The organism is Legionella lansingensis (genome assembly GCF_900187355.1).
Classification (GTDB): Bacteria; Pseudomonadota; Gammaproteobacteria; order Legionellales; family Legionellaceae; genus Tatlockia; species Tatlockia lansingensis.
This window is the reverse complement of sequence record NZ_LT906451.1, coordinates 2,866,030-2,923,700: the sequence shown is the minus strand read 5'-3', so window position 1 is coordinate 2,923,700 and position 57,671 is coordinate 2,866,030. Positions and strand designations below refer to the sequence as shown.

The following is a 57,671-nucleotide window of genomic DNA, read 5'->3' as shown; positions in this document are numbered from 1 at the left end:
GATAATCATTAATAAGGTCAATGTTGGTTCGATCGCTGCGCGGTATTTCACTTTGCTCAAATAAAAAATTTTTGTTGCTCTTTATTAGTGCTAAAATGGCTTTTCCAGATGAAACATCAGAGGGAAATCTATAGGCAATTGCAGAGGCTGCTCTTAAAATTGCTGCACGCTTACTAGCATGATGAAATACATGGTTTATTTTTTTATCATTATTTGAGCCACTCTGCTGACTATCCAATTTATTACCTGTAACCTCATCTAGAGAACGAGTGCTATCTAACACATTTAAATCTTCTTCTGAAATAGCAATATTTCCTATGTGAATATAAAACGGACTTTTTGGAGGAAACATAAATCCTGTGATTGCCAAATCGTTAGAAAATGGCTTGGGGTAAAGGTGTTCCAAAGGCACTCCTTCAAAATGACGCAATTCGGTCATCCAAGAAGTTATCCTTATTTGTGTTAATTCTTCTTTATTAATACCGCATAGCGTTGCTTGTTGTCCCCGTAATAAGTTATCGCAAAGAGCAATGATCTTATCCTCACTTATATGCCAATATGCTGACAAATAACAAAAGCCTATGACTAAAGCCTGTTCTACATTTATTGTTTCATGCGCATGTGCTGGAATTGAATCAATATAAACAACTGGATGAATAATACACTTGCGTACGTAGCCACCGATGTCTGCAAAATCAATAGGGCGTCCCTTTTTTTCAAAATATTTTATTACTTCGTTAACACTAAAATATTTTTGATCCATAGTAATATTATGATCCAAAAATTGCTTCATTCATTCTGGCCACCACCTTGCTTGTATGTGCCTCGGATAAATGCGCATATCGCTTAACCATTTGCAGAGTTTTATGACCAAGGATCTCGGCTATTTCGGCAAGACTGGCTCCATTCATGGCTAAGTACGATGCACAGCTATGACGAAGATCATGCCATCGGAAGTCAGTGATTCCAGCACGCTTTAAAGCATTTTCAAAGGGGGTGCGTAAGTCTATTGGTGATTTGAAATTTTTTCCTGGGAAAACTAAATCGCAATGTACATGACGGATTTTTGAGTGTTGTTTCATTAACTCCAAGGCATGTCCAGTTAAAGGCAAGACACGACGTTCGCCGTTTTTTGTTTCGTGCAAAGTAATAATGCCTCGGTGAAGATCTACGTCTTTCCATTTTAATCCGAGTATCTCCATTCTCCTGCCACCTGTTGACAAAGCTAATACGACAGCCATGTAGAGATATTGGCTCTCACTATTTTTACATTCAGCTAGCAATTGTGTGCGTTCCTCATCAGACAGAAAACGAACGCGTCCACGCGACTCTTTGGGTTTTGTTACTTTGCGTAAAGGATTTTCTTCTACCCATCCCCATTCTTTGATTGTCACGGTAAATAAATGGCTTAATACAGCAAGGTATCGATTAACAGTCGCAGGACTTCGAGTTTCACTTCGTTGTGACGGCGTTTTTGCAAGTTTGTCACGGTATTGTGCAATTAGTGCTGGGGTTACATCAGCAAGCAGGTAATCACCTAAATATTGTTTCCACCATTTAAGTTGCCCAACTTGGTTAATTGTATTTTTTGGTTTTGTGGGAATGACATCACTTATGTAGCGATCAATAGCTTCACCTAAAGTATGACGTTTAGATTCTGTTGTTTTAAAGTGACGTCCGTCACGAATAGCTGATTCAGTTTGCTGTACCCATTTTTGCGCATCTGTTTTTCGTTCAAATGTGGCTGTTTGGGTGGGATAACCTTTGAGTCTTATTTTAACTCGGTAAGAAACTTTGCCATCACTGGAGATTCTTTTTTCGATACTTGCCATCTTTTGATATTCCCTACATCTACAACGGACAAGAGAGTACAACAAATACAAAAAAATGACAACATATGACAATCAATCATTTGCATATATTAATGAATTGCATTAATTATCAAGGATAATTTGCTTATTCAAACTCGCTATGGGGCACTCATGGGGCATTTTAAAATAAAAATGCCCGAATTTGATCATGTTTTTGTCCGCTTGTAAGAAGGAGGGATATAAACAATTTTGCCATTTTTCTTTTTAATCATTTCTGGTAGTAAACTTGTTTTGATATGCCCTTCTGTCAGTTTGGTAGCATGTCCTGGATTAATCGCCTCCAACAATGAATCGTGCGTTTCTAAAGTGGGAGGCGTAAGTAATTTGAATTGAATTTCATTATTTTCATAGCGCGCCATTTTGACTGCTGGAACCATGTCGGTATCGTTGGTGATGAGTATGATTTTATCGAAGCTTCTTTTAATGGCATCTCTCACCATATAAATAGACAGGTTAACGTCGGTTTCCTTTTCCTCATGCTTAAGCCATTTCAGATTAATTTGTTTATTTTTATAATCCCACAATTTTTTCTTAAAATTTCCGCCGACAAAATCAATACTAATTGTTTCTAAAGCTTCAATGTAGGTTCGGTGACGTTGGACGGTTTCTTTATCCAGGTGAGTTGCTATGGCGGAGAAATAATAAACTTTCTCAATCTGCTCTGTTTTCTGATCAATAAATTTTTCGGCCAGAGATCGAAGGTTCAACCATTTTAAATAAGGCTTATTTAAGTTTTTAATACCGTGATAAAGGTTAAATCCATCAACGTAAGCAACGACTTTCTTTTTATTATTCATTAAAACTACATCCCTAAAACAAAAAACCCCGGGATATACCCAGGGTGTCTCTCGTACCCTGCTAAGTGAATAGCAGAAGTAACGAGCGTGTACATGTAACTATTATAGTGATTCTCTTTATTATTTTCAAACGAATAATAGTTGAGGTGTATTGCTGCTGATGGCGGTTTGTTATTTTGAACTGTCCCACCAGTGTCCCACGGTGAGGTTAATTTGATTCCTGATTTCGCCAAAACCCAGACTGGATTTGGCTCCCCGGACAGGACTCGAACCTGTGACCTAATGATTAACAGTCATCCGCTCTACCGACTGAGCTACCGGGGAATGAAGGGGGCATCTTAAATCTATTTTATTAAAGGATCAAGTGCAAAAAGGAGATTTTTATTGGGCACTATGCATGACCTCAGGCCAAAGGGGGCCCAACCTACTTGCAAAATCGTTGTAGGCGATCCATCGCGTCGCGCAAAATATCCATGCTGGTTGCAAAGGACAGACGTATACACCCCTCATTACCAAAAGCGGAGCCTGGAACCAAAGCCACCCCTACTTCTTGCAGTAATTTGTCTGCGAATTCGAGATCGTTGGCAAAGCCACGTTTTTCAATGATCGCTTTTACACTAGGGAAGCTGTAGAATGTGCCATCAGCGGGTATGACATCGATGCCTGGGATGTTTGATAAGCGCTCTACCAAAAAGTCATGGCGTTGTTGGAAAGCAGCAACCATGTTTCTTACGGTCTCATCCCCACCATTCAAGGCAGCCACGGCTGCTTTTTGGGCAATTGAACAGGGATTAGAGGTGGATTGTGATTGAATGGTGTTCATTGCTGCGATGAGAGGAGCGGGTCCACCAGCATAACCAATTCGCCAGCCGGTCATAGCATATGCTTTTGAAACACCATTTAGCACGATAGTGCGTGGATACAAAGCTGGACAGGCATTTAATATGTTAGCGAAAGGCTGTGTCCATAGAATGTGTTCGTACATGTCATCTGTGGCAATAAAAACGTGTGGGTGTTTCATCAGTACATCGGCCAATGCTTTTAGCTCTTCCAGGGTGTAAGCAACACCAGAAGGATTTGAAGGACTGTTCAAAATAAACAGTTTAGTTTTGGGGGTAATCGCTTTCTCCAGTTGCGAGGCACTGATCTTATAGCGCTCCTCAGGTGTTGAGGGAATGATGACGGGAGTTGCTTCAGCCAACAAAACCATATCGGGATAGGAGACCCAGTAAGGCGCTGGAATAAGTACCTCATCGCCTTTCTGGAGTAAAGCTTGACATAAATTATAAAAGCTTTGTTTACCACCAACAGAAACAAGAATTTGAGAGGGCTGATAGTCAAGACCATTATCACGCTTAAATTTATTAATAACAGCTTGTTTTAATTCCGGGATACCATCTACTGCAGTATATTTAGTAAAACCTGCTTCAATGGCTGCAATAGCGGCATTTTTGATATGCTGCGGCGTATCAAAATCAGGTTCCCCAGTTCCCAAGCTAATAATATCTAAGCCTTCAGCCCGCATTTTTGCGGCTTTGGCAGCCACGGCAAGGGTGGGCGAGGGTCTTACTGATTGCACACGTGTTGCCAGTGTGATATCCATCATTAAACTCCTGTGATATATTTCTGACCAATGAATTGTGCAAAAGCCACAAAACTCAAACTGATCGATTATAGTTTATAATATGAAAAATGTATTCAAAATTTACGCAGATTACCAACCTGCTGGTGATCAACCTACCGCAATTGCTTCACTTATCGATGGAATAGAATCCGGATTATCCCGTCAAATTCTTTTAGGCGTCACCGGTTCAGGTAAAACTTATACCATTGCTCACGTGATTCAGGCTTTGAAAAGGCCAACGCTCGTCATGGCGCCCAATAAAACCTTGGCAGCCCAACTGTACGGTGAATTTAAAACGTTCTTTCCTGATAACGCCGTGGAGTATTTCGTCTCTTACTATGATTACTATCAGCCTGAAGCCTATGTTCCGGCCTCTGATACCTTCATAGAAAAAGACGCATCCATTAATGAACATATTGAACAAATGCGTTTATCAGCTACCAAAGCTTTGATTGAACGCAACGATGCCATTATTGTCGCCACGGTCTCAGCCATCTATGGATTAGGCGATCCTGACTCATACCTGCGTATGTTATTACATCTTTCAAGGGGAGAACAATCTGATCAGCGCAAAATTTTAAGACGACTTGCTGAAATGCAATACATCCGTAGTCAGCAATCACTTGATAGGGGACAATTCCGCGTTCACGGTGATGTTATTGATATTTTCCCTGCCGACTCTGAGAAAGATGCTATACGGATTGAGTTATTTGATGAGGAGGTTGAAAATATCGCTTGTTTCGACCCTCTAACTGGTGAAATCTTAAAACGTCTGCCGCGTGTTACCATTTTTCCTAAAACGCACTACGTGACTCCACGTGAACGAATTTTAGAAACCGTCGATTTGGTTAAAGAGGAATTACAACAACGTCTAGAAGAATTAACAAAACAAAATAAGTTACTGGAAGTACAACGTTTGCAGCAACGCACCTGTTTTGACATTGAGATGATGCTTGAGCTTGGCTATTGTTCAGGAATTGAAAATTACTCCCGCTACTTATCAGGACGAAAAGCTGGAGAGCCTCCCCCCACGCTATTTGATTATTTACCACCTAATGCCTTACTTGTCATTGATGAATCTCACGTGACTGTTCCACAAATTGGCGGTATGTATCGCGGTGATAGAGCGCGCAAGGAAACGCTAGTGGAGTATGGCTTTCGCCTTCCTTCAGCATTGGATAATCGACCACTTCGGTTTGAGGAGTTCGAGGCACGTTCGCCGCAAACAATTTATGTTTCGGCAACCCCGGGACCTTACGAGCGTGACAACGCAGATAACATTGCTGAGCAGGTGGTCCGCCCTACTGGCTTGATCGACCCACAGGTTTTTGTGCACCCAGTAAAAAATCAGGTGGATGATTTGCTGTCAGAGATTCACCAGGTTGTTGCCCAAGGTGAACGTGTATTGGTTACTACCCTTACCAAGCGTATGGCCGAGGATTTAACGGACTATTTGCATGAGCATGGGATTAAAGTTCGTTATCTGCATTCAGACATTGATACCGTCGAGAGAGTAGAAATTATCAGAGATTTACGTTTGGGCGAATTTGACGTGCTGGTCGGTATTAATCTTTTGCGTGAAGGTCTGGATATGCCTGAAGTTGCCTTAGTGGCCATTCTTGATGCCGATAAAGAAGGATTTCTACGTTCAGATCGCTCATTAATTCAGACCATTGGCCGTGCCGCACGAAACATCAATGGCCGCGCTATTCTTTATGCCGACTATGTGACGGGCTCCATGCAGCGTGCACTGGATGAAACAGAACGTCGTCGCAATAAGCAAATTGAATTTAATCATAAACATGGGATTACACCACAAGGTATTCGTAAAGCCGTTGAAGATATTATGGAAGGTGCTTACAGTACCAAACGTAAACCACAAATTGCTGAGCGCAAGGCATTCTATCTACCACTCTCGCCTGAACAACTGGCAAAAGAAATCAAAAATTTGGAGAGGCAAATGCATCTCCACGCCAAAAACATGGAATTTGAACAAGCCGCTAAAGTTCGAGACAAATTATTAGCTCTGAAAGAACAATTAAAAGCCAGCTAGGGGCTCTCCATACATTCTCTGACTAAAAACATTTTGAACTTGCGAAATTTGCTGTTAAGTTAAGATCACTTGGTTCTATTCTAAGTCTTTTGTAGCAAAAGTTAATCTATCTGTAGGCAGTTTTCAGGGAGTGGAAAATGAAAGTTAGCGAATTAAATGATGCTATTCAAATTCTAGTGAAGGCTTTAAAGAAACCGCATGTCGAGAGAGGAGCAAAGTTATTGAATTTACTTGCAGAACTTGGTCCCAATGATTCAGTCTGCAGTAGTTTAAAAAGGGATGTGTATATCGTTCTCAATGAATTTTGGCGGTGGGTGGCCACGAATTTACCTAGTGAAGAATGGATTACAGCGAGCGAAGTTCAACCATGGATTGATTTTCAGAAAAAATTAATAGAGCACGGTTTGCAGGATGCTAATGAACCCCAGAAATATCAACTATTAGTGAAAACAGCTTGCGGAAATGGCCAACTGGACATCGCAAGGCTAGTGACTTTACTGATGATGTGCGCGCGTATGTTGGGTTATGCACAGGAGGGCAAGCTTGCTGATTATCCTTTAGGCAAAATTAGGGAGATCATTGCAACTTACCTACCTCCACACGAAAAGGATAAGTACAAAAACATAATTACCATGCTTGTATCTCTCTTTCTTCTACTTAATCAGCACTGTTCCGATGATCAACTTGACATACTGCCGCAACTCATTGACTCTCGTCCGTTGACTACGGATGAGGAGAGACGATCGGAGTTGGCTATTGTTCAATGTTTGACTAAGCGAGTTCTACTGAGTAGAAGTTTTTTTAAGCAGCACAGGGATTATATTGATAGTCGAGAGACAAGAGTCAATCCCGATCTCAAAGCTTTCCAAGCTCTTCTTCCCAAATTAGAGGTTAATTTTTTGCTTGCCTTAGATAGATTTTCTTGGAGTGAAATTTTTGTCATAGAGAGCAAGAGCTTTACGTCTGAGGGAGAAAGGTTCAAGTTGACTGTGCAAGCCTTGCTGGATGATTTTGCTTGTTCAAAAGATCATTCCTATTTAGCATGTTTGCCCTTCGCGCGTAAAATTAAAAAAGATGTGGCTGCTTTGCCTGAGAAAGAAAAGGATTTTATTCACCAAGCATTACATGTGTTTTGTCTTCATGTTTATGAAAATGATCGCAGAAATGATCCGCGTTCTGGTGGTTTTTTTTCCGGAGAGACGAAGCGTAGTGCAGCTCTGAAAAAGATACAAGAGGCAATAGGTGAATCTGTGTCACTGAGCTTCATGGAGTTTTTAGCTACAAAACAAGGTCGCTTGAGTCAGGTTATTGCCGAATTTGAGGATAAAAAACACTCCTCCTTACGACAAACCTGAGGAGATTAAGAGAAGAGGAGCCCGACAGTCCAGATTTTGAACCCTGAGGTTCAAGTGGGTGGCAGATGAGACGGTTCAGGCTTCCCACTTCAAGGTGGGCTTGCTCAACGCCGGCTACAGGACGCCTCCCTATATGCGAGTATTGGTTCAAAAAATCACTCGCTGTCGGGTTAAATGCATTATAACACTAAGCCTCGCAAGATCACTAGCACTGTCGTAGATTTACATTTCTTTTGCATTTGAATTAGGGATGTTCCCTATTAGTTGCTCAAGAAGTTAGATCATCCTACAAGCAATGTCCCAGATATAACCAAAAGGATCGATCACCCGTGCCTTTTTGTCACCCCAAAACTCACTATGGGGTTCTTCAACTGATTTACAATCCTTTTCTAGTGCTTGGGAATAGACGCTATCGACATCATCGACATAGATATAGAAAACAAATGGTGGAACGGTATTGGTGGCATCAGGAGCTTTGCCATCAAAATTAAATGCTCCTTCTTGAGTTAAGGTAAAATTGCATCCTCTATAACGCATGCGCGCAAAAAGTATACGGCCGTTTTCATCCGGCAGTTCGAATATTGGCACAATGCTGAATACTTCTTCATAAAAATTCACGGCTTTTTTGACATCGGAAACGACTAACATGGCTGTTAACCAATTTAATCCCGGCCATGGATGGGGTCTTTCTTCTACATTGTCAAACCAATCAAGGCGGGAAAATGAAACAGTTGTCATAATATGTCCTACAAATAATAAATCATTATGGGGAAGGGATTAGGGACGTTCCCTAGTGCCCGGAATTCAGGCTGAACTTATAGACAGGGCATTATAAAGAATGTCAACGCTTCTTTTCCAGAAGCCGTTTAATTTTTTGAAATTTGTCTTTGTATTTTTTAGAGGGTGATATTTTTAGCGATTTCACTATGTCTTGAATGGTTTGAATAACAATTGAGCATTCTTCTGGTGATTTTAATAAATGAGGTAGGGTAGTAAAAGCTAGTTCGGGATCATGCTCTATCATTATTGTTTGTGTATGCACAATTTGTTTGATCCCGTTTCTGTCTAAATGTTTAAGCGCCTCACATTCGCGTAATTTTTGAATGATATCAGGAAAATTCGATGCAATAATATAGCCTTGCGTTTTGATTAATAAGAGTAATGTTCGCAATATGGCTTCCGGAACCCCGCCATCACTAATGTGAGCAATGATTGATTGCGTTATTTTTTCTTTATAATCTTTTTCTGTATAGTGAACAATCAGATCTCTTTTAGGATCAAATGGCGCTAATAAATGAATGTAGCCATACATTGCATAAAACATTATCTCAACCACATTATCACGAGATGTGCCTACGAAATCCCACAGTGAATCAATGAATTTTGAGAAATAAAGTTGTTGCAACAAAAAAGGGTTATCTTCAGAAATTTTAACGCGATTTTGGCGAATAAAAGGTGTAATCCATGATGCAAGATATAATAAAGGATTAAGATCACTTAATAAATACTGATTTTGCCTCAACGGGTGTAATTTTCGAATGAGTTCTGCTGTGTATTCATTACTGAGATTGCGAATGATTGGTCCCACAAATAAGTCATAGCTCATCGCGTTGTATTCGGACACCGTTCGCACAAGATTGAAAATCGCAACACTATCCTCTTGTTTTTTACCAATATCTGCAATAGAGCGTTCTTCAATATGAACCAGGTAATGAGCAGGCGCTCTAGAACTCTTCTTTATGTCGTGCAATTTCATTTCATATAAACCTGGAGCAAGATGTTCGATGTAATTTAATAAATCAATAATCTGGTTATGCTCCTTTTTAGCTACTTCACTGGAGACAAAAATGCCTAAATGGCCAATGCTTTTGTGGATAAGATAGACAATAATCTGTCCTTCTAATTTTATTTCCATTGTGTTGGAGTAAAGATCAGCGATCCAGTTTAAAGCTTGTTGCGGTGGTGTGATGGTATCGCCTTCAGAACAGAAAATAATGATAGGTACGCTGATATCTCTTAAATCCAGATTGTAACCTGACTCACCTAAGGGGATTTTGCCGTGGACCAATTTATTACCAATGAACAAATTATCAACTATTCCCCTCATTTCGTTCGCATTCATGAGAGAAAAGCCACCCCACCATCGTTCAAAATTTAAAAAGCGGGTTTCTTCTTTATCAAGATTGGCAAAGAGATTGTAATATTTTTTCCAGTAAGTCACTTTTGGATTAGCCATCTCAAAATTCATGACTAAATTGGCTCCATCAAATATACCGTTACCCAAATCACTAGCCAGTTGAGCAATCCAGCTCCCTCCTAAAATTCCCCCAATGTAACGCATGGGATTTTTTCCTTTTTTGCCACCCCAATAAGAAAGGGGAGCACCGTTGATTACAGCAACACCAGCCACCTCCGGATTTGCGGCCATAAGCGTTAAGATTGCCCATCCTCCCTGACAATTACCAATCACACATGGCTTAGGACTTTGGGGGTGACGTAAGGCGACCTCGTTTAAAAATTTTTCGTGGGCTGCCGTTACATCAACGAGAGTTTGGTTTGGTTCAGGTGTGGGGAAAAAGATAACAACATAAACCGGATGCCCTGATCTTAAAGCAATGCCTACTTGTGATTCGTCTTTAAACCCGCTAATTCCCGCTCCATGACCAGCTCGAGGATCAACAATTACATAAGGTCTTTTAGTAGGATCAATCTCCGTGCCTTCAGGAGGAATGATTTCGACCAGAGCGTAATTGACTGGTCTCTCAAAATCTCTGCCATCCATGAGCATCTTATAGGAAAAAATGAGGACTGGAGGTTGCCCCTCTTGTTTATGCTTGAGGTACTGATTGCCTCGCTTGCGCATGATATCCCAGAATAAAACACTTCGCTGCATGAAATCGGTGGTGTATTCAACAGCGTCATTTAATATCGTGGGATATGGATACACCTGTTGCTGATTCAATTCCATTAAAGATGTGGTCGTACGACTTGCGTGTTCGAGGCTTTTATCAATACATTGTAACCACAGAGAAGCCATGGATTGAGAGTATTCAAAAATCCCTTGAAACTGTTCTTGAATTTTGTCTACTTCAAAAAACATCGTTTTCTCTTTCGCCTCAGTTGATAATACTTTAATTCTATACCATTAACAGACTTTGGAAATGCGCTGAATACAGATTCGAGCCCTGATCGTTGTTATCGTCATCCCCGCTCCTAGAGGGTGAATTATTAAGCCAATTAAATCATTTTGATAGACTGACGTTGCTTATCCAAGTTGATTACTTTATAATCCGCGCGTTGAAAGATGGGTGAAAATTTGTGAAAGATAAGCGTGGCGTTGGCGGTGTTAAGCTTTTGCTTGCAACTCAGCTGATCCTTAGTTTGTTGCTAGCGCTAGGGTTACTGCTATTTTTTGGTGAAAAAGAAGCCATATCAGCAGTCTTGGGAGGCATGGTAGCGATTATACCTTCCGCGCTGTTTGCAAGAAAACTTTTTCAGTACCAGGGCGCCAGGGCTGCGCGACAGATAGTCAGAAGTTTCTATCTAGGAGAGGCTTTAAAGCTGTTGTCGACAATTGCTTTATTTACATTGGTGTTTATCTCATTCAAAATAGCCCCTCTTGCGTTTTTTTTCACCTACATTGTGGTGTTAATGAGCCATTGGTTCGCACCGTTGTTTTTTGTTAACAAGCAGAATAGGCCTAAAAAGTGACTGAAATGGTATCAAGCACAGAATATATCAAACATCATCTGACTTACCTTTCGTTTAACGTTAAAACGATGAGCTTTGGTTCAGGTGGGTTTTGGACAATAAACTTGGATACTTTATTTTTCTCAGTGACGTTAGGCATTATTATTCTCGGCGTCCTTTATTTCGGGGCACGTAAAGTTACGACAGGCGTTCCGAGTAAATTGCAAAATTTTGCAGAAATCATGTTGGAATTTGCCGATAATCAGGTCAAAGATTGTTTCCATGGTAAAAATAAGCTCATTGGTCCTCTGGCGCTCACCATCTTTGTTTGGGTTTTCTTGATGAACTTCATGGATATTGTGCCAGTTGATATGCTTCCTCTTGCCGCTCAAGCTATAGGTATTCATTATTTGAAAGTTGTGCCAACCAATGATCTGAATCTGACTTTTGCACTCTCATTGTCAGTGTTTATGCTTATTCTTTTCTATAGTATTAAAATTAAAGGGGTAAAAGGTTTTGTGAAAGAGTTAACGTTGCAACCGTTTAACCACGTGGCCTTTATTCCATTTAATTTGCTGTTAGAGTTGGTCGGTTTAATTGCAAAACCAATTTCATTGGCACTTCGTTTGTTTGGAAATTTATACGCTGGTGAATTAATCTTTATTTTAATAGCCTTGCTAACTTTACATGCTTCTGTAACCTCCGTATTAAGCACAACAACGTTAGGTATTGCACAGTTCTTATTAGCAATGGCATGGTCTATTTTTCATATTTTGGTGATCACATTGCAAGCGTTTATTTTCATGGTTCTAACGGTTGTGTACCTCAGTTTGGCTCATGAAGATCATTAAACCGTTTTTTTAATTTAAACATTGTCCATTAAGGGGATTTATATGCAAGCTGCAAGTTTAATAGCACAAATTCAAGGTATGACTGTTATAGCAGTCGCACTACTCATTGGCTTAGGTGCCTTAGGAACGGCGATTGGATTTGGTTTGTTAGGTGGAAAATTCCTTGAAGGTTCTGCTCGCCAACCTGAAATGGTTCCTATGCTTCAAGTAAAAATGTTCATTGTTGCCGGTCTTCTCGATGCTGTAACCATGATCGGCGTGGGTATTGCGCTGTTCTTTACATTCGCCAACCCCTTCCTGAGCGGCTTAGGTTCTTGATAACACCTAATGGGGCGTAATATCGCCCCCAAAATGTTACAGGAGAATTACCTTGGATATTAATTTAACGTTAGTCGTGCAAATGCTTGTTTTTGCAGCATTTGTTTGGTTTACCATGAAATTTGTTTGGCCACCGTTGGCTAGGGCAATGGAAGAGCGTCAAGACAAGATTGCCGATGGTTTGGCTGCGGCAGAACGTGGACACAAAGAGTTGGAATTGGCTCAGCATCGTGTTAAAGATGAGCTTAAGCAGGCAAAAGCACAGGCTTCAGAAATTATTGAAAAAGCCAATCGTCGCGCTGCACAATTGATTGAAGCAGCAAAAGAGGAAGCCAAGTTGGCAGCTCAGCAGCAAGCTAAAATTGTACAAGAGCAATTGCAGCAAGAGTTTAATCGTGCACGCGATAACTTACGCAAAGAAGTGGCTCATTTGGCTGTTGCTGGTGCACAAAAAATTCTTATGCGGGAAATTGATGAGAAAGCTAACAGCGCATTACTGGATGATCTGATTAAAGAGATTTGATATGCCAGATACTACAACTATCGCCAGGCCCTATGCAAAAGCAATCTTTGAGCATGCTCTGGCTGTTAATAAGCTTGGCCAATGGTCTGAGATATTACATATCTTGGCCTTGTCTGTGATGAATGAAGACGCATTGCCATTCATTACTAATCCGGCGACAACAGAAGCACAGCAAATTGAGTTGTTGCTGGCTCCTTTTGCCAAAGTGGCTCGTGATGAAATTAAGGCAATTGAAAATCTAGTTTCCTTATTGGCTACCAACAAGCGACTCACGTCATTACCTGATATCAAGGCTTTATTTGAAGCATTACGTGCTGAGCAAGAAAAGACACTTGTGGTAAAAGTCCGAAGCTTTTCAGAGCTTTCAGCCGCGCAAGAGGAACAACTTAAAAAATCATTAAGTGAGCGTCTTAAGCGTGCGGTAACCCTTAAGGTAATTATTGACAAGTCACTATTGGGCGGAGCGGTTATTCAAGCTGGTGATTTAGTTATTGATCGTTCAGTACGCGAACAATTAGACAGACTTGGTGCCGGCTTAGCCGCATAACAGAAGAGGATAGATTTCATGTCAGAACAAATAGCGTTAAACCCATCTGAAATCAGTGAATTGATTAAAAAAAGAATTGAGCAATTTAATGTTGTAGCTGAAGCAAGAAATGAGGGCACAATTGTCAGCCTGAAAGACGGTATTGTGCGTCTTCATGGTCTGGCTGATGCAATGCAAGGGGAAATGATTGAATTTCCTGATGGCATTTTTGGCTTGGCATTGAACCTTGAACGCGATTCTGTCGGTGCTGTAATTCTTGGAGATTACTCAAGTCTTGCCGAGGGCCAGAAAGGAAAATGCACGGGCCGTATTCTTGAAGTTCCTGTTGGTCCAAATCTGTTAGGTCGTGTGGTCGATGCTTTAGGGAACCCGCTTGATGGTAAAGGTCCGATTGATGCAGCAAAAATGTCTCCCATCGAAAAAGTGGCTCCCGGGGTCATTACTCGTCAATCAGTCGATCAGCCTGTACAAACAGGATTAAAAGCCATTGATGCAATGACGCCTGTGGGTCGAGGCCAACGTGAATTGATCATTGGTGACCGCCAGACAGGTAAGACAGCGATTGCTATTGATACCATCATTAACCAAAAAGGCAAGGGCGTTAAATGTATTTATGTGGCTGTAGGCCAGAAAGCCTCTTCTGTAGCAGCAATCGTTCGCAAACTAGAAGAGCATGGTGCGATGGAGCATACCATTGTGGTTGTGGCTGGTGCCTCTGACTCGGCTGCTCTGCAATTTATTGCCCCTTATGCCGGCTGTGCGATGGGTGAATATTTCATGGAGCGTGGTGAGGATGCCCTGATTGTTTATGATGATTTAACCAAGCAAGCCTGGGCTTATCGCCAAATTTCCTTATTGCTCCGCCGCCCACCAGGACGAGAAGCCTATCCTGGAGATATTTTCTACTTGCATTCTCGTTTGTTGGAGCGAGCTGCAAGAATTAATGCTAAAGAAGTTGAGAAATTAACAAAGGGTGAAGTCAAAGGCAAAACAGGTTCATTAACCGCCTTGCCAATCATTGAGACGCAAGCAGGTGACGTTTCTGCATTCGTACCAACTAACGTTATTTCGATTACCGATGGTCAGATTTTCCTTGACGTTGATCTATTTAACTCAGGGGTTCGTCCCGCGATTAATTCTGGTCTTTCTGTATCACGGGTAGGGGGTGCTGCACAAACGAAGATCATGAAAAAATTGGGAGGCGGTACTCGCTTGGCACTTGCACAATATCGTGAGTTGGAAGCATTCTCGCAATTTGCTTCAGACTTGGATGATGCAACTCGTAAACAATTAGAGCGTGGTCAGCGTATTACAGAGTTAATGAAACAGAAGCAATATTCTCCACTCTCAGTGGCTGAGATGGCGGTTTCTCTCTTTATCGTTGATAGAGGCTACCTGGATGATATTCCTGTTTCAGAGGTGAGTGCATTTGAAGCAGCAATACATGGTTATATGAAGGCTTCACACGCAGCTCTTCTACAAAAAATTAACGAAACCGGTGCTTATGATAACGAGATTGAAGCGCAATTGAAGGCTGCGGTAGAAGAGTTTAAACGTACTGGTAGTTGGTAAACCTTGTTGTCTTATGTTGAGACAGCATGATTTGATTAAGCAGTTTGTGGTTTGTGCTACAAACTGCTAGTGAAAGGCGAAGCAAGATATGGCTGGAGCGAAAGAGATCCGTTCAAAAATTGCGAGTATAAAAAACACGCAAAAAATAACTCGAGCAATGGAAATGGTTGCGGCAAGTAAAATGCGTAAAACGCAGGATAGAATGCGCGCATCCAAACCCTACGCAACAAAAATATATGATGTTGTTAAACACATCGCTCGGGCAACCTCTGAATATCACCACCCTTTTATGGTTCAGCGAGACATTAAAAGAGTAGGTGTTATTGTCGTCACCTCTGACCGCGGGTTATGTGGTGGCTTGAATGCCAATTTATTGCGAGAAACAATTCGCATCACGCGCCAATGGCAACACGAAGGCAAAGAAGTGGATCTTTGTGTTATTGGACGCAAAGGACAAGCTTTTTTCAAGCGTGTGGGTGGTCGAGTATTGGCTGCAGTTGATCAGCTGGGTGATAGACCAGGCATCAAAGATCTGATTGGTGCCATTAAAGTGATGTTAGATGCATTTTACAATGGCACGATTGATGCCCTACACATTGTTTATAACGAATTTATCAACACAATGACACAAAAGCCAATCGTCAAGCAGCTATTGCCATTACCAGTATCAGAAGAAGATAGTAAGGCATTGGGTCATCATTGGGATTATATTTATGAGCCTGATGCCAAAGAATTATTGGATGGTTTGCTGGAGCGCTATATTGAATTACAGTGTTATCAAGGCGTTATTGAAAACATTGCATGTGAACAAGCGGCAAAGATGATTGCAATGAAGAGTGCTACTGATAATGCAGGCGAATTAATTAAAGAATTTCAATTGGCTTATAACAAAGCCCGACAAGCTGCTATTACGCAAGAATTGGCAGAAATTGTCGGTGGTGCAGAGGCTTTATAAGAGGGTATATGATGAATCTAGGTACAGTAGTTGAAGTTATTGGAGCAGTTGTAGACGTTGAGTTTCCCCGCGACGACGTCCCCAAAGTAAACGATGCCCTCAAGCTGGTTGAGGGAGATTTAGTATTTGAAGTTCAACAACAATTGGGCGATGGGGTTGTGCGCACAATTGCTATGGGCTCTACTGACGGGTTAAAACGCGGTGTTAAAGCTAAAAATACGGGAGAGCCGATTCGTGTCCCTGTCGGTAAAAAAACGTTGGGACGGATCATGGACGTTTTAGGTCGTCCTGTAGATGATGCTGGTCCTATTGAGTCTGATGAGCACTGGGCTATTCATCGTCTCGCACCAAGTTACGAAGAGCAGGCTGGTAGCCAGGAATTATTAGAGACAGGTATTAAGGTTATTGACCTACTCTGTCCATTTGCCAAAGGAGGTAAAGTAGGTCTCTTTGGTGGTGCTGGTGTAGGTAAGACAGTTAATATGATGGAATTGATTCGTAATATCGCCATCGAACATAGCGGGTACTCAGTGTTTGCAGGCGTAGGAGAACGTACTCGTGAGGGTAATGATTTCTACCATGAAATGAAAGATTCTAATGTACTTGATAAAGTATCTCTTGTTTATGGTCAGATGAATGAGCCACCCGGAAACCGTCTACGCGTAGCCTTGACTGGGTTGACAATGGCTGAAAAATTCCGTGATGAAGGCCGCGATGTGCTGTTATTCATCGACAATATTTATCGTTACACCTTGGCTGGTGTAGAAGTTTCTGCATTACTTGGTCGTATGCCATCCGCTGTAGGATATCAGCCGACTTTGGCGGAAGAAATGGGTATGTTACAGGAGCGTATTACGTCAACAAAAACGGGATCGATTACGTCTATTCAAGCTGTATACGTTCCAGCTGACGACTTGACGGATCCATCACCTGCCACAACCTTTGCTCACTTGGATGCTACTGTCGTATTATCTCGGCAAATTGCTGAATTAGGTATTTATCCAGCTGTGGATCCTCTGGATTCAACCTCTCGTCAATTGGATCCGCTTATCGTGGGTCAAGAGCATTATGATACTGCTCGTCGGGTACAACAAACCTTACAACGCTATAAAGAATTGAAAGATATCATTGCTATTCTAGGTATGGATGAGTTGTCTGAGGAAGATAAGCGCGTAGTTTCCCGAGCACGTAAGATTCAACGCTTTTTGTCTCAGCCATTTTTCGTTGCTGAAGTATTCACAGGTGCACCTGGGAAATATGTGTCATTAAAAGACACAATTAAAGGATTCCAAGGAATTCTCGCTGGAGAATATGATGATTTACCTGAGCAAGCATTCTACATGGTTGGTAGCATTGAGGAAGCCATTGCTAAAGCTAAAACTCTATGAGGCAAACAAACATGTCAATAACAACGCACTTAGATATCGTTAGTGCCGAACAGGAAATCTTCTCTGGGGTCGTTGAGATGGTCGTCGCCACTGGTGAACTCGGAGAAATAGGCATTATCCCTGGACATGCTCCTTTGCTAACCCTCCTTAAACCTGGAGAAGTCCGTGTTACGCTGCCAGGTGGAGCACACGAAGTTTATTATGTTTCAGGTGGGATGCTTGAAGTACAGCCTTATTATGTGACTGTTTTGGCCGATGCCGTTGAGCGAGCAGAGGATCTGGACGAGGCTCAAGCACTGGCTGCCAAAGCTCGTGCCGAAGAAGCAATGGCAAGCAAAGGCGCCGATATTGATTATTCCAAAGCGGCAGCAGAGTTAGCACGTGCAGTAGCACAAATACGTGCCATTCAAAAAATCCGCAAACATATAAAATAAATGTCTTAGGAGCTTAGGATATTTATTTATAATTCGATTTAGAACATCGAATTACCGTGGCTTGACCACGGTATCCATAGTGCACTAAAGATCGCTGGATACCGTGGTCAAGCCACGGTAATTCGCTTTTTTGATTTGCCAAATTAAAAAGATCGAGGATCGAGTAAGCATATTTTTGCTTTTTAACAAAGGCTTAACTAAACTATCCACTGGTTAATCCACATAGTTATTCACAGGCTGATTCAATTACACTAACTGCTCTTTGAATTAAATGATTATAAATGAATAGCTTATGTTAAATTCCTCTGAAATCCAGATGATTTCATTTAAAGTTATTCACAGGTTGACCAAATAAACTGCAAGGCATTGCAAAATGGCGATAAGTACTTGCCGGTACTTCATTTTCATCACGGAATTGCTGATAAAATGCTTTGCTTTATTAACTTAATGTGCAATAGGATATAATTATTGTCATTTCAGTATGAATCATAACGTTATGAATGATCTAATTGAGCGTAAACCCTTGACAGAGTTTACTGAAAAAGCCTACCTTGATTATTCGATGTACGTCATTCTTGATAGGGCATTGCCTCATATTGCTGATGGTTTAAAACCCGTGCAACGCCGTATTATTTATGCCATGTCTGAATTGGGGTTAAAGGCTACGGCCAAGCATAAGAAATCAGCGAGAACAGTTGGGGATGTTTTAGGTAAATTTCATCCGCATGGTGATTCTGCATGTTACGAAGCAATGGTGTTGATGGCGCAGCCTTTCTCTTACCGCTATCCCTTTGTAGATGGTCAAGGAAACTGGGGTTCTCCTGATGATCCGAAATCATTTGCGGCAATGCGTTATACGGAAGCACGTTTATCAGGCTATGCCGATTTGCTTTTATCAGAGTTGCAGCAAGGGACAGTTACATGGGTAGACAATTTTGATGGCACGCTGCAAGAGCCGGCTTTATTACCTGCCAGGTTACCGAACGTTTTACTTAATGGGGCTACTGGAATCGCGGTCGGTATGGCCTCTGACATCTTACCTCATAATTTGACAGAGATAGCTGACGCTTGTATTCATTTACTGGACAATCCACAAGCCGGTTTGGATGATGTTTGTGCTTTTGTTAAAGGCCCGGACTTTCCAACGGAAGCTGAAATTATCACCCCAGAATCAGTCATCCGCAATATCTATGAAACTGGAAGCGGTTCTGTGAAAATGCGAGCCATCTATCGACAAGAAAAGCATGATATTGTCATTACGGCGCTTCCCTATCAGGTTTCAGGGGCAAAAGTAATAGAACAGATTGCCTTGCAGATGCAACAAAAAAAATTGCCCATGGTTGAAGATCTGCGTGATGAGTCGGATCATGAGAATCCAACGCGCCTGGTTATTGTGCCCCGATCAAATCGCATCGGCACTGAGGGATTAATGTCCCACTTATTCGCGACCACTGATCTTGAACGAAGTTATCGGGTCAATTTCAATATGATAGGTTTGGATGGCAAACCACGAGTGAAGGGCCTGATTACCATTCTTAAAGAATGGCTTACTTATCGTCTAGAAACTGTGAAAAAACGATTGCACTATCGTTTGCAGAAAGTAGTCGATCGTATCCATGTTCTAGAAGGTCTCATCATCGCTTTTTTGAATATCGATGAAGTCATTACGATTATCCGTGAACACAATAATCCCAAAGAAGGTTTAATGGCTCGCTTTAAATTAAGTGAAAGACAAGCCGAAGCTATTCTTGAAATGAAATTGCGGCATTTGGCCAAACTTGAGGAAATGAAGTTACGAGCAGAATTGGATGACCTATGTGCTGAGCGAGATTCTTTGCAAGCTATTCTAGCGAGTGAAAAGCGCTTAAGAACGTTGGTTAAAAATGAAATTGTCGCCGATAAAAAACAATTTGGTGACTTAAGACGCTCACCGCTAATAGAGCGTCAGGATTCACAAGCGTTAAAAGAAGAAGACATCCTACCCAATGAACCTATTACTGTGGTTTTATCGCAAAAAGGATGGGTACGTGCGGCTAAGGGCTATGATATCGATGGGCACGAGCTTAGTTATAAAGCTGGCGATGATTTTAAAGCGCAAGCAAATGCTAGAACCAATCAACAGGTTTTATTTTTTGATAGTGAAGGAAAAGTTTATACCTTGCCTGGCTATAGTTTGCCCTCTGCTCGCGGACAGGGTGAACCACTTACTGGGAAATTGAATCCTTCTGATGGCATGTTGTTCGAGGCTTTGGTTAGTGGGGAGCCTGAGGATTGGGTGCTTTTAGCAAGTGATGCTGGATATGGATTTATTTCTCAATTAAAAGAACTATATGTTAAAAATCGCAATGGCAAAGCCTGCATCAAACTTCCAGAAAACAGTCGAGTATTACCACCACGTTTAATTTTTTCTAAAGAGGCAAGTTACGTTGCTTGTGTTACCAATGTTGGACGCTTACTGATTTTTTCAGCAAGTGAGCTTCCAGAACTTAGCCGGGGTAAAGGGAACAAATTGATTCATATTCCTGCAAGCAAATCGCAGCTGCGCGAAGAGTTTATTGTCGACATACAAGTGTTCTCTTTGGGTGATGCATTAATCGTTCATGCTGGAAAACGACACTTCACGCTAAAGACAGCTGATTTGGAACATTATCAAGGGGAAAGAGGGCGTCGAGGCAACCACTTGCCGCGAGGTCTGCAAAATGTTACTTCATTAGAACTGCTACTTTCTAATTCAGCAGCTAAATAATATGAAATTATCTGCTGCAGCTCTACGCCTTATTTTAAATTGCTACCCTCCTTTTTGGGGGGCTGGTATTCATGTTGAGGTTATTACTAAAGACTTTTCTTTTGCTCGTGTCTCGATGGTATTTCGTTGGTATAACAAAAATTATATGCGAACCCAATTTGGCGGCAGCTTGTATTCCATGACCGATCCATTTTTTGCTCTTATGCTAATTCATAGATTGGGACCAGATTATGTGGTTTGGGATAAGCATGGTGAAATTAATTATATTAAACCAGGTAAGACACGCGTTTATGCTGATTTCTCTATTAGCGAAGAAGAACTGCAGACTGTCAAACAAGTGGTGGCAGAGAATGGCAAACATTTGCCTGTTTTCCATACCAAAATTTATGACAGCTCCAAAGAAGTCATTGCGACAATCAAAAAGACACTTTATGTGAAACGGATTCAAGGATGAATGTGGATCAACACAAATCATAAACAGCATGTACATTTAAACAGACAAATGTTGATCAACGACGCAGCCAAAAAAATAAACCATGCTGCTCCTTCAATTTACAAGGTATTTTATGACAATACAGCATTGCTTTTAAAAAATACTATTGAACTGATCAACATTTTCTGCTTAATATGAATATTCTGCGAGGGAAAGAAAAATAAGGAATGAGCCATGCCACTGCCAGCGAAGGCGCTACGTTATGGCCAGTTAAGAAAGAAAACAGAAGGGTTAGCGGTACCTACATCAGGACACCAGGTCGTGAAAATGGAGTTCGTGGACTCTGATGGTCAGGTAAAAACTGGATTCTATAAAGAATTGATCCCCGAAGGAGTGGGTGATGGAAGCTACCCTGAAATACTAGCTAAATATTCAGTGGCTGCAAGTGTCTTAATTAGATTAGCATTGGGAGATAGGGCTGCTGAAGATAGGCTCGTTTTTGACGAAGAAGGTCGGATCAAGGGCACTCTTTCTGTCAACTTAGAAAAGTATAAGCCCCTTTACTCTTCCAGCCAAAGCTTACCGCTAGATCCTCAGGAAAAAGAACTCGTTTGTCCTTCTGTAGAGACATTATTACAGCATAATGTTGCTGAACTTTTAGTCAGCGCTTGGCGGATAAAATGTGATGATCGGCATCCGGGGAATTTTAGCCTTTTTGGTCTGATTGATTGGGATATGGCTTTATATCCTTACACTTATATCATGAAAGGGAAGCGTCTCGTTGATGGTCTTACCAAAGAGCTGCCTGAGAAAGGCATGAAATTGTTATCCAAAGAATTGGATGATTACCCAAACATCGAGGGACGGACTCATACACCTACGAATAGTTGGCCGGGAAATGCCAACATGTGGAAACGTTATAAATCCTATGCAGAATTCCAAGCCCTATCTAGTAATCCAGCATTAAAAACAGAAGACGGAACGACCTCCTGGCAGGAGCAATTTTTTGCAGCGCTTTTAAAAGAACTGCTTTCTTTCGATCCAGAGATGTTGCGTGCACGCTTGAAAGAATATCTTGGAGAAGAACTTATTTTAGACTACCGTTCATTACCAAGATACAAAAGTGAGCAATTAGAGAAAACGCATCCAACACTGTTTAATGAAAAAACTGACCAAACGCCATTTATTGATCACATGATGAACGTTTTTCAGCGTGAATACAATGAGCTCTACAGTGCAGTCGTGCTTTATCCTGGCTGCCCACAAAATAAGAGCGGTGTTCCTGTAGTTGGCTTTAATCGCTTTTTACGTAACAAACCTTCTGCCTTTCACAACGTTCTGCGATGGGCTGATGCGCAGAATGATAGGATGAGTGAGTGTTGGCGACGATATGAAGAAAAGAAGAAAGCGCAAGGAAATGTTACTGGTGCGCTTGATGCTTATACTATGCCTGTTGAAGGTCGGTATCATTTGGAGAGGATGCAAAAGCGCTACCATCAAATCTGGCGAGATGCTCATAGTCCGACAATAAAAGCCATCATAGGTGAAGGTTATACTCTCATAAGGCAATTAGCCAATGAGTTGCGGGTAAAACCACTGCCTCTAGCAACAAAAGAATTAGAGGAGTCAGATATAACTCTACTAACGGAGTCCTTTCAATTAATTGGGGAACCGCATTTATTAAGTGAGTCAAAAACCCTGGATTGTGATCCTAGTAGCGATCTAAAAAAGGGACTAGAAGGCTTGGAAAAATTTGTTTTCAAGCTGCATCAATGTACAAAAGAATACTATACTACCAAACGTGAAGACCTTAGCCCAGAGCACAATCAAGCGTTTTGTGATGCTGTTTCAAAATTAATCATTGAATCAGAAAGTGAAGTGTTACCGCATTTGATGACAACGGCTTGGGCTCGTAAATTTGGTGATTGTATTAGTAACTTACAGCAATTTTATAATGGTTTGCATTTTCAACGTCATTGCATTGCTTCAGATCAACCTCTTAGTACACATGCTACCCATGATTACAAAGCCTTGTTGACACGTCCGCACACAGATGAAGAAGTCGTACAATCCTGCTTGCGTACTCTATTTGCTTGGATCAAGACGTTGGATAAAGAGACCTTTAACAGTATGGTTCTTAATACGATAGGGGATTATCAACCGAGCTCCTTTTCTCTTTTCGCGCGAAGATATCGTGCGCCTAGCGTAGAAACCTACCTTAAAACAACAACTCATGATTGTGCTGACCGCCTTGGGACTATTTTATGTGAAGGAGGAACGGATAGTACTTCGTTAAATACTCACTTGATGAGAAACTTAATTCCTATCATGCTAGAAGCCACTCAGGCACAAGTCGATGTCAACCTACTGAGTGTGCGTAACGCCGTAGAACATAAGAGCTTCGATGCAGCCTATTATGCACAAAGAGCGCAAGAGTTTGTTAAGAGTGATGAACAATTTACTTTCCCTGGGTCTAAACAAAACATTGCTGAGTTTAGCAAAGTCATGTTTGACTGGGCTGCAAAGCAAGAAACGAGAAGATTTCGCGCCCTGGTTCGCAAGGCTCGGGATCTCTATGCCCCCTACTCTATAACGATATGGAGTCAAAAAGAGCGTGTGCCGGAGATTAATGGATATTTAGGTGAAGTGCCTCGTCATCCCAATCCTAAATTGCTCGCCTTAATTTTAGCGAATGGTGGAAATGAGGAAAATTCTTTCAACACCATCTTATTAAAAGAGTTGTTGATGACCATGCAGGCGGATGTCGATTCGCAGAAAAAGCAAGATGTTCCTAATCTTGAAATTGTCAGCAAGATCTCACCTGAACGTCTTCCTTACTATGGAACACAACTGAAAAAATATGCTAAACCTAAGACTTATGACGAAAAAACATCTACTATCCCAGAGTACAGCTAAGGTTCTCACCTTAGTTGGTACTCGCTGCTATTCTCCATGTCACTTAACAGATCGGTTAGTTCCTCGTACAGGTCTTTCATGGCTTCCACATCATAGATTTTTTTTTGAGCTCGTTTTAGTAGATCTTCATAGTCTGAGTTGATCATATCAACATGGTCCTGCCAATAGTCTTCTTTTAACTGCTCTGCCTGGTTTTGGGCAATGCTAAGCAGATCTGCTGTTTGAATTTGAGCGGTATTAAAGCTCTCAGCATCATCAATCCTTGTTGTAGCAGATTTCGGTTTGTACCAGGAATCATATAATAATTTGAGTGCTAAAATGCCTAGAGGCAGTAGTATTAAAACACCTAAAGCAACGCTTGCATTCATATTGATCGCAGAGGAGGACGCAGAGGAATTGGCGTCTTGATTCGTTGCTCCTGGCTCCAACATGGGTAAGGTGGAGCCACAATGCGAGCCGGGTGCGCATAGCCTATTTGGCGTTTGAGTTGGATTAGAGGGGAACCAAAATTGAAATAATGGGGCGATGCGGTTAGCGGAAGAGGTTTGTACAACAATATCTTCTTCAGGCTCTAAGTTGCAACGGTCATAATCGTAGTCCCAGCTATTTTCCGTGGCTTCTTGCATCTTAATTTTTTCAGTAGTTTTAGAAGCTTCAATTAAACTGATTTTTTCCGGTGCGGAGAGTCCTTTTAATTCATATTGTCGGCCAATCCAAGCATGCATAGAATTCATTAGCTGCTGCACCAAGCCACGAGTACTACTTATGAGTTCCAATTGTTTCTTTTCACCGGCCTGTTGCGTTAAGTAATTCATCGCCTGATTCACTTGTTGAAATAAGTCCTTACTGGCCTTATGCAAATCAGGTAAGGTGACATCAAAGCGAGCCAGGTTGTCCTGATTATTAATGAAATCATCAATCTTTTTTTGGCGATCGGTTAGTAGCTTTTCCCACCACTGCAGATCTTGCTTGGCTTGGATAGATTGATGATAGATATTGGCGTTTGCCTCAAGCACTTGCACAATAGTTTGATGAGAATCTTGAATAAATTTCTCTATGTTTTGTAGCAGACCCAGCATTTGCTCGCGAAATTGAATAATAGTAAACACTTCACCAGCTTGGTCGAAGAGCTGCTGCAATTGATCCAAAATACCCTGGAAACGCAATATTTCTTGCAGGTCTACTAAGCTGTCACTATAGGCCTTTTTAACCGTGCCAGGCAGATTGTCAACAAATTTGAAGTCTTGGCAATGGTCTAACGTTTTTGCTGATAACTCCAGAGCAACGAGTTTATGCTCGGTATTTTTCTCATCAATTTTTGTAACCTCATCAGCATGATGGGTAGCACAATTTTTTGCCGCAAGTGTTGGGAATTCCGCCTTTGAGTTCAATTGTGGTTGATGACTAGCAAAATGTTCCCAGTAAGGGTGTGCATTAACCGGTTGATCAATCAGGGCAAAATGTAAAACGGTGTGTCTTAGCTCCGCCACTTGTGTCAATTGCTGTTGTACCTTATGGATTTGCGCTTTTAATTGTCTTGAATGGATCTGATTTTCAATTTTGGTTTGATGGCGTTCAAATGTGCGCCGGCAATCCGCGAGAAAGAGCCGATCACTGCCGATTGTAGGCGAAGTATGAATCTCTACCGCTCTTAAATAGTTATGTAGTAATTGTAGCTGATTGGCCACATGTTCAGGGTTTTCGATCTTGGATAGGCGGTTTAGCATTTGCACAACATCGAGCAAAACATAATTCATTGGTTGATTGAGATGATCTGCGGCCAAATTGCTGTTGCGAAGCAACAAATAATCGCCAATTACTCGTGTCATTGTTCCTAGTTCAGGCCAATGTAAGCGTTGACTTTCAATAAGTGGGATATGGAAAGCTTCAGTGGTTATTCCCTCGCGTGGTTGATATTCTGCACTAAAAAACCAGGACTGTTCATTGATATTTACAAAAGCAGCATCCTGATTTGATGAAAACCAGGAATTGCTCGTTTGCAAAAGATCAGAATCCAATCCTGAGCTGGCTCTGGCTCGTAGGACTCTTGCGCGATACTCCAATTCTTCAGGAGTATAACAAGCTTCGTTATGCAAGACCCCAAAGACAAGACCAAAGCGTGATTGCGAAGGCATGGGGCGATAATCAACGTGGTGATACTCACTGCGCATAGCGGACCTCCCTGTTGTAAGCTTTACAGGATAAACTGCCATCCTGGCGGTTCTGAGCGAAAATTCCCTAAAATGAATAACGCTAACATTTAAGTTTCAATGCAAAGCTATTTTTAATTTGCCACAACAAGGGAGATCCTTACAATCAATACAAGAGCAAAGTTTGTTTTTTTATTAAAAAAGAGTAGGTGGTATAAATAGATTTCCTTTCATTATCGATTGGTCAGGAAAATCTCTTTTCAGTCATGCCTTATAATTAAGGTAAGATATTTTACGAATATTGGGGTGTGATTAAAAATAGGTTTTTTTATTAACTGTCTTGTTTTTCTTATGCCGACGTCCCGCGGCTTGACCGCGGGATCCAGCGATCGTTGAACATATCATGGACCCCGCGGTCAAGCCGCGGGGCGTCGGCATAAGAACTGCAGTTTAATCATATCCTTAATATTGTTAAAATATGACAAAGCTGTTTATTTCACGCTATGATCACCAACCCATTATGTGACTTGCTTTTTATGTTTAACGATTATTTAAAAACATTTCCACAATTTGTTTTGCCTAAACAGGTGGTAACTCGTCTGGCAGGCTTGTTGGCCAACGTGCGCTCACCTGCCATTAAGAATTTGTTGATTCGTCATTTTATTAGACGGTTTGCTGTAGATATGAATGAGGCGCTGGAAGAAAACGTTAAAAATTATAGTTGCTTTAATGACTTCTTTATTCGCCATTTAAAACCTGGTATTAGACCTTTAGCGCAAACGGACATCATCTCTCCTGTGGATGGTTTTATTAGTGAATTAGGTTCCATTGAGAAAGGGCAAATCCTGCAAGCCAAGGGACGTTATTATACTGTTGAAGAATTACTAGCTTGTGAGGAAACTTTAAGTAAGCAATTTATGCACGGCTGTTTCGCGACACTTTATTTATCTCCTAAAGATTATCATCGCGTCCACATGCCTGTGGATGCCGTTTTAAAGCAGATGATCTATGTTCCAGGAAGACTGTTCTCTGTGCAACCTGCAACGGCACGTGTTGTCCCTTATTTATTTTCCCGCAATGAACGATTGGTTATTTTTTTTGACAGCAAGGTTGGGTTAATGGCTATGGTTTTAGTCGGAGCAACGATCGTTGGCGCCATTGGCACCCGTTGGCATGGGGATCTGAAACGTTCTCGTAAAAAGCAATATTTTACTTATACGGGCCCTGAGCAGTTAGATACGCAAATATTGCAAGGAGAAGAGATGGGTTACTTTAAGTTAGGTTCTACTGTCGTGTTGTTATTCGCTGATGGTGAACGCGTTCATTGGCTTAAAGATTTAGCCCCTGGACAAAGTATTCGCTATGGCCAAGCATTTGGTCATGTGACTTCCTCAAGCCACTCAAAAGACTAAAATCAACATAGCCCGTATTAGCGAAGCGTAATACGGGAAATATACTGATGCTTCCCCGGTACACTTGTTTTATTGAAGTTTGAAGAAGAGAGTCTCAAGAAAATTGGTACCGAGAAGAGGACTCGAACCTCCACGGGGTTGCCCCCACTAGCACCTGAAGCTAGCGTGTCTACCAATTCCACCACCTCGGCATCGTTGGCTAAAATACTCAAGTTCAATAGGGCTGTCAATGCTTAAGCAAAAATATCATGCTGTAGGCCGCCCTCTTATTTTCTTTAACTATAGCTGCTATTTCGGGCATGATAGAGGTTGCGAATTTAAGATGATGAATGGGTCATGGATTTACTTCAAATTCTAGAGAAAGGGGTTGATTGGTTTTTTGCGCGAATGCCTCGTAAAAAACCTAGTCAAGAAGCTACAGGTAATGCTCGTTTCATTGCACATCGTGGCGCACATGATAGGAATAAAACGATCATTGAAAACACGGATGCAGCTTTTGCTCGAGCCTTGGAATTGGGTTGTTGGGGAATTGAATTTGATGTGCAAGAGACTGCCGATCATGTTTTGGTTGTAAATCATGATCCCACCTTAAAGCGACTGTGGAGGAAAAATGTTGTTATTAAGGAGCTAACGTTTGCAGCCGTGCATAAATTAGTCCCTGAGGTCCCCTGTTTGACTGAAGTTGTGAACAACTATGGCAAGCGCATGCACTTATTCATCGAGCTTAAGTCACCACTTACAGCGGAAATACATCTCGTAGAAGCCTTAAAAGGACTCATTCCTTGCGAAGATTACCACTTGCTAAGTTTGGATGAGTCTATTTTTGCTTCTCTCACGCATTTTCCTAAAGCAGCGATGTTGCTGGTTGCCAGCTCTAATAATGTAAAGAAATTTTGTCAGCTAAGTGTGGAAAAACACTATGGAGGAGTTTTAGGGCATTATTTGTTGCTTAGCAAGCGCAAAATAAAGCAGCTGCAAGAGATGAAGCAAGCCGTTGGTGTGGGATTTGTCGATTCCAGGTTTGGGTTGTATCGAGAACTGAACCGCGGGGTCTATTGGATATTTAGTAATAATGTTGAGGAGTTAAATCGCTGCTTAGAAAAATAAATTTTATCCTAGCGAGATTGTTCATTTGACTGTGTCATTCCCGCGTAGGCGGGAATCCATTCTGGAGAAGTACGAGGCTTTAATCAAGATGGATCCCCGCCTACGCGGGGATGACACGGTCCGGTAAACACTCTCTCCACGGCCGAAGTCCAGAGACCTTAAATTCTACTAACCCGGAGATATCATTTTTTTGGGGTCAACATATTCCTTGAATTGTGCTGCTGTTAGAAAACCAAGTTTAACTGCCGCTTCTTCTAGAGAGATGTCTTCATAATGCGCTGTCTTGGCTATTTTGGCTGCCTTGTCGTAGCCAATATGCTGATTGAGTGCGGTGACTAACATTAAGGAATGTTTTAGGTAATAATCAATTTTAGCGCGATTGGCTTCCAGTCCCTCCACACAAAAGATTTGGAAAGAATGACAGCTATCAGCCAGCAAGTTTAGAGAGTGTAGGAGATTAAAAATGATTACAGGCTTAAAGACATTTAATTCGAAATTCCCCTGACTTGCGGCAACCGCAATGGTTGTATCATTACCAATAACTTGTGCACAAACCATGGTCATTGCTTCGCATTGTGTTGGATTCACTTTGCCTGGCATGATGGATGAGCCGGGTTCGTTCTCAGGCAAAATCAATTCACCAAGGCCACAACGAGGTCCTGAACCCAGCCAGCGGATATCGTTTGCTATTTTCATTAGCGCACAAGCTAAAGCTTTTAAGGTGCTATGGGCCATCACTAAAGGTTCGTGTGAGGCTAGAGCGGCAAATTTGTTCGGTGCGGAAACAAAGGGAAGATTAGTCAGCTTAGCGATATGTTTTGCAGCGTCTGCAGCAAATTTTGGATGTGTATTTAAACCGGTGCCTACGGCTGTACCTCCTAAGGCGAGCTCATACAATTCAGGTAACATCCTTTCGATGCGATGGATAGCAGCATCAAGTTGGGCAACATAACCTGAGAATTCTTGCCCTAATGTCAAGGGGACGGCATCTTGCAAATGGGTGCGTCCAATTTTTACGATGTCATTGAATTTATGCATTTTAGCGCTCAAGGCATCACGTAAATTACGGACAATAGGTAGTAATCTATCGTGGATAGCGATGGCTGCTGCAATATGCATCGCCGTAGGGAAAGTATCATTTGAGGATTGCGACATATTGACGTGATCATTGGGGTGAATAGGCGTTTTGCTTCCTCTGACTCCTCCTGCCATTTCAATGGCGCGATTCGCAATGACTTCATTAGCATTCATATTGGATTGAGTACCGCTGCCCGTTTGCCAAACGTGGAGAGGGAAGTGCTCATCCAGTATGCCCTTTTGCACTTCTTCTGCTGCTTTGACGATCAGGTCTGCTTTATCTTTAGGTAGCTTGCCCAATTCAAGGTTCGTGAGTGCAGCCGCTTTTTTTAAGATGCCGAATGCATGAGTGACTTCACGCGGAATGAGATCGCGACCAATGTTGAAATGATGTAACGAACGTTCGGTTTGTGCTCCCCAATACTTATCGGCAGCAACAGTAATCTCCCCCATACTATCTGTTTCAATACGTGTGGTGCTCATGATGACCTCTTTCCTGAAAAAAAGAATTCTAGCACAGCACGAAATGATAATTAACTTTAAAAATGGATGTCGTATACTAGCTTGCTAAAATGACATTAGGCCTTGATAGAGACCGTTCATTAAATTGTGTCATTCCCGCGCAGGCGGGAATCCATTCTGGAATGACACGAAGTTTTAATCAGGATGGATCCCCCCTACGCGGGGATGACACAGTTTGGTAAACATTCTCCCTTGAGAAGGCTACCCTAGAGAGTCAATGTGAGAGAAGTTCGTATTTATCAGCCTGGTAACTATACCAAAGGACAAAAACTTGAGTTAGCTCCTGCTCAAGGGCAACATGTTGGTGTGGTATTGCGCATGCAGCCAGGGGAAAAAATTACTTTGTTTTGTGGTGATAACCGTGAATTTGAGGCCTTGATAGATTCCGTTCATAAGAAAAAAGTGATTGTTTCCGTTCTGAGTGAGCGGCTAGTCAACAGAGAATCACCAAAACACATTCATTTGGCCCAAGCCGTCTCTAAAGGAGAGCGAATGGAGTTTGTCGTCCAAAAAGCGGTCGAGCTTGGTGTGTCTTCAATTACCCCTTTAATCACTGAACGTTCAGTGATTAAGCTCGATGAAGAACGGATGGAAAAAAAGCTAGCGCAGTGGCAAGCCATAGCGGTAGCGGCTTGCGAGCAATCAGGCCGTAATCAACTGCCAAGGATAGAGGCTATTCGCAGTTTGCATGATTATTTGCAGCAAAATGCCTCGGCAGTAAAATTCGTTCTCCACCCGGGGACAATGAAAACCTGGCGGGATTATAGCTTTGACGATATGAATGTTGTATTGTTAATTGGGCCTGAGGGTGGTTTCAGTGAACAGGAAATCAAATATATTCTATCTTATGATTTCAGACCATTATCATTGGGTCCGCGGATTTTACGAACTGAAACAGCGGCTATTGCGGCGCTGAGCGTGTTGCAAGCTGTTTACGGTGATCTATAATGTTTGTCAATCAATTTTCAATAACAAAAGGTGATTCATGAGCGCTAATATTAAAACGATAACTGACGCCAGCTTTGAGCAGGATGTTTTGAATTCTGGTAAACCAGTATTGGTCGACTTTTGGGCTGAGTGGTGTGGTCCTTGTCGTGCTTTGACACCTATTCTGGAGGAAGTCGCTGCTTCTCATAACGAGAATATTACTTTCGCAAAACTCAATATTGACGAAAACCCTCAGACCCCTTCAAAATATGGCGTCATGAGTATCCCAACGTTGATCTTATTTAAAAATGGTCAAGTTGAAGCAGTTAAAATGGGCTTACTCACTAAATCACAGTTAAGTGCTTTTGTTGAGAGTAATGTCTGATTCCGTATTATTTTAATTTTGTCTGAGGAAGGATGAAAATAATAGTGGATCTGCTTGATGGACTATGGTAAGCTGATCTTTCAAGTGTGGCCGTTCCTCAGGCTGCCACTCCAGGTTACTCTGATTGTCTACAACTGTATTCTATTCAAAAATCGTTGCGCAGTTGTGCTAAAATGAGTATTGAGACTGGCGAACTTAGGGATTGCCTCTGGCAGCAGCTTCCCAAGCTGTCCTTCCATAAATTATCTCGGAAAAATCCATTTCGTTTAACCAACACATCAAGTGAGAAGTATGAATCTTAGTGAACTTAAGCAATTACCTATTGCCGATCTTGTCAATATCGCACAGGAAATGGGGGCTGAAAATACCTCCCGCATGCGTAAACAAGATATCCTTTTTGCTATTCTTAAAGCCCATTCCCACAAAGGCGAAGATATTCTAGGCGGTGGCGTCTTAGAAGTATTAACCGATGGTTTTGGTTTCTTGCGCTCTGAAGATGGCTCTTATCAAGCGGGTCCTGATGATATCTATGTCTCTCCTAGTCAAATCAGACGCTTTGGTCTACGCACTGGGGATACAATAACCGGAAAAATTCGACCTCCCAAAGATAATGAGCGTTATTTTGCTTTACTTAAGGTTGATCAAATCAATTATGACTCACCTGAGAGCGCTAAGCGAAAAATCTTATTTGAGAACTTGACGCCTTTATTCGCTGATGAGCGTTTGGTCATGGAACAAGGAAATGGCAGCACGGAGGATTTGACTGCCCGGGTTATCGATTTGTGTGCTCCTTTTGGTCGTGGTCAGCGCGGTCTTATTGTCTCCCCACCCAAAGCGGGTAAGACATTGATGTTGCAAAACATTGCCCATTCGATTGAGAAAAATTATCCCGAATGTTATTTGATTGTTCTATTGATTGATGAGCGACCTGAAGAAGTGACAGAGATGCAGCGTTCGGTGAAAGGAGAGGTCGTTGCCAGTACCTTCGATGAACCTGCAAATCGGCATGTTCAAGTTGCAGAAATGGTCATAGAAAAAGCAAAACGTCTAGTGGAGCATAAACGAGATGTTGTGGTCTTGTTGGATTCAATCACACGTTTAGCTCGTGCCTATAATACGGTCGTTCCTGCCTCAGGAAAGGTATTAACAGGGGGTGTTGACGCTAATGCCTTACAACGGCCTAAACGTCTTTATGGAGCGGCACGAAATATTGAAGAAGGTGGTAGCTTAACCATTATTGCCACAGCGCTGGTTGATACCGGATCAAAGATGGATGAAGTCATCTATGAAGAATTTAAGGGAACCGGTAATATGGAAATTCATTTAAGTCGCAATATCGCTGAGCGACGAGTATTCCCCGCCATTAATATCAATCGCTCTGGTACGCGTCGTGAAGATCTCTTATTAACTCCTGAAGAACTACATCGCACCTGGATTTTGCGCAAGATTCTGCAATCCATGGATGAATGTGACGCTATAGAATTCTTACTCGAGCGCATGAAGAATCACAAAACGAATGCGGAATTTTTTGAAGCAATGAAGCGTCAAGAGTAAAAATTATAGTGCCCCTCACCCTACCCTCTCCCCTTGTGAGAGGTGACGTGTGTAGCGCGTCGGGCGAGGGGGGAGCTTGTGAACAATATCGTGAGATGCAGCATCCCTGACCCTGTGACATAATCAGCAGAATTTTATCTAAATAACGTTGCCATGAAATATGCCGATCTTCGTGATTTTATTACTCAACTAGAGAGCCGAGGTTTACTTCAGCGCATTTCCTATCCTGTCTCTCCCTACCTTGAAATGACCGCTGTTAGCGATAAAGTATTGCGTGCAGGCGGACCGGCACTTTTGTTCACCAACCCTAAAGCAAACAATATTCCTGTGCTTACTAATTTATTTGGTACGGTTGAACGTGTGGCCTTGGGCATGGGGGAAGAAAACCTTGCTGCCTTAAGGGAGGTAGGTAAATTATTGGCCGCGTTAAAAGAACCTGAACCGCCCAAAGGTTTTAAAGATGCATTTAACAAATTGCCCTTATTAAAACAAGCCTTAAATATGGCGCCCAAGTATGTGTCTAGCGCTCCTTGCCAGGAATATGTTTGGGAAAAAGATGAAGTGGATCTTACGCGTCTACCCATCCAAACCTGTTGGCCAGGCGATGTGGCTCCTCTGATCACTTGGGGATTGGTAACGACCAAAGGACCTTATCAATCCCGTCAGAATTTAGGCATATATCGTCAACAGCTGCTTGGAAAAAATAAATTGATCATGCGGTGGTTATCACACCGTGGTGGAGCTTTGGATTATCACGCTTGGCAAGATGCTTATCCTGGAGAGCGTTTTCCAGTTGTCGTTACCTTAGGGGCTGACCCGGCAACGTTATTGGCAGCAGTGACTCCTATTCCAGATACATTGTCAGAGTATGCTTTTGCTGGTCTATTGCGAGGGCAGCGCACTCAGCTCGTTTCCTGTTTAGGCAATAACGATTTGCATGTTCCTGCAAGCGCTGAAATTATTCTGGAGGGTTATATTGAACCCGGTGTTGAAGCTCTGGAAGGGCCTTTTGGTGATCACACGGGTTACTACAATGAAGTACAACGCTTTCCAGTATTTACTATTGAGCGCTTAACCCATCGTAAAGAACCCATTTATCATAGTACCTACACTGGCCGACCGCCTGATGAACCTGCTATTTTGGGGTTAGCATTAAACGAGGTCTTCATTCCACTATTGCAAAAACAATTCCCCGAAATCGTGGATTTTTATTTGCCACCAGAAGGATGCTCTTACCGATTGGCGGTGGTTACTATCAAGAAGCAATATCCCGGTCACGCTAAACGGATCATGATGGCAGTTTGGTCATTTTTAAGACAATTTATGTACACAAAATTTGTTATTGTTTGCGACGATGATATTGATGCGCGAAATTGGCAAGATGTGATTTGGGCCATAACTACGCGCGTGGATCCTTCACGTGATACAGTGATGATGGATAACACCCCTATTGACTATCTCGATTTTGCTTCTCCTGTTTCTGGATTGGGATCAAAAATGGGTATGGATGCCACCGCAAAGTGGCAAGGAGAAACACAAAGAGAGTGGGGACAGGCAATTGTTATGGATAAAGACACCTTGCAACGCGTAGATAACTATTGGTCGGAGCTGGGGCTAGAAAATCTATGAATCAATTAACCATCGCCCAGGTAGAACAGGTGAATCCTCTGACAGATAGCATCTTGCAAGTTATGTTAAAGCCCGAAAAGTACATTGATTATCAAGCTGGACAATACTTACAAATTATTTCTGCGGATGAGGAACTCAGTTATTCCATAGCGAATGCGCCTTTGGGATCACATCACTACGAATTACATATCCGCCATAGTCAGGAGAACGTCGGCAATCAACAACTCCTTGCTGACATCAGAAAAAAAGGCGCTGTTAGGATTCGTGTTCCTCTGGGTAGTTGTCATCTTACCAGATTATCTGCTAATAAACCGATTTTATTTATTGCTGGTGGCACCGGATTTGCTCCAATTAAGGCAATGATCGAGCAATTATTAGCCACAGGCGATAAGCGCTCTTTCGAATTATTTTGGGGCGCTCGCTCACAGAGCGACCTATACATGGATGAAAAAGTGATGCAATGGCAGGCTCATGTAGAACATTTTCGTTATTTTTCTTTGCTATCCAATACAAGCAAGGAAACATTGGCCTCAGTGATTCTCGATCATCATGCAAATCATCTGCAGAATTGGCAAATCGTCATTGCGGGACCGTTTGATATGGTTTATGTCATCAGGGATGTTTTGTTACGTCATGGGGTAAAGCGAGAGCAACTATTTTCAGATGCTTTTGATTTTGAAACGAAAGGAAGTGAGTAATGGAAACACTATATCAAATATTGGGCTTAATCGGGGCAGGACTTATCGTCTGGATTTTATTTCGTACAATTAAGGGACGGCCTGAGCTATTCAGTCGAGAAAATCTTAGCAAGAGCTTTTCGACCATGGGTATTTTAGGACTGATTTTGATTGTCTTTATCGCATTTTTAGTATTCATGCTACGACATACCTAGGGGCGCTCCCTAATGTCGACGTGTATTACTATGATACTCTCCTTCACTTTCTTCTAAATAATTTTGCAGCTTGGGATTGTTGATGGTTTGCTTACTTGGATCGCTCCTAAGTAGACATTCCTCAACATAAGTCATTTGACTACTCTCATCGACCAAAAGCCGATACCAGGGGTTGCGAGTGGCAAACTCGCGTTTACTCACTTGCGGATTATAGCGGCCAGAAGCTTGAAAAAAGGGATCCACATCAATAACGACAGCGCGATAGCCATGTCGTTTATGAATGACTCGATCACCTACATTGAATTTTGCTAACTTCATCGCCTTCTCCTGGTTTTGACCAGTGACTTCTAGTTCTTGCCTTTTTATTGTGATATCGGTTAGCCTCGACGAATCTTGAATGTAAAATGGACATAGATGAGTAAGGATTTTTTAGGTTATAAATTCAAATTTATGACCACCATTCTGATTCTTGGTTATACTTTTATGCATTTGAATCTGACCGGTCAGTACCCAGATGCAACGTTAGAAAAACTCATGAATTTTTCTGCCCGTCTACCTTTTGGTCAGCGGCTGCTTATCCCGGCAATTGCACATTTTCTATCGCTCTTTCTACCCCTTGCTGCAAATAATTTATTTTTTATCATAGAGCTAGCTATAAATGGTCTCTTCTATTATGTTTTGTTTAAACTGCTTTGCCAGGAATTTTCGCGTAGTCAAGCTAGGCTGCTCAGTTGGTTGTTTTTTTTACTTTTACCGCTAATTACAGTGGTGAACTATCGTTTTACTATAGGTAGTCAAGCTACTTATTACTATCCTTACGATAGTGCGTCCCTCCTTTTTATAACAGCGGGATTTTTTTTCTGTTTGCGCTCACGATGGCTATATTTTATTCCACTGGTGTTTGTCGCCACTTTAAACAGGGAAAGTAGTTTGTTATTGCTCCTTATGCTCCCTGCTTTGCATTGGCAAAAATTACGCTCAATTATCCAATCAACGCTCTTGGCGACATTCGCCTACATTCTAGCGCGCATGATTATCCTATTTTGGGTGCAAAACCTGCCTGGCACATTTGTGGAGTTTTATTTCAAGTACCCTACTTATACGCATTTCGCAGCCAACTTAATTTGGCTATTTAATGAGGAACAGATTATTTTGTTTCTGTTTTGTTTTGCGGGGTTGCCTCTATTCTGGTTCGTTTTTTATGACTATATTCCCTTGCAATACCGACCGCTGCGTTATGTGACGCTTTTTTATTTTCTTTGTTTGTTACTGTTTGGCAACCTCATGGAAGCCCGATTGTACCTAGAGATTGTAGTACTAATGTACTTACCTGTTTGTGCTGCCATTCGTCGTTGGTTGCTTGAGCTGGGACCTTTTATTCCAAGCCAGTTCGGGATATTTTATTATGTTGATAGGTATTTTGTGCTTGGAATTTTGCTAATCATTGCCTCCATGCGCAGTGTTTTGAATCCGATTGTCATTTGGTTAGCAAATCACTTTAATTAAACTAAATTAGACTGCATAGATGATATTGTACGTTCATTCAAAGGAAACTCCACAGTCCATCGATGCCGAGGCTTATGATCAAAAAACAAAAAACCTCTTTTATTTTTATTAGAGGTGCAACATTTTTCAAGTTCTTTTGAGGTCGTTTGAATATTGAATTTATCTTGTACGAGCTGTGCGGCTCTGTCGTAATCTGTCAATATTTCTTCTTTGTTTTCTGTTGTCGTTTTTTCTATGTATTTTAATTGCTTAGATGAGGCAAGCCAGAACAAAGAGCAACGTCCTTGTGGCAGTACACGACCCATGACAAATTTCTCATCCCGGATACCGAGTGTAGGTACGTGCTGCTCTAGTTGCATTAAATTAAACTCTATTTTAGCTTGTTTTAGCGGGCATAAATCAGTCTGTATTAGGCGCAACCATCCTTTCTCTGTCATTCTTTCAAGTACGTAGAGTTTTTCTTGCTCTAAATAATAAAATCGAAATTCATCGGGCGGCTGAATCACAGATTCGTCTCTACCGGTAACTAGAATGGGCAATCTGGGAGATTGATTGCCTAAGCCAGGATCGAGAAAATATGACTGCTCCCCTATCGTAACTTTCAAAACCAAATGTGTCGGTGGTAATTGAAGTATCTCTTTTGCATTTACTTCAGCCCCCATTAAAACACGTGCTTCGCAAACATCAACAGTATATTCTAATTTTATCAATACATCTTTTAACAACGCTGCAAGTTGAAAACAATATCCTCCTACGGGTTCGAAAAATACGTTTTTATAATCCTCAAAACGCAATTTTCGTTTCAGTGGATGTTCCCATGAGGCCTGTCTTAATTTCACATTGCTATAAGAAAAAGTCAAAAGATGTGCAGTATAGAGTGTATTTAGTCGAGCAACTGGCGATAAATCCATTAAGTTTGTTTCAGCTAACCCAACTTTATTTAAATACGATGATAACTTGATTTCTTTCATTAAACTCTCAATGAATTCATTCTTTGTCGTTACTATACCATAATGCTCTTACGTTTCAGAACGGTACGTTTTCATCGCAGCAAGGAAAAGTCCCAACTCATACAATAGGCAAAGAGGCACAGCCAGCATGATTTGGGAAAAGACATCGGGCGGGGTGAGGAGCATTCCGATGGTAAAGGCAGCAACAATGATATAAGGCCTTACTTTTCTCAACAGAGCAAGTTCAACCCATCCTAGTCGCACTAAAGTGACGCACACCAAAGGAACTTGAAAGCATAAGCCAAACAATAAGAGCATGCGCGTAATGAAGTCTAATGCGTACGTCATATCCGGTAATAACCTAACACCTAAAGGGACTGCTTTGGCAAAAAAATGAAACATGAAGGGTAATACAATATAAAAACAAAATAACATTCCTAGAAAAAAGAGCACCACACTCATGGTGATCGCTGCACGAAGGTTATAACGCTCATGACGGTAAAGCCCGGGAGCAATGAATTGCCATATTTGCAGCAAGGCAAATGGCGCTGTGCACAACAAGGCTGTATCAGCGGCCAGCTTAATCGGTGTAAACACTGGTGAGGTAATTTGGGTGGCAATGAGTGAATCTTTAGCGCTTAATGCACCTAATAGGGGAGTCACCAAAGCGGTAAACAGATCGTTGGCAAAGTAAAAAAATAATAAAAAAAAGACAAAAAAGAAGAAAATTACCCATAAGGCGCGGCGACGCAGTTCCAATAAATAATTAAGCATTTTTTGTAAAATTTTATGTGATCATGTGTTCAAAATTATCATGTCTGCTTTATAAAGCGATAGTATTTTTTATCCTTTATCTACCTAATAAGATTGAAAAAAATTCTCCATTATTCAATTAAATTTGCTATAATTTTTCTTTGATTTTTAGGTGAAGTAAGTGAAGCATCGTCCGCGTAAACGCTTTGGCCAAAATTTTTTGCGAGATAAACGGATTATTAATCAAATTTTGAGTGCAGTAAATGTGCAAGAAAATGATAAAGTGATTGAAATTGGCCCGGGGTTAGGTGCTTTAACGGAGCCTCTGCTAAAACGATTGCATCATTTGGTAGCCATTGAAATTGATCAGGATTTACATGCGCATTTAATGCAAATGCCCATAGCTACGGACAAATTGAACTTAATTTCAGCAGATGCATTAACGGTTGACTACAGTCAGTGGGGGTCACACCTGCGTGTGATAGGTAATTTACCCTATAATATTTCCACCCCCTTATTATTCCACCTGCTTAAGTATGCCGAGTTTATTGATGATATGCATTTTATGCTACAAAAAGAGATTGTTCTTCGTTTAGCGGCTGTGCCAGGAAGTAAAGCTTATGGACGATTAACTGTGATGGTACAATATCATTGTGAGGTGGAGTATTTGTTCGATGTTCCGCCGGACGCTTTTTACCCAAAGCCCAAAGTTGATTCGGCGATAGTGCGTTTAAAACCCTATTTGGTATCGCCCTACTCGCATGTTAATCCAAAAGAATTGGAGCGTTTAGTAGCACAAGCGTTTTCGATGCGACGTAAAACGCTTGCCAATAATTTAAAGTCTGTACTCAGTGCAGCCGAACTGGCTGCGCTAGGTGTTGATCCAGTTTTGCGACCTGAGCAAATCGCTGTTGAAGATTATGTGCGGATAGCGAAATTTGTGAACAATTAGTGTAAAATTATAGTACATGCCGGATCTTGGAGGTAAACCTTGTTTCACCGCTACGGAAAAAAAACTAAGTTGTCACACGCAAAATCTCTAAGCGAGTTAACTCGCATCGTACAATCTCCGCTTATATTAGCAGAAGACAAGCGAAAGACATTATTGACGCAAATTAGAGAAGCCAGTGCCTTAGAGGACTCGCGCTTTGATAGTTTGTGTTTGAGCCTAATCCACAACTTGGTTAATCATTGTCAAAATCTGCCTGAGACAGCGAATAGCTACTACTCTCAGCAAGGTGGTTTGTTAGATCATGCCTTAAATCGAACTGAGGCAGCTCTTTCTTTATTCAAGCAATATGTGATGAAAGAGAGTCAGGATGAATTATCTGAAGAGCAGAAATTATGGCAATATGCGCTATTCTCTGCAGCTATCTTACAAGGGATAGGTAAGCTTCAGATTGATTTCAGTATTGCTTTATATGACAACAATGGCCAATTCTTAAAGCAATGGAACCCTTTGCTGGAAAGCTTGGTCTCTGTGGGAAGCCACTACAGTTATGAATTCTTGAAGGAGTCAGATGAGGACTTTCGTCGCCGGCTTAATCTGTTGCTTGCTCGTTTGTTAATGCCTGTTAGTGGTTTTAGTTGGCTTGCTTCAAATCCACAGGTGCTAGCCGTTTGGTTGGCTTTATTGAATGAGGATCTACAAGGAGCAGGGACACTCGGAGCGATTTTAATCCGTGCCAATGCGATTGCCCTTCAACGCTACTTTAACCAGCTGATGGTTAAAAATTACGGTTCTCGAGGTGGTGGACGTTATGGTCGTGTTAGTACGTTTGCTGGTGGCGTACCGGAATCAATTTCAGAAATCGAGCAACAGATTGGCATTGAATTTATCCAATGGTTAACCAAAGCTTTAGAAAGTGGGCGCATCATGGTCAATAAAGCCCCTCTATTCATGGTCCCGGGTGGCATGCTGATGTCAGTGGATATGTTTAAACTCTTTGTAAGAGAGCATCCAGAATTTAAGAATTGGCAAGCTGCACAAAATGGCTTTTTATCTCTTGGTCTACATCGCTTGGGTCCTGATGGTGATATCACGTCAAGCTTTGAGCAAGCTAACAACCAACAAATGCATCGTGGTGTTGTTTTTGCCGATTATGCAGTAGCATTACCAGCGCAGATGCACGTTTACAATTTAAATACGGGCAAGAGCAGTGTTGTCTCGGCAACCGAAGTTATTCATCAAGCCCAGTTTACTAGTCATTTTACCCGGCAGCAGGCTACCTATGCGGTCAATGCGCTGCCTCATTTGAGTGCGTCAGGACAATGGCAACAAATCCCATCTTCCTCTCTTCAGGCAACATTGAAACCAGGAGTTACTAACGGTGCCTGAGTATGTTATTGGGGATATACAGGGGTGTTATGAGCCGTTGCAGCGTTTGCTAGAATATCTTCATTTTGATGACAAAGCTGACCGTTTATGGTTTGTTGGTGATTTGGTTAATCGCGGGCCACAGTCACTTGAAGTACTGCGCTTCGTTAAAAACTTACCTCTTACCCCCTATATAACGTTGGGAAATCATGACTTGCATTTATTAAATAAATTATTTGGGGGGCATCCTAAGTGGAATCCTGATGATAGCTTGCATGCCGTTTTATCTGCGAGTGATGGAGAAGAGTTAGGGCATTGGCTGCGTAAACAATCTATCTTATATCATGACAGTACCTTTAATATCGTTATGTGCCATGCTGGCATAGCTCCCGTTTGGGATTTAGCTGAGGCAAAGCGTAATGCTCAGGAGTTAGAAGCCGTTATAGCGGGTGAAAATTATCGAGATTTTTTTACCCATATGTATGGTAATGAACCCGCTTGTTGGTCTGATGAGTTGACAGGCATCTCACGTTGGCGAGCAATCACCAATTATTTTACTCGCATGCGTTTTTGTGACCCGCAAGGCTGTTTGCTGTTAGCATATAAAGGAACAATAAAAGCAGCACCAGCAAATCATGTTCCTTGGTATGAGGTGCCGGGCCGTAAACCAATCGAACCTGATATTGTGTTTGGTCATTGGGCGGCCTTGGAAGGTAAGTCGCCTGATCCCAAGATTTATGCCATTGATACGGGTTGTCTCTGGGGAGGCCATTTAACCGCCCTTCGCTTACATGATAGACGACGCTTTTCTGTTTCGGGACTTAAGTGATGAAGCAAACGAATTAAAGGAATAGTATTTGCTTTGCATGATTAAGGCAAATTGCTACTGGATTGGCATAGCACTCCCTGAATTGGCAGCTTATGAAGAAATTTTTAATCATTGTAACATTGTTCCTTGCAGGATGGCTTGGTTGGAATTTATTGCCCTATAAAAGAATAGAGGTTGTTCATCCTATGCATGGAACTGCTGTTCAGGCTGCTTATGCAACAGGAACGGTTGAGCCCACAGTGATGATGCCAATTTCTACTCACATTTCTGCGCGCCTAATTAAATTAAATGTGGATGAAGGTGGCAGAGTGGTCAAAGGGCAGGTACTGGCACAGTTAGAGGATGCACACCTGCAGCAAACGTTAAATCAATTAAAAGAACGTGAAGAATTAGCTAGAAAGAGATACGAGCGTAACACCAAGCTGGTTAAGCAAGGCATGGTATCCAAGGATGAATATGATCGTACCGAAGCAGAATGGAAAGCAGCTAGTGCCGAGGTGCAGAGTGTTGAAGCACAAATTGGCTATTTGAAATTAGTGGCACCTGCTGATGGACAGATTATCCGTCGAGATGGAGAAATCGGGCAATTAATTCCTGCCAATCAAGCCGTATTCTGGCTATCCTGCTGTGCTCCCTTGCGGATTTCGACAGAGGTAGATGAAGAAGATATTGCTAGTGTACGTTTAGGCCAAAAAGTATTAATTCGTGCGGATGCTTTCCCAAATCAAATTTTTTGGGGCAAAGTTCAAAGTATTACTCCCAAAGGCGATCCCATTGCTCGAAGTTATCGCGTGAGAATAAGTTTGACCCGGGATACGCCATTACTGATTGGCATGACCGCTGAAACGAACATTATTTTTCATGAAAAAAAGAATGCACTCTTATTGCCTGCAACAGCTGTTGTCCAAAATAAAGTTTGGATAGTGCGACAAGGACGACTGATGCAAATTCCTGTCACTATCGGTGCTAAAGGATTAAAGCAAGTAGAAATTTTAAAAGGCGTAAAAGCAGATGATCTAGTTGTTTTATATCCTAATGAAACATTGCAAGAAGGACAGCGCATGCGCCCTGTTCTCGTCGAGCAGGAAAAAGAATGAAGCTCTTTTTGATTATCGCTCTTAAGCATTTACTTGCCCGTAAACGCCAAAGTTTAGTTTCTCTTCTGGGAATTGTTCTGGGTGCGGGATTTTTCTTGACGATTTCTTCTTTGATGCAAGGCTCTGAAAAAGATTTTATCAAAAGGTTAATTGATAATTCACCGCATATCACTATTGTGGACGAGTATCGGCATCCTCGATTGCAACCTGTGGAGCAAATTTATAAGGATGGTGTTATTGAACTTCGCAATGTTAAGCCATTAACTGAAATTCGTGGTATACGTGGTTACGAACAAGTTCTTAACTATTTAGAGCGCTTACCGGGGTTTATTGTGTCGCCGGTATTGGTTGGCCAGGCCTTGGTGAGTTTTGCGGGGAAGGATTTGTCCATCACCTTAAACGGTATGCTTCCAGAAGAAATTAAAAAGGTTTCCACCATCGAAAACTACATGGTTTCAGGCACGATCGATAATTTGATTGTTAATCAAGATGGTATCATTATAGGGAGTGAATTAGCACAAAAGTTATCTCTTACGATGGGTGACAATATTACGGTCACTGCTCCTACGGGTCAGGTGAGAACATTTAAAATCCTTGGGATTTTTCGGACAGGTCGTTCTGATTACGATAATACACAAGCCTTTACTAGCCTTAAGCGCACGCAAGCGCTTCTTAATCGTCCACATCGGGCAAACAATATTGTCATTAAAATCAGCGATCCTTATGAGGCTTATGCATTAGCATCCAAAATCGAGAAGCAAATTGGCTATAAGACCATTTCTTGGCAAGAAAAATCTGAGGATTTATTGAATACCTTGGTGATTCGTAACATCATCATGTATAGCGTCGTAAGTGCTGTACTGATTGTTGCTGCCTTTGGTATTTACAATGTTATCTCTACGGTGGTGATGGAAAAGCATCGTGACATTGCTATTTTGAAGTCCATGGGGTTTCACCGACATGACGTGCAGCTTATTTTTTTGATTCAAGGCTTAATTCTCGGTTTGGTGGGCTGCTTGTTCGGTTTGCCCCTGGGAAGTTTATTAATGTATGCCCTCATGCAAGTTAAATTTAAGCCTCCTGGAAGCTCTGAGCTTATTGGCATGCCATTGGATTGGAGCTATCTACAGTTTTTAATCGCCAGCGCCTTTGCCATGGTTGCGGCCGTCATTGCTGCTTTACTCCCGGCGCGTAAGGCAGCCTCTGTGGAGCCTGTTGATATTCTTCGCGGGAGCATATGATGACCGTTATCATGAGAACCGAGAGTCTCACACGGTATTTGGCAGGTGAAGTACCTGTTACCTTAGTCAGTGATATTAATCTTGAAATCCAACAAGGAGAATTTGTTGTCATAGCGGGTCCCTCCGGATCAGGGAAATCCTCTTTGCTTTATTTATTAGGACTACTAGATAGGCCGAGCAGTGGCAAAATCTGGTTGCAGGGAGAAGACACTTCAGCTTATTCCGAGGATAAATTAGCGGACATTAGACTCTCCCAATTAGGTTTTGTTTTTCAATTCCATTTTTTATTACCCGAATTTACTGCTTTGGAAAATGTCATGCTGCCCATGCAACGCATGGGGAAATTATCTTGGCAATTGATGCAAAGTCGCGCTACCCGTTTATTGATTAAATTAGGTTTAGAAGAGCAATTACACAAACTACCTAAGCAACTTTCTGGGGGGCAAAGTCAACGTGTGGCTATCGCTCGCGCCTTAGCAAATGAACCTTTTCTCATTTTGGCAGATGAGCCCACTGGAAATCTCGATACAGCGTCTAGTGAAAATGTGCAAATCATCTTAAGAGAACTCGCTCACCAACATCAGCGAGCTGTGGTAGTGGTTACACATGACCCCAATTTTGCCATGATGGCCGACAGGATTATTCATATTACAGACGGCAAACTGAAGGAGGTGTAAGGTTATATCAGATTTCTCTCTTATAAAATCAAAGGCTTAATTTCTCCTCCGTACTGGGCAGCACGCTTTATCACTTTCCGGCCATAAAAATAACGCCCAATAACGTTAGTAACGAATTTGTTCACTAATTTTGGTAAAAACGGCATGGGTCGCAGCACATCGATGATCAAAACGGCGCGGTAATCGCTGCTTAAGTTTCTCACCTCATGCGGCCAAGAATCATCAAATAATACCGCTTCTCCTTCACGCCAGGTATAGGGCTGGTTATTAACAATTATTTCGGGTGGATTATCTTTAGGAATATGTATCCCTAAATGATACCTTAAATAGCCGATATATGGGCCTTCATGCAAGGGAATAGATTTCCCAGGTTCTAGAATAGAGAAGAAGGCTTGTGTTAAATGGGGTATATCTTCTAATAAGCCGCAGAGTTTTGGGCATAAGTTTCGTGCCTCTTGTAACTGATAGCCAAGAAGATAGAGCATAAAAACATTCCAATTTTTTGCGGTAGTATTCGATATTGCTTCTTCACCAGGATCGACATCATGATAACGCGGCAACTGCTGCTTACTCATCATCACGTTCTCAAACTCACTCTTTATGTCCAAGAAATGTTGTGTGATAGTGTTTAATGCTGGAAACGTTTGGTCAATGTCAAAAAAAGTTTGACGTTGATCATAGCCCACATATTTCGCATAAAATCGATTCAATTTGCTTTTGAAATAATGATAATCCACCATGGTCTATTCCTAGATCAATAAAATTCTTCTATTTTTTAAACCCAAAACAGTATCCTAATTTGATGATTAATGCTACCTGCTCATAGAGGGGTGAGGTGGGCGTATTTAATTGCTCCGCAATGGATGATTTTAATCCATATGATATACTCGGGTGGCCACGATCCGTGGATATGGATAATATTGGAGATTTAACTATGAAGTTAGCAAAAAAACTCGCCGTTCTATCAATGGTGGTTAGTGGAAGCGTAGTCGCGCAAGATATTGAAATTGTTGGTACAGTCACAAAAACAGCTAAAGTACCAGCTGCAGCAAATGTATCTGGCGCAAGACAGATAAAGAGAATAGCCAATAATGTTATTAAACAAATCAAATTCCTAGATGTTCGATTATCAGACAAAGCTAAACTACATTTTGCTAACAGAGCTAAAAATGCTTTAGCGCATACACAGCAATTTGCCTTGAGGACTGAGGATCGTGGCGAAACGAAATCAGGCAGTCAAGCTAGTCTGGGCATGAATAATGTCCCTGTATTAAATCAAGGTATGCATGGTACCTGTGTAACGTTTGCTAATACGGCAGCGGTTGATGCGGCCTTAAATAAAGGTGACTATATTAGCCAATTGTGCCAATTGGAGTTAGGTAATTACCTTGAAAAAAATAGTTACGGACATAGTGGTTGGGATGGTTCTTGGGGACGCGTGGTTCTCAATCAAATGGACCTCTTTGGTATTGTCAGTAAAGAGATGCAAATGTCGCAAGGCTGTGCAGGGGTGAAGGAATATCCTGTCAATGATTCGGCACCAGATGTGCAAATGAGTCCTGAAGACTTTCATCAGATAAGTGAAAATCTTGATGAGCAAGTCTTGTGGTCGCCAATTTTAGATGTATATCAAGCTACATCTGATCGTGTGGATACGAATAGGATAGTGAATGAAGTAAAAGCTGCACTAAAATCAGGTGACAGACTAACCTTTGGCGTTCTCCTGTTGGATTTCGATTTAGGTTTTATGGGGGCTGTGGGTAGTCACAAGAGCACTTTCGATACCTGGGCGTTGACACCAGAGATTGCAAGAGATGTTTACCTTAGACCAATATTTGGTGGTCATGAGATGGTTATCACTGGTTATGATGACAATGCTGTGGCGATTGACGATCAAGGTCGCAAACATCAAGGTTTGTTTACTCTTCGTAATTCTTGGGGCGACAATGTAGGAGACCATGGTGATTTCTACATGTCCTACGATTATTTCAAATTGTTGGTTATTGAAGTGCAGCGTATTCGCAGTGTCAAGGCTGACCAGGAATGATCTAGATGTTGGGCTGCAATTATTTCGGAGAGACTTCTCCTGGTAATTGCAGTTTATGTTCACTTGGCAACTTGCATCTTGCGTTGCATGCAAAAAAGTCATAATCATCTCATGGCTTGGTGATCTAACCTTTTGGGTTTATGTCTCGTAATACCGGTTCTACTATCTTTTCGCCTGTCGTTGTAGGTCGATTTTCTCCAAACAGTCGTTGTTTAAGTTGAACGCCTGGATATACACCCAAAATGTAACCTATAAACGTAATTAATCCCTTTATAATATCTTTCGGTAAACTACTATGGGGTTCTACTAGAGTGTTTTGATTGTCTCGAATATGGGCATAGAAATTATTTAATTTTTGACCTGGATCAACATCCGCCTCTTGTAGTTTACCGCGTGCCTGCTCTAGTATCGTTCTTTTTTCTTTAGCTACAGGATTATCATAGTTCTCAAGACGATTGATTTGAATGGTACACTCTTCCTCATATTTTTTTATTTTTGCTGCTTTAAAAGAAGAACTTGAAACGCCTTGGAATTCAATGAATTTACTTTCTATGTTATTTAAAATCTCCTGCAGATCTTCTTCTTCAGCTTTAAAATTGCTAATCGTAGCTTTAAAGTCATTTTCAATGCCTTTTTTAGTTTCGTAATCACCAATAATAAATTGAGTGGTTAGATGGATAAGTTCATTAGCTAAACGGTAAGCGGCATCTCCCTGGGGGCCTCTGTTGTTTTGTTCGTACTCTCGTAATTCATTAATTTGACTCAATAAGTTGATAACGGCCACATGTTCTACTTCTGTCAAATTCTTTGTTTCAGGCAAACATTGCAAAATAGTTCGCAATGCTTGCGGTTTAGTAGCAGACAAATATAATGTACTTCCTTCATATGCCACAAACTCTTCTTCTAATGTACTTCCTTCATATGTCCCAAACTCTTCTTCTAATTTATATGTCACAAACTCTTTTTCTTTTAAAACCGCAGGCAGGCGCTTATCTTCTGGTAATAAGCTCAGAATCGTTTGCAGCATTTGTGGATTGTCGATAGCTTCGTGTAGGAGGTCATTGATGCGTTCATCGATTGTTGCGCTATCCATGTTGGGGAACAATATTTTTGCCATGTCTTCCATGGTTTTTGGCTTAAATGCAATTTCAGCAATTTGCCAATAAAGACTGATGTCGTCATCGTGATTTTCACAACTGCTTTTAAAAGCTTCTTCAAATAACTCTAACTGATCTTCTTTTAGTAACGATAGCAATTTTTCAATTTCTGAGCTAAAAGCCTTAATCCATTCAGATTCAAATTCCAACATTTCAGGGATTTCGAGAACTTCCTCATTATCCGTGCCCTCTAATTCCATGATTTCAGATGGGTGATCGCCGGCATCAACTCCACGAAGTTTATCCAGCTTGCTCTGCAATAAACTGATAATTTTTTGCTTTTCTTCAAACGTCATCATTTATTCCTCAATGGATATTTAATATACATCAAGTATATTAGATAAACATTAAGGTTTGCTTAGGTAAGTTGTAATCGCTTTAAATGCGAATTGCCTCAAATTATCTGTTGCCGAAGGATGACGTAAATAAGTCCATAAATTGCTTCGTTGCCTCAATATGGCTGTTGCCGAGCGAGAGGAACAGAAATGGGGCAAGTGAATATGGATTTGTATCTAAAAATACAGCGTATCCGCTATCAACGAGGCAATAGAGCGTTAAAAAAACGCATTCTGGATGAATTTTGCGAGACGCATCATTATCATCGCAAAGCAGCAGCTCGTTTATTAAGACAGTTACCCATTTCTGATAAAAGTCCGAAGAAAGTTGGAAAAAAGAAGACCTATGACCCATCCATATTGCTGGAGCCTTTAAAAAAGATATGGCTTGGCACGGATCAGATGTGTGGTAAACGATTAAAGAGAGCTCTTCCCTTATGGTTACCTCATTATCAAAATCATTATGAGCCTTTAGCGGCGGAGATATCCTCTCAACTGCTAACCATGAGCGCTGCTACAATTGATCGCTTACTCAAGCCTGTTAAAACTCGCTATGGAAAAGGCTTAAGTGGAACAAAGCCTGGAAGTATTCTCAGGAATCAAATTCCAGTCAATACGAATCAGTGGAATACTAACGAAGTGGGTTTTATGGAGGCCGACAGCGTTGCGCATTGTGGAGCATCACTAGCCGGTGATTTTGTTTGGTCTATTACGCTGACGGATATTTTCAGTGGCTGGACAGAAATGCGGGCCACTTGGAATAAAGGAGCTCATGGTGTCTTGGGGGGTATTCAAGACATAGAAAAAAATTTACCTTTTGAAATCAAAGGGTTTGATTGTGATAACGGCTCAGAGTTTCTCAATTGGCATCTCATTCATTATTTTACTGAGCGGGACCCACAAAAAGCGGTTCAATTTACTCGCTCTCGTCCTTATAAAAAAGACGATAATGCACATGTTGAACAAAAGAACTGGACTCATGTGCGTCAACTGTTTGGTTATCATCGTTTTGGTAATCCAAAGCTCGTTGAGCTTATGAATGACTTATATTCTAACGAAGTCTCCTTGTTATTTAATTTTTTCTATCCTTGCATTAAGCTCATTGACAAAGTACGAATTCAATCCCGTGTAATCAAAAAATATGATCAACCCCAAACGCCCTATCAGCGACTGATGACGTCGAATGGTCTTACTCTCGCTCAGAAAACAAAATTACAAGAGACCTTTAATACACTCGACCCGTTTGACTTGCAAAAAAAGATTCAAAAAAAGCTAAAATTAATATTTAGATTAGTGAATATTCAACATGTAAAACAAAGAAAGGCTCTTTAATGAAAGTCTTATTCAATATTGTAAAAAGACAGGAACATAAAGCCTGTGGATATGATGGACGAGTCCTTCGGACCAGCCTGTGCCCTATGGGACGTGTGGACAAAACCATGAATAACAAAAAGACGTTATTCACAGTTATTGCCCACACTCACAGGCTTCTCGCCCACACACCCACCAGGCTCAATAGCAATTATTTTTTAATCGCAACAAAACCTCTCAAAAGCAACACCTATTCTGAGGCAACGACTCAGTATATTTTTTGTCCTTCGGCAACAGGTTCTATTGAGGCAACAGGAATGACGAAAGGTTATCGTTGTATTACGCTCTTTTATTAAGTCGGCGATTAATCAGGAGATTTTTCGTTTTCGCTCTGGATGACAATAAAAGGATAAAATTAAGATCGGTATAAGTAATAAATTCAGCTTCGTAGGTTAGCTAACGAGCGAATTCCATCTTACTGTAAGCTACGCGCTCGGTGATGGATTCTTTTATCTTGGCCGCACGGTCTTCAATTTTCTGATAGCGTTTAAGGCCGCCCTCACGATTAGCAATTTGAATATTCAGACCTGGACGAGCATTGAGTTCTAACATGAGTGGACCATGATCCTTATCAAGGACAATATCAACGCCAATATAACCGAGCCCCGTTAATTCATAACAACTGGCCGCTATTCCCAAAATTTGATCCCAATAAGGAACGGTAATATCCACAATCGGCGCTAAGGTATCAGGATGATAATCAATGGCATCGTTATGGAATACGCCTCCTAACGTTTTTCCATTGGCTAAGTTAATTCCAACACCGATTGCCCCCTGATGTAAATTGGCTTTTCCTCCTGATAGGCGTGTTGGTAAGCGCGCCATAGCCATCGCAGGATAGCCTAATAGGGTGATGATACGAATGTCAGGAATGCCCTCATAACTGACTTCTTTAAAAACGGGGTCAACAACGACCCTATGTTCTACAATGGCGTAATCAGCATGACCTCCCAAACTATAAGCGCCTGTAAGTAGGCAGGAGAGATGGTAACTAAGTTCTTGGCTTGTAAATAATTTGCCATTAATTTGCCGATAGCGTCCAAAAACACGATCAGTAATAACGAGAATGCCATCCCCACCAGCTCCATGGGCGGGTTTGATAACGAAATCTTTATAGGGAGCCAAAATGGTATCGATGTTTTTTACCTGGTGCTCAGTCTCGACGATTTCGTAAAGTTTAGGAACAGCAATTCCTGCTTGAAGGGCTAGTTTTTTGGTTTGTAATTTATCATCCACTAGAGGGTAAAGTTTCCGATGATTGTATTTTAAAACGTAATCACTATTTCGCCGATTAATGCTTAAAACACCATGTTTACGCAAATGGCGATACAACCCCCACATTATATTTGCTCTCCGCCTAAAACCCTAAAACGGAGTAGCTCAGAAAGTCGGTAACCACGATACTGACCAAACCATAGGATTAAGGCAAGTAAAACCAAAAGCAATTCTGGAAAAGCAAAAACCAGATATTGCATCGGTTGATAACTCATTACTGCAAAGGCGATCACTGCGGCAATTAAGCTACCAATGCCTGATTTAATTGCATCTGAAGCTCCTCGCTCGTCCCAGGTAATGCACATCCTTTCTATGGTCATAGTAAGAATAACCATAGGGAACAGGGCAATGGATAAGCCAGATTCCAATCCCAAATTTTGACTCAATACACTGATAAAAATCATCAATAAAATGACCACGGTAAGGATGGCAGCTAATCTTGGTACTAAAAGTAACCGCAATTGGTCTAGATAAAAACGAGCCATTAAGCCAAATGACACAATCGTAACGAAAAGGGTGATTCCCCAAATAACACGCGTTTCACGAAAAGCTAGAGCAATTAAAACGGGCATAAACGTCCCAAAGGTTTTGAGGCCAACAAAATTGCGTAGTAGCAAAATGATGAAAGCACCTATGGGGACAGTGAGCAGAATTTTGTAGGTCTCTTGCACACTAATTGGCAATTGCAGTAAAGAAAATCGCAGTAATTGTGAATCGGCTTGTAGTCCTCTTGCTTTTGCCATAGAAAGGGCATTGATGGGTGTTGGAGAAACAGTTAGGGTAAATACAGGTTTTTTCCCGCCAAACACTGCAAAAACCGGGTCAAAACCATACTGCCATATGAGAAAATCTCTGGGTAAGCCAGCACTTCCTGTTCGAGGATTGATATAAACCCAATCCTTGCCATTATAAACGACCATAAGGGATTTTAATTCTGTCTTGTTTTGTCGTTTCAAGTAAATTCCCTTTACAGGCATGGCGTAAATTTTGGCTTGATTTAATACAATAATGGCTGCTTTTATGATGGTATCATCATTGAATTCACTGCCCACCAAGAGTTTGGCGTTACCATCCTGTTTGTTCAGATCCTTAATTGTGCCTTGAGCAAAGGTTTGTATATCCGCAGAGGATTGGCGAACTTGATTTGTGATTGCTGCCACTGCTGCTTTTTGACTTTCAGTCAAAGGTAAGGCTTTTACCGGAGGGGGCTTGGCAAGAGAAGACTCATTATTATCTGTTTCGCGAAAAACAGCTCGATAATAAAGTGATTGCGCACCACTGCCTCGTCTGAGAGACCATACGGTAACGCGATTGTAACCGCTTAAATTTGTTGTCACTCCATAGTTATGTGAGACAAAGTATTCATCCAAAATGGCAAAATAGGGTGGCATATAAGGAATTGTAAAACTTGCTTTTACTGGCATATTACGTTGCGCAGCAAAGCGCAGATGAGCTTCAACCATCCAACTATTTACTGTTTCAGTATCTGTTAGAGGGACATCAAGTATCAAATGACGGTAGAGGAAGACACCTATGCCAACAAGAAATAAGGTAAGGATTAAACCATAAACATGGCGTTTATTTGAGTTCATTTTTTTCAACTTTTTCAGTTTTAATCAAAAACGCATGTTGTGGATCGACAAGACCATCGAAGGCAATGATTGCATCTCTACCCAAAAGGAGAGGATAGTTAAAGCGTTTGCGATTTGTTAAGTTAACAGGAATCGTGCGTTTCTTTTTACCGATTTGAATGCCGATGAGCACAACGGGACGTCTAATAGGTTCAATGTGATGCAAAGATAGATGCTCTCCAGCGCGGACTTTAATTTTGACTTTACCCACGTATTCGCAAGTAAATTCCACTTCCTCATTTTTGCCAGGTACCTTGAAGCGTAAATAGGCTTTGCCATCTTCCTCAATTTCGTGGATGTCAATAGCACTAAGAGAGGCTGATTTTGCGCCCGTATCCAATTTAGCAGATAAGACCATACCTTTATCAACTAAAGTGGCTTTTTCAACATAGCCATAAATTACTTTTTGATTGGCTGCCATACAACACCCTGAGAGCAAAGATAAAATGACAATAAGGAAACCACGCAAACTCATTAAGACCCTTTAAATCCTTTGAAAAAAGACTTTATGCTAGCAGATTTGTAACCTTAAGCCCAGAGTTGCTCGGAGTCATCTTCCGTAGATGATAAAAAAATCTATCCTGCTCGCGAAGACGTTCGTTTAAGTAAGGGGTCCGATGCGGGGGGTGGAACGTGATACCTCTAATAATCCTGTGATTTGCTGCGCTTCTTTCAGGTGACGGCTGTACTTAGTGTCCATATTTTAATCTTAAAGTCATGTACAAAGTCATTTTTTTTAAATAAAATACATCATTATTTAATCAATTGCGCCAGCTTGCCCCCAAGAAAAATATGCGTCAAAAAAGTTTATTCGAGAAGTTATCGTTGGAAACGAATCATGAAATAGCAGATCATTTAATATCCCCTGATTTACTAAACCTCGTTCTAACTTCAAAGCCCCATGCTGCTTTTTTTAAACCCATACTTGACGTCCGTAAATTATTACTTCATGTCGTGCGTGGAGAATATGATGCGGTTAGGGCGATGCTTGCGAAAGATGTTCATTTACTTGTTAAAAAGGGAAAAATCACCGATTATTCAGGCCGCATTTTTTCTAATATAAGCAGCTTTCAATATGCACTTTGGGCTTTGGATAAACACATGTGGACGATGATGCTTGACTGCTTACCCAAAAATGAAGAAGGTAAAGCAATAAAAGCTCAGTTATTCGCTCAATATAAGCAAGTGAAGCAAAACGGGGTTACTTACAAACTCTATGGCAAAACGATCACAGAAAAGCATTTTGATTTTCAAAATACCATCATTAAAGAACTGCAAATGAATGTGAATTATTTTAATATGCCCTATAACCAGATTAATAATTGGGATGAAATTGATCAGCAATGGATAAAGGGTGTTGGTGGTGCTCAGCGCTTACTACCCATGCACGTCGTTTATGAATACTGCAGCGTGTCATTTTCTCCTGTGCCTGCATTTACTATACAGCCATTCCCAGAAAAACACTTTTATAATCCTGAAACCCAGAAATACGAGAATTGGTTTCATTCGAATTCTAAATTAGGTATTGATTTTGCAATAGATGCAATAATAGATGATGATGTGCATAGTTGGGCATCTTGTGCAAAGGCGAGCGAGGAGGTGACTGGCCCTTCGCGAAGTGCCTGTGACGCCATGTCAGCGTTATATGCAGTAAGAACAATGGATTTTATCAAGCTTGAGTCGCTACTTGAGCCGTGGCCATCACCCAATAACCTGTCCGTGGACTCTCAAAGTCCGGGTGGCATAAGCTGTTAGATGACGATTGCATCAGTCTTTTGCGAGACCTACATTTTCTTACGCTTTGTGATATTATTGTCGATGGGCCATTTTTCTTGGTTTATTTTAATTCAACATGAAAGATTGGTTGTCATTTAGTTCTGGGTTCGATACAATTTGCCCCATCTTAGCCGTTGCCTTTTATTCTAAATGACGAGCACAAGTGATTCTGACGATTCTGAAGTGAAGCATGACGAATCAAGTTCTATCTACCTGATTGCCGGGAGAATGGATGCTCAGAGCCGATTGCTGGCGAAAAGGTTACATGAACTGGGTTATATCTATGCTCTTTATGGGGCACTCGACGGCTTAAGCCTTTCTTATAGCATGATCAAATATGCCTTTGATATGCTAAATAAAGTCGGTTCTTCTTCAGATGCGATGCATGAATGGATGCTTACTCCAGAAGGTATCGTACTCACTGCCTCAAGCTCATTAACGTTGATTGTCTTTGCAATGCTTGCTAATCATTACAAAGATGATGACAAGAATCAATTAAAAGCCTTTATAGCTACTGTTTGGCCTTATTGTCGCGATGTAATGAAAGGTTTAAAAAACGCTTATAAAGGGTTTCGTAGCACCATTCAATTGATGGAGCTTCTAGGCGGCAGTCAGAATCTACACCATCTCATTGTGCCCGTTGGTCTGTTGCTAGGCTGTCTTTCAGCGGTGAATCGGCTCTGGTTCCGTTATTACGTTAATCAGCGAAAAGACATGATGAGGGCAAATGCCGTTCTACTTTCTGAGATCCAGGCTGCTAAGACATTAACTTTAACAGAAATTCAAAAGAAGCATGAAGAGATTCAAGGCCAATCAGAGGCATTGCGGCGAAAAATGTTACTTTCGGCCACCTATGGTGGCATAGTGGATGGTCTTTATCTTTATATTGGTGTTCTAACTTTATGCAGTTTGTCGCCCGCTGTGCTGACAGCAATGACTGTTTTTTGTGCTATTTATTTTCTCGCCTGTATCGCTACACGAGTCTATGAAGAGCACGATTTTCAACGTAGGTTGCTTGTTGCACGGGCAAAAATTGAATTGGCTCTCTGCGGGAAAGAATTACAAGAGTATTTTTTGCAGTTACATGGCCTCTCTCAAGAGATAGCTTTATCAGGAGGAAATGAAGAAAGACGGTTAAAGCAAAAGGAATTGATGAGCAAATTAGCGAGTGTTTATGATAATTTTGAGAAGAAGCGAAATTATCTTCGCGAATTGTCGACTCTTTCTTATTCCTCGGCTTTTCTGGCAGGGCTAAGAAATGGATTGGCTGCCTATGGTGCTTTAGCCAGTGCTTTATTTGCTATCGCTACCGTTCTTGTTTTAAGTTCTGCAAGCTTTCCTCCTGCACTGCTTATTACCTCAAGTACACTTGGTATGGTTCTTTTACTTGGTTTCACTATCCATGCAATGTTGCACGCGCATTGGCATCAATTAAAACAGGAAGAGACAAGCAAGCTTGCTGATAAAAGAATAGATGGTTTGCTTAAAATATTTTCTGATGCAAAAAAGGATGTGAATAGTTTGCAACCTGAGGAAATTAGAACAGCAATTACTGATAGGATGGTGGTTGATCCTTCGCCGCAATTCTTTTTCCAAGAGGCATTTGAAGTTGTTCGCTCTCTTTGCTCAGGCTTGGGCAAGGGCTCAAAAGCAGTTGATTTCGCCCTAAATCCCTTGCAAGAACGTGGTGCAGATGGACATTACCATGATACCCCTGTTATGTTGTGGGTGACCGTAATAAGTGCCTTGGTTCATGCAGTGGTACTTGCGCTAAGGGCTCACGCTCGCGGCTTTGGCAGAGCCCCCCTTGACGCTGTTCGTACGGTCAAGGTTGAGGCAACAGGAGATCAATTAACAACGACCTCGTTGTCAGGGGAATCAGAGCATATGAGTAAGCTCTCTGGTTCCCCGAGTCGCGTTAATGAGACTGCTCTTCGTCCTAGTCCAATAACTCCAAAAGAAACGACATCTATAGTATCTGACCAAGAAAGCAACAAGCAACACCAAAAACGACTCTATAGAAGTGCAATTATTCATTCTATCTTTGGGCAAAGACCAAAGTTATCACATTCACAAAGCGCATTGGATATCAGAGAGTTAGGCAAAGGAAAATCCACACTGACAGGTACCAATTTGTCTAATGCAATAAAACTTCCCTCTCCTCCAACAGATACAAAGCTCACTCCCTCCGTGCCACAGTATTGGTAATTACACCCTAACTTTTTTGATATAGTTCGGGGTTCAAATTAGGATCATTGTACATTTTAAACTGATGATAAACTCTAAACGTGCGTTGTTTGAGAATGACCTCAGTCATTAGTTGTGCTAAGCAGGATATTAGTTGACTTTGTTGTTCAATGATCGTTTGCCATTTACGTTGACATGTTTTGCGGTGGGTATCCTCGACGTCTTCCCGAATCACTTGTAATTTCATGTGGTAGGCTTTTAATGCAAGAATAGAGAGGCGATCGATCATCATTCCAGGAGTCTCAGAGTGAACAGGACAGTCTGTTGGTTTTCCTGGCTCAAGATGGGTGAATAACCATTCATCCATTGCTTCCATACGATTGTTACGTTGCTGATTGCAATGATCAATTTCACGCTTGGCATGATAAACAAATTCAAATCCCATATCCTCACGTCTAGCTCTGTCTTCCGCGTGCCAGAGACGATAATTAAAGGCATGATTTTCTTCGACCAAAGCGAGGAAGTCTTGTTGAATTAGCCGTATTCCCTCTGTTTTCCAGCTAAGAATGCAATCGTGTTGTAATTTGGCAATGTAAGTCGCGTCAATTAACGGAGTCATGATCGATAAGCAAAGAAAAAGAAGATATATTAACACGCATTTGCTCATTTATAATCGATCTTCAGGTTTTTATTGTTTGACTTTTTAGAATATTGAATTACCGTGACTTGACCACGGTAATTCGGCTTTTGATTTGTCAAACTAAACTTGAAGAGCGAGATCATTGCGGTTTTGC

At 41.4% G+C, this 57,671-nt stretch carries 51 protein-coding genes, 2 tRNA genes and 1 other RNA gene (1 of these 54 running past the window's edge); 34 read left to right on the top strand and 20 right to left on the bottom strand.

All coding sequences use genetic code 11. The features are described 5' to 3' along the window. From CKV79_RS13340 to CKV79_RS13320, 5 genes are all read right to left on the bottom strand, one after another. Nucleotides 1–793, bottom strand: partial view of a hypothetical protein gene (locus CKV79_RS13340; RefSeq protein WP_028372438.1) — the 5' portion only. Its footprint begins 242 nt before the window's first position; the window shows 793 of its 1,035 coding nt (coding positions 1–793); its start codon is at nucleotides 791–793; the stop codon falls past the left edge of the window. Then, on the bottom strand, nucleotides 771–1,832 hold the full coding sequence (locus tag CKV79_RS13335; protein ID WP_028372437.1) for a tyrosine-type recombinase/integrase: 1,062 nt from the start codon (nucleotides 1,830–1,832) through the stop codon (nucleotides 771–773). Before CKV79_RS13335 ends, CKV79_RS13340 begins: the two co-directional genes overlap by 23 nt. 185 nt (nucleotides 1,833–2,017) lie before the next feature. Then, on the bottom strand, nucleotides 2,018–2,668 hold the full coding sequence (locus CKV79_RS13330) for an NYN domain-containing protein (RefSeq protein WP_028372436.1): 651 nt from the start codon (nucleotides 2,666–2,668) through the stop codon (nucleotides 2,018–2,020). Between the two features lie 248 nt (nucleotides 2,669–2,916). Further along, nucleotides 2,917–2,992 (bottom strand) — tRNA-Asn (locus CKV79_RS13325). A 100-nt stretch (nucleotides 2,993–3,092) separates the two neighbouring features. Then, nucleotides 3,093–4,271 (bottom strand): pyridoxal phosphate-dependent aminotransferase, encoded by a 1,179-nt coding sequence (locus CKV79_RS13320; RefSeq protein WP_028372435.1) that lies wholly within the window; start codon nucleotides 4,269–4,271, stop codon nucleotides 3,093–3,095. A gap of 82 nt (nucleotides 4,272–4,353) precedes the next feature. Between CKV79_RS13320 and uvrB the strand changes: the two genes are divergently transcribed. Both uvrB and CKV79_RS13310 read left to right on the top strand, forming a co-directional pair. After that, nucleotides 4,354–6,345, top strand: coding sequence for an excinuclease ABC subunit UvrB (gene uvrB, locus CKV79_RS13315; RefSeq protein ID WP_028372434.1), 1,992 nt, complete (start codon nucleotides 4,354–4,356; stop codon nucleotides 6,343–6,345). A gap of 137 nt (nucleotides 6,346–6,482) precedes the next feature. After that, nucleotides 6,483–7,700, top strand: a complete 1,218-nt coding sequence (locus tag CKV79_RS13310; protein WP_028372433.1) for a hypothetical protein — start codon at nucleotides 6,483–6,485, stop codon at nucleotides 7,698–7,700. 14 nt (nucleotides 7,701–7,714) lie between these two features. Here CKV79_RS13310 and ssrS read toward each other — a convergent pair. The 3 genes from ssrS to CKV79_RS13295 all read right to left on the bottom strand — a co-directional run bounded on the left by ssrS (nucleotide 7,715) and on the right by CKV79_RS13295 (nucleotide 10,800). Continuing rightward, nucleotides 7,715–7,875, bottom strand: a non-coding RNA gene (ssrS, locus tag CKV79_RS13305) — 6S RNA. Nucleotides 7,876–7,976: 101 nt separating this feature from the next. Beyond that, on the bottom strand, nucleotides 7,977–8,438 hold the full coding sequence (locus CKV79_RS13300) for a VOC family protein (RefSeq protein ID WP_028372432.1): 462 nt from the start codon (nucleotides 8,436–8,438) through the stop codon (nucleotides 7,977–7,979). Between the two features lie 103 nt (nucleotides 8,439–8,541). Further along, a complete protein-coding gene (locus CKV79_RS13295; RefSeq protein ID WP_028372431.1) occupies nucleotides 8,542–10,800 on the bottom strand; it encodes a DUF3141 domain-containing protein in 2,259 nt (752 codons plus the stop codon). A 218-nt stretch (nucleotides 10,801–11,018) separates the two neighbouring features. Between CKV79_RS13295 and CKV79_RS13290 the strand changes: the two genes are divergently transcribed. The 12 genes from CKV79_RS13290 (at nucleotide 11,019) to CKV79_RS13235 (ending at nucleotide 24,073) form a co-directional block, all read left to right on the top strand. Then, complete coding sequence (locus tag CKV79_RS13290; RefSeq protein ID WP_051546071.1) at nucleotides 11,019–11,411, top strand: ATP synthase subunit I; 393 nt, start codon at nucleotides 11,019–11,021, stop codon at nucleotides 11,409–11,411. A 5-nt stretch (nucleotides 11,412–11,416) separates the two neighbouring features. Next, the gene (gene atpB / locus CKV79_RS13285) at nucleotides 11,417–12,241 is read left to right on the top strand and encodes a F0F1 ATP synthase subunit A (protein WP_028372429.1); all 825 of its coding nucleotides are present in this window, start codon (nucleotides 11,417–11,419) and stop codon (nucleotides 12,239–12,241) included. 42 nt (nucleotides 12,242–12,283) lie between these two features. Further along, nucleotides 12,284–12,559 carry a F0F1 ATP synthase subunit C gene (atpE, locus tag CKV79_RS13280; protein ID WP_028372428.1) on the top strand — a complete coding sequence of 92 codons (276 nt, stop codon included), beginning with the start codon at nucleotides 12,284–12,286 and terminating at the stop codon, nucleotides 12,557–12,559. A gap of 52 nt (nucleotides 12,560–12,611) precedes the next feature. Continuing rightward, entirely contained in the window at nucleotides 12,612–13,082 is a 471-nt protein-coding gene (locus CKV79_RS13275) for a F0F1 ATP synthase subunit B (protein ID WP_028372427.1), read from the top strand. A gap of 1 nt (nucleotide 13,083) precedes the next feature. Further along, entirely contained in the window at nucleotides 13,084–13,629 is a 546-nt protein-coding gene (locus tag CKV79_RS13270) for a F0F1 ATP synthase subunit delta (protein ID WP_028372426.1), read from the top strand. A gap of 18 nt (nucleotides 13,630–13,647) precedes the next feature. Further along, nucleotides 13,648–15,201, top strand: coding sequence for a F0F1 ATP synthase subunit alpha (atpA, locus tag CKV79_RS13265; protein WP_028372425.1), 1,554 nt, complete (start codon nucleotides 13,648–13,650; stop codon nucleotides 15,199–15,201). Between the two features lie 88 nt (nucleotides 15,202–15,289). Further along, nucleotides 15,290–16,156 carry a F0F1 ATP synthase subunit gamma gene (gene atpG, locus CKV79_RS13260; protein ID WP_028372424.1) on the top strand — a complete coding sequence of 289 codons (867 nt, stop codon included), beginning with the start codon at nucleotides 15,290–15,292 and terminating at the stop codon, nucleotides 16,154–16,156. A gap of 11 nt (nucleotides 16,157–16,167) precedes the next feature. Then, the gene (gene atpD, locus CKV79_RS13255) at nucleotides 16,168–17,544 is read left to right on the top strand and encodes a F0F1 ATP synthase subunit beta (RefSeq protein WP_028372423.1); all 1,377 of its coding nucleotides are present in this window, start codon (nucleotides 16,168–16,170) and stop codon (nucleotides 17,542–17,544) included. A gap of 11 nt (nucleotides 17,545–17,555) precedes the next feature. Further along, entirely contained in the window at nucleotides 17,556–17,978 is a 423-nt protein-coding gene (locus CKV79_RS13250; protein ID WP_028372422.1) for a F0F1 ATP synthase subunit epsilon, read from the top strand. Nucleotides 17,979–18,474: 496 nt separating this feature from the next. Continuing rightward, nucleotides 18,475–20,724: a DNA topoisomerase IV subunit A gene (gene parC, locus CKV79_RS13245; protein WP_193787167.1), complete on the top strand. Its 2,250-nt coding sequence runs from the start codon at nucleotides 18,475–18,477 to the stop codon at nucleotides 20,722–20,724. Nucleotide 20,725: 1 nt separating this feature from the next. Next, entirely contained in the window at nucleotides 20,726–21,178 is a 453-nt protein-coding gene (locus CKV79_RS13240; protein WP_028372420.1) for a DUF4442 domain-containing protein, read from the top strand. A gap of 213 nt (nucleotides 21,179–21,391) precedes the next feature. Beyond that, entirely contained in the window at nucleotides 21,392–24,073 is a 2,682-nt protein-coding gene (locus CKV79_RS13235; RefSeq protein WP_028372419.1) for a hypothetical protein, read from the top strand. Between the two features lie 5 nt (nucleotides 24,074–24,078). On the opposite strand, the gene CKV79_RS13230 is transcribed toward CKV79_RS13235, so the two are convergent. Then, nucleotides 24,079–26,244 (bottom strand): hypothetical protein, encoded by a 2,166-nt coding sequence (locus CKV79_RS13230; RefSeq protein WP_028372418.1) that lies wholly within the window; start codon nucleotides 26,242–26,244, stop codon nucleotides 24,079–24,081. A 515-nt stretch (nucleotides 26,245–26,759) separates the two neighbouring features. On the opposite strand from CKV79_RS13230, the gene asd reads away from it, so the two are divergent. Beyond that, on the top strand, nucleotides 26,760–27,635 hold the full coding sequence (gene asd, locus CKV79_RS13225) for an archaetidylserine decarboxylase (protein WP_028372417.1): 876 nt from the start codon (nucleotides 26,760–26,762) through the stop codon (nucleotides 27,633–27,635). A 104-nt stretch (nucleotides 27,636–27,739) separates the two neighbouring features. Here the strand turns inward: asd and CKV79_RS13220 are convergent. After that, nucleotides 27,740–27,826 (bottom strand) — tRNA-Leu (locus CKV79_RS13220). Nucleotides 27,827–27,971: 145 nt separating this feature from the next. Here CKV79_RS13220 and CKV79_RS13215 point away from each other — a divergent pair. Continuing rightward, the gene (locus CKV79_RS13215; protein ID WP_028372416.1) at nucleotides 27,972–28,742 is read left to right on the top strand and encodes a glycerophosphodiester phosphodiesterase; all 771 of its coding nucleotides are present in this window, start codon (nucleotides 27,972–27,974) and stop codon (nucleotides 28,740–28,742) included. A gap of 168 nt (nucleotides 28,743–28,910) precedes the next feature. Here the strand turns inward: CKV79_RS13215 and fumC are convergent, their stop codons facing one another. Beyond that, the gene (gene fumC / locus CKV79_RS13210) at nucleotides 28,911–30,302 is read right to left on the bottom strand and encodes a class II fumarate hydratase (RefSeq protein WP_028372415.1); all 1,392 of its coding nucleotides are present in this window, start codon (nucleotides 30,300–30,302) and stop codon (nucleotides 28,911–28,913) included. 258 nt (nucleotides 30,303–30,560) lie between these two features. On the opposite strand from fumC, the gene CKV79_RS13205 reads away from it, so the two are divergent. The 6 genes from CKV79_RS13205 to CKV79_RS13180 all read left to right on the top strand — a co-directional run bounded on the left by CKV79_RS13205 (nucleotide 30,561) and on the right by CKV79_RS13180 (nucleotide 35,728). Continuing rightward, nucleotides 30,561–31,289: a 16S rRNA (uracil(1498)-N(3))-methyltransferase gene (locus CKV79_RS13205; RefSeq protein WP_028372414.1), complete on the top strand. Its 729-nt coding sequence runs from the start codon at nucleotides 30,561–30,563 to the stop codon at nucleotides 31,287–31,289. 37 nt (nucleotides 31,290–31,326) lie between these two features. Next, on the top strand, nucleotides 31,327–31,653 hold the full coding sequence (gene trxA, locus CKV79_RS13200; RefSeq protein WP_028372413.1) for a thioredoxin: 327 nt from the start codon (nucleotides 31,327–31,329) through the stop codon (nucleotides 31,651–31,653). Between the two features lie 291 nt (nucleotides 31,654–31,944). Continuing rightward, entirely contained in the window at nucleotides 31,945–33,207 is a 1,263-nt protein-coding gene (gene rho / locus CKV79_RS13195) for a transcription termination factor Rho (protein WP_028372412.1), read from the top strand. Between the two features lie 153 nt (nucleotides 33,208–33,360). Further along, nucleotides 33,361–34,836 (top strand): 4-hydroxy-3-polyprenylbenzoate decarboxylase, encoded by a 1,476-nt coding sequence (gene ubiD, locus CKV79_RS13190; protein ID WP_028372411.1) that lies wholly within the window; start codon nucleotides 33,361–33,363, stop codon nucleotides 34,834–34,836. Then, on the top strand, nucleotides 34,833–35,534 hold the full coding sequence (locus CKV79_RS13185) for an NAD(P)H-flavin reductase (RefSeq protein WP_028372410.1): 702 nt from the start codon (nucleotides 34,833–34,835) through the stop codon (nucleotides 35,532–35,534). Before ubiD ends, CKV79_RS13185 begins: the two co-directional genes overlap by 4 nt. Beyond that, nucleotides 35,534–35,728, top strand: coding sequence for a hypothetical protein (locus CKV79_RS13180; RefSeq protein ID WP_028372409.1), 195 nt, complete (start codon nucleotides 35,534–35,536; stop codon nucleotides 35,726–35,728). Before CKV79_RS13185 ends, CKV79_RS13180 begins: the two co-directional genes overlap by 1 nt. A gap of 9 nt (nucleotides 35,729–35,737) precedes the next feature. On the opposite strand, the gene hspQ is transcribed toward CKV79_RS13180, so the two are convergent. Next, the gene (hspQ, locus tag CKV79_RS13175; protein ID WP_028372408.1) at nucleotides 35,738–36,046 is read right to left on the bottom strand and encodes a heat shock protein HspQ; all 309 of its coding nucleotides are present in this window, start codon (nucleotides 36,044–36,046) and stop codon (nucleotides 35,738–35,740) included. A 96-nt stretch (nucleotides 36,047–36,142) separates the two neighbouring features. Between hspQ and CKV79_RS13170 the strand changes: the two genes are divergently transcribed. Beyond that, a complete protein-coding gene (locus CKV79_RS13170) occupies nucleotides 36,143–37,234 on the top strand; it encodes a hypothetical protein (protein ID WP_028372407.1) in 1,092 nt (363 codons plus the stop codon). On the opposite strand, the gene CKV79_RS13165 is transcribed toward CKV79_RS13170, so the two are convergent. Together CKV79_RS13165 and tatC are read right to left on the bottom strand one after the other, a co-directional pair. Next, on the bottom strand, nucleotides 37,231–38,205 hold the full coding sequence (locus CKV79_RS13165; RefSeq protein WP_028372406.1) for an arylamine N-acetyltransferase: 975 nt from the start codon (nucleotides 38,203–38,205) through the stop codon (nucleotides 37,231–37,233). The two genes, CKV79_RS13170 and CKV79_RS13165, sit on opposite strands and share 4 nt — an antisense overlap. A 48-nt stretch (nucleotides 38,206–38,253) precedes the next feature. Further along, nucleotides 38,254–38,958, bottom strand: coding sequence for a twin-arginine translocase subunit TatC (tatC, locus tag CKV79_RS13160; RefSeq protein ID WP_028372405.1), 705 nt, complete (start codon nucleotides 38,956–38,958; stop codon nucleotides 38,254–38,256). Between the two features lie 160 nt (nucleotides 38,959–39,118). On the opposite strand from tatC, the gene rsmA reads away from it, so the two are divergent. The 6 genes from rsmA to CKV79_RS13130 all read left to right on the top strand — a co-directional run bounded on the left by rsmA (nucleotide 39,119) and on the right by CKV79_RS13130 (nucleotide 45,098). Next, nucleotides 39,119–39,889, top strand: a complete 771-nt coding sequence (gene rsmA, locus CKV79_RS13155) for a 16S rRNA (adenine(1518)-N(6)/adenine(1519)-N(6))-dimethyltransferase RsmA (protein WP_028372404.1) — start codon at nucleotides 39,119–39,121, stop codon at nucleotides 39,887–39,889. Between the two features lie 39 nt (nucleotides 39,890–39,928). Continuing rightward, nucleotides 39,929–41,275, top strand: a complete 1,347-nt coding sequence (locus CKV79_RS13150) for a conjugal transfer nickase/helicase domain-containing protein (RefSeq protein ID WP_028372403.1) — start codon at nucleotides 39,929–39,931, stop codon at nucleotides 41,273–41,275. Next, nucleotides 41,268–42,083, top strand: a complete 816-nt coding sequence (locus CKV79_RS13145) for a symmetrical bis(5'-nucleosyl)-tetraphosphatase (RefSeq protein WP_028372402.1) — start codon at nucleotides 41,268–41,270, stop codon at nucleotides 42,081–42,083. Before CKV79_RS13150 ends, CKV79_RS13145 begins: the two co-directional genes overlap by 8 nt. Before the next feature lie 92 nt (nucleotides 42,084–42,175). Beyond that, the gene (locus CKV79_RS13140; RefSeq protein ID WP_028372401.1) at nucleotides 42,176–43,180 is read left to right on the top strand and encodes an efflux RND transporter periplasmic adaptor subunit; all 1,005 of its coding nucleotides are present in this window, start codon (nucleotides 42,176–42,178) and stop codon (nucleotides 43,178–43,180) included. After that, nucleotides 43,177–44,421 carry an ABC transporter permease gene (locus CKV79_RS13135; protein WP_028372400.1) on the top strand — a complete coding sequence of 415 codons (1,245 nt, stop codon included), beginning with the start codon at nucleotides 43,177–43,179 and terminating at the stop codon, nucleotides 44,419–44,421. The genes CKV79_RS13140 and CKV79_RS13135 overlap by 4 nt, the downstream gene beginning before the upstream one ends. After that, entirely contained in the window at nucleotides 44,418–45,098 is a 681-nt protein-coding gene (locus tag CKV79_RS13130; protein WP_028372399.1) for an ABC transporter ATP-binding protein, read from the top strand. The genes CKV79_RS13135 and CKV79_RS13130 overlap by 4 nt, the downstream gene beginning before the upstream one ends. A gap of 20 nt (nucleotides 45,099–45,118) precedes the next feature. Here CKV79_RS13130 and CKV79_RS13125 read toward each other — a convergent pair whose 3' ends face one another. Beyond that, the gene (locus CKV79_RS13125) at nucleotides 45,119–45,838 is read right to left on the bottom strand and encodes an aspartyl/asparaginyl beta-hydroxylase domain-containing protein (protein WP_028372398.1); all 720 of its coding nucleotides are present in this window, start codon (nucleotides 45,836–45,838) and stop codon (nucleotides 45,119–45,121) included. Between the two features lie 194 nt (nucleotides 45,839–46,032). Here CKV79_RS13125 and CKV79_RS13120 point away from each other — a divergent pair, with 194 nt between their 5' ends. Further along, nucleotides 46,033–47,145, top strand: a complete 1,113-nt coding sequence (locus CKV79_RS13120) for a C1 family peptidase (protein ID WP_028372397.1) — start codon at nucleotides 46,033–46,035, stop codon at nucleotides 47,143–47,145. A 124-nt stretch (nucleotides 47,146–47,269) separates the two neighbouring features. Here CKV79_RS13120 and CKV79_RS13115 read toward each other — a convergent pair whose 3' ends face one another. Further along, nucleotides 47,270–48,601: a hypothetical protein gene (locus CKV79_RS13115; protein ID WP_028372396.1), complete on the bottom strand. Its 1,332-nt coding sequence runs from the start codon at nucleotides 48,599–48,601 to the stop codon at nucleotides 47,270–47,272. Between the two features lie 186 nt (nucleotides 48,602–48,787). Between CKV79_RS13115 and CKV79_RS13110 the strand changes: the two genes are divergently transcribed. Both CKV79_RS13110 and CKV79_RS13105 read left to right on the top strand, forming a co-directional pair. After that, entirely contained in the window at nucleotides 48,788–49,969 is a 1,182-nt protein-coding gene (locus CKV79_RS13110) for an integrase (RefSeq protein WP_095141685.1), read from the top strand. After that, a complete protein-coding gene (locus tag CKV79_RS13105) occupies nucleotides 49,969–50,304 on the top strand; it encodes a hypothetical protein (RefSeq protein ID WP_035915193.1) in 336 nt (111 codons plus the stop codon). Before CKV79_RS13110 ends, CKV79_RS13105 begins: the two co-directional genes overlap by 1 nt. Nucleotides 50,305–50,404: 100 nt before the next feature. Here CKV79_RS13105 and CKV79_RS13100 read toward each other — a convergent pair whose 3' ends face one another. The 3 genes from CKV79_RS13100 to CKV79_RS13090 are packed head-to-tail and all read right to left on the bottom strand — an operon-like array spanning nucleotide 50,405 to nucleotide 53,389. Continuing rightward, on the bottom strand, nucleotides 50,405–51,349 hold the full coding sequence (locus CKV79_RS13100; RefSeq protein WP_028372845.1) for an alpha-L-glutamate ligase-like protein: 945 nt from the start codon (nucleotides 51,347–51,349) through the stop codon (nucleotides 50,405–50,407). Continuing rightward, a complete protein-coding gene (locus CKV79_RS13095; RefSeq protein WP_028372844.1) occupies nucleotides 51,349–52,875 on the bottom strand; it encodes an inactive transglutaminase family protein in 1,527 nt (508 codons plus the stop codon). Before CKV79_RS13095 ends, CKV79_RS13100 begins: the two co-directional genes overlap by 1 nt. Continuing rightward, complete coding sequence (locus CKV79_RS13090) at nucleotides 52,862–53,389, bottom strand: ATP-dependent zinc protease family protein (protein ID WP_028372843.1); 528 nt, start codon at nucleotides 53,387–53,389, stop codon at nucleotides 52,862–52,864. Before CKV79_RS13090 ends, CKV79_RS13095 begins: the two co-directional genes overlap by 14 nt. 317 nt (nucleotides 53,390–53,706) lie before the next feature. Here CKV79_RS13090 and CKV79_RS13085 point away from each other — a divergent pair, with 317 nt between their 5' ends. Together CKV79_RS13085 and CKV79_RS13080 are read left to right on the top strand one after the other, a co-directional pair. Then, nucleotides 53,707–54,669, top strand: coding sequence for a hypothetical protein (locus tag CKV79_RS13085; protein WP_028372842.1), 963 nt, complete (start codon nucleotides 53,707–53,709; stop codon nucleotides 54,667–54,669). A 171-nt stretch (nucleotides 54,670–54,840) separates the two neighbouring features. Continuing rightward, the gene (locus CKV79_RS13080) at nucleotides 54,841–56,898 is read left to right on the top strand and encodes a hypothetical protein (protein ID WP_131796084.1); all 2,058 of its coding nucleotides are present in this window, start codon (nucleotides 54,841–54,843) and stop codon (nucleotides 56,896–56,898) included. A 7-nt stretch (nucleotides 56,899–56,905) separates the two neighbouring features. Here CKV79_RS13080 and CKV79_RS13075 read toward each other — a convergent pair whose 3' ends face one another. Then, complete coding sequence (locus CKV79_RS13075) at nucleotides 56,906–57,496, bottom strand: DUF4254 domain-containing protein (protein WP_035915218.1); 591 nt, start codon at nucleotides 57,494–57,496, stop codon at nucleotides 56,906–56,908. Nucleotides 57,497–57,671 lie beyond the last annotated feature (175 nt).

Excerpts from the sequence above, each read along its gene's own strand:
- CKV79_RS13335 (WP_028372437.1), bottom strand. The coding sequence starts at position 1,832 with ATGGCAAGTATCGAAAAAAGAATCTCCAGTGATGGCAAAGTTTCTTAC.
- CKV79_RS13330 (WP_028372436.1), bottom strand. The coding sequence starts at position 2,668 with ATGAATAATAAAAAGAAAGTCGTTGCTTACGTTGATGGATTTAACCTT.
- CKV79_RS13320 (WP_028372435.1), bottom strand. The coding sequence starts at position 4,271 with ATGGATATCACACTGGCAACACGTGTGCAATCAGTAAGACCCTCGCCC.
- uvrB (WP_028372434.1), top strand. The coding sequence starts at position 4,354 with ATGAAAAATGTATTCAAAATTTACGCAGATTACCAACCTGCTGGTGAT.
- CKV79_RS13310 (WP_028372433.1), top strand. The coding sequence starts at position 6,483 with ATGAAAGTTAGCGAATTAAATGATGCTATTCAAATTCTAGTGAAGGCT.
- CKV79_RS13300 (WP_028372432.1), bottom strand. The coding sequence starts at position 8,438 with ATGACAACTGTTTCATTTTCCCGCCTTGATTGGTTTGACAATGTAGAA.
- CKV79_RS13295 (WP_028372431.1), bottom strand. The coding sequence starts at position 10,800 with ATGTTTTTTGAAGTAGACAAAATTCAAGAACAGTTTCAAGGGATTTTT.
- atpB (WP_028372429.1), top strand. The coding sequence starts at position 11,417 with ATGGTATCAAGCACAGAATATATCAAACATCATCTGACTTACCTTTCG.
- atpE (WP_028372428.1), top strand. The coding sequence starts at position 12,284 with ATGCAAGCTGCAAGTTTAATAGCACAAATTCAAGGTATGACTGTTATA.
- CKV79_RS13270 (WP_028372426.1), top strand. The coding sequence starts at position 13,084 with ATGCCAGATACTACAACTATCGCCAGGCCCTATGCAAAAGCAATCTTT.
- atpA (WP_028372425.1), top strand. The coding sequence starts at position 13,648 with ATGTCAGAACAAATAGCGTTAAACCCATCTGAAATCAGTGAATTGATT.
- atpG (WP_028372424.1), top strand. The coding sequence starts at position 15,290 with ATGGCTGGAGCGAAAGAGATCCGTTCAAAAATTGCGAGTATAAAAAAC.
- atpD (WP_028372423.1), top strand. The coding sequence starts at position 16,168 with ATGAATCTAGGTACAGTAGTTGAAGTTATTGGAGCAGTTGTAGACGTT.
- CKV79_RS13250 (WP_028372422.1), top strand. The coding sequence starts at position 17,556 with ATGTCAATAACAACGCACTTAGATATCGTTAGTGCCGAACAGGAAATC.
- parC (WP_193787167.1), top strand. The coding sequence starts at position 18,475 with ATGAATGATCTAATTGAGCGTAAACCCTTGACAGAGTTTACTGAAAAA.
- CKV79_RS13240 (WP_028372420.1), top strand. The coding sequence starts at position 20,726 with ATGAAATTATCTGCTGCAGCTCTACGCCTTATTTTAAATTGCTACCCT.
- CKV79_RS13235 (WP_028372419.1), top strand. The coding sequence starts at position 21,392 with ATGCCACTGCCAGCGAAGGCGCTACGTTATGGCCAGTTAAGAAAGAAA.
- CKV79_RS13230 (WP_028372418.1), bottom strand. The coding sequence starts at position 26,244 with ATGCGCAGTGAGTATCACCACGTTGATTATCGCCCCATGCCTTCGCAA.
- asd (WP_028372417.1), top strand. The coding sequence starts at position 26,760 with ATGTTTAACGATTATTTAAAAACATTTCCACAATTTGTTTTGCCTAAA.
- CKV79_RS13215 (WP_028372416.1), top strand. The coding sequence starts at position 27,972 with ATGGATTTACTTCAAATTCTAGAGAAAGGGGTTGATTGGTTTTTTGCG.
- fumC (WP_028372415.1), bottom strand. The coding sequence starts at position 30,302 with ATGAGCACCACACGTATTGAAACAGATAGTATGGGGGAGATTACTGTT.
- trxA (WP_028372413.1), top strand. The coding sequence starts at position 31,327 with ATGAGCGCTAATATTAAAACGATAACTGACGCCAGCTTTGAGCAGGAT.
- rho (WP_028372412.1), top strand. The coding sequence starts at position 31,945 with ATGAATCTTAGTGAACTTAAGCAATTACCTATTGCCGATCTTGTCAAT.
- ubiD (WP_028372411.1), top strand. The coding sequence starts at position 33,361 with ATGAAATATGCCGATCTTCGTGATTTTATTACTCAACTAGAGAGCCGA.
- CKV79_RS13185 (WP_028372410.1), top strand. The coding sequence starts at position 34,833 with ATGAATCAATTAACCATCGCCCAGGTAGAACAGGTGAATCCTCTGACA.
- CKV79_RS13180 (WP_028372409.1), top strand. The coding sequence starts at position 35,534 with ATGGAAACACTATATCAAATATTGGGCTTAATCGGGGCAGGACTTATC.
- hspQ (WP_028372408.1), bottom strand. The coding sequence starts at position 36,046 with ATGAAGTTAGCAAAATTCAATGTAGGTGATCGAGTCATTCATAAACGA.
- CKV79_RS13170 (WP_028372407.1), top strand. The coding sequence starts at position 36,143 with ATGAGTAAGGATTTTTTAGGTTATAAATTCAAATTTATGACCACCATT.
- CKV79_RS13165 (WP_028372406.1), bottom strand. The coding sequence starts at position 38,205 with ATGAAAGAAATCAAGTTATCATCGTATTTAAATAAAGTTGGGTTAGCT.
- tatC (WP_028372405.1), bottom strand. The coding sequence starts at position 38,958 with ATGCTTAATTATTTATTGGAACTGCGTCGCCGCGCCTTATGGGTAATT.
- CKV79_RS13140 (WP_028372401.1), top strand. The coding sequence starts at position 42,176 with ATGAAGAAATTTTTAATCATTGTAACATTGTTCCTTGCAGGATGGCTT.
- CKV79_RS13135 (WP_028372400.1), top strand. The coding sequence starts at position 43,177 with ATGAAGCTCTTTTTGATTATCGCTCTTAAGCATTTACTTGCCCGTAAA.
- CKV79_RS13130 (WP_028372399.1), top strand. The coding sequence starts at position 44,418 with ATGATGACCGTTATCATGAGAACCGAGAGTCTCACACGGTATTTGGCA.
- CKV79_RS13125 (WP_028372398.1), bottom strand. The coding sequence starts at position 45,838 with ATGGTGGATTATCATTATTTCAAAAGCAAATTGAATCGATTTTATGCG.
- CKV79_RS13120 (WP_028372397.1), top strand. The coding sequence starts at position 46,033 with ATGAAGTTAGCAAAAAAACTCGCCGTTCTATCAATGGTGGTTAGTGGA.
- CKV79_RS13115 (WP_028372396.1), bottom strand. The coding sequence starts at position 48,601 with ATGATGACGTTTGAAGAAAAGCAAAAAATTATCAGTTTATTGCAGAGC.
- CKV79_RS13110 (WP_095141685.1), top strand. The coding sequence starts at position 48,788 with ATGGGGCAAGTGAATATGGATTTGTATCTAAAAATACAGCGTATCCGC.
- CKV79_RS13105 (WP_035915193.1), top strand. The coding sequence starts at position 49,969 with ATGAAAGTCTTATTCAATATTGTAAAAAGACAGGAACATAAAGCCTGT.
- CKV79_RS13100 (WP_028372845.1), bottom strand. The coding sequence starts at position 51,349 with ATGTGGGGGTTGTATCGCCATTTGCGTAAACATGGTGTTTTAAGCATT.
- CKV79_RS13095 (WP_028372844.1), bottom strand. The coding sequence starts at position 52,875 with ATGAACTCAAATAAACGCCATGTTTATGGTTTAATCCTTACCTTATTT.
- CKV79_RS13090 (WP_028372843.1), bottom strand. The coding sequence starts at position 53,389 with ATGAGTTTGCGTGGTTTCCTTATTGTCATTTTATCTTTGCTCTCAGGG.
- CKV79_RS13085 (WP_028372842.1), top strand. The coding sequence starts at position 53,707 with ATGCGTCAAAAAAGTTTATTCGAGAAGTTATCGTTGGAAACGAATCAT.
- CKV79_RS13080 (WP_131796084.1), top strand. The coding sequence starts at position 54,841 with ATGACGAGCACAAGTGATTCTGACGATTCTGAAGTGAAGCATGACGAA.
- CKV79_RS13075 (WP_035915218.1), bottom strand. The coding sequence starts at position 57,496 with ATGACTCCGTTAATTGACGCGACTTACATTGCCAAATTACAACACGAT.